Origin of the sequence: Sphingomonas sp. OK281, from assembly GCF_900115295.1 — a bacterium.
Lineage (GTDB): Bacteria > Pseudomonadota > Alphaproteobacteria > Sphingomonadales > Sphingomonadaceae > Sphingomonas.
Window position 1 is genome coordinate 1 of sequence record NZ_FOVZ01000008.1, and the last position, 57,671, is coordinate 57,671.

The window sequence follows — 57,671 nt, forward strand, 5'->3', positions numbered from 1 at the left end:
GAGCATGCGGTCGGCTCGACCATGTAGTGGTTCGCCATGACCAGAAAACGCCGGTTGAAAACCCGTTCCTTGCCTGTGAACACGCTCGTCACGGCAGTCTTCATGTTGTCGTAGATGCCCCGCGTCGGCACGCCACCGAAGAAGGCGAATGCTCGCGCATGGACGTCGAACAGCATCTCCTGCGTCTCGCGCGGATAGGCTCGCACGTACATCACCCGCGATGCGCACAGCCGCACATGCGCAACCTTCACCCGCATCGGCTTGCCCGCGATCTCGACGTCGACGCAGCGGCCCTGGCAGCTGATGAGGCGAGGCTGGAGCATGGCGTCGACGCTGACGAAGAGGCTGACGTCGATGAGGGCAATCTTGCCGCAGAGTAGATCAGGCGGGTGCGTTTAGAACGCGTAGCGCACCTCGCAATATGGCATAGTCTCGCCAAGCCAGGCAAGGAAGCGGTCAAGCCACTGGCGCTTCCAGCGGCTCTTGTAGCGAAGGTTGACCATGCCGGACTCGCTCAGCTTGCGCTCCTGGAGGTCTGGCCGCCAAAGCCACTCTTCCGCGCGAGGGTGCCACTGAAGATTAAGGTCGTGCAGCCCCTCGTTATGGGTAAGAAAGATCACCTCACATTTGAGCTGCGCACGGGCGGCAGGTGACAGTGCCTGATCGAGTTCCGAAAAAAGCGCTTTCCACTCTACCTCCCAGCCCTCGTGGACGATCACGGGCGAGAAGTTGACGTGCACCTCGTAGCCTGCGGCGACGAAGTCGTTGATGGCGGATATTCGCTCCGTCATTGGCGAGGTCCGGACGTCGACGATCTTGGCGATCGTTTCAGGCATGAGACTGAAGCGGATCCGGGTGCGGCCTTGCGGGTCGTACTTGAGCAGATCACGATTAACGTACTTCGTCGCGAACGATCCCTTGGCGCCCGGAATAGCTCTGAAGGCGGCGATGAGGTCGCGGACGTTGTTCGACAGCGCGGCATCTACCGACAGGTCGCCGTTCTCGCCCAGGTCGTAGACCCAGTCGACCGGATCGATGGTATTGGGTTCCGGCTTGGGGCCCAGCTTGGCTGCGTGCCGGGTCAGCGCGCGAGTGACGTCATCGATGTTGACGAAAATGCTGATCGGGTTGGCGTAGCCTTTCCGCCGACCGACATAACAGTATGCGCAGGCCATAGCGCAGCCGTTCGACGATGACGGCGCGATGAAGTCGGCGGAGCGACCGTTTGGCCGCATCTGCATACCCTTCTTGACCCCGAGCACGAGCGTGTCCCGTTTTACACGAAGCCAATCTTCCGCCAGCGCCGGGTCGGCCAGCTCCGGTATCTTCCAATGGCTCGCTACTTCGACAAGTTCGGCGTTCGGAAAGCGGGTCAATACATCGCGTCCGCAGGCGTAATCTCGCACGGCCGGTTCCAGGTAGATGAGCTTCGGATCGATGAGCGTGCGCGGCAAGGCCATAGAGCAAATATGGGCAGTCGCGCCTGCCGTACCAATGGTTCGCTCAACGCCGCCCGGATAACAATCTTGATCGGTCGCAATGTCTCGGTCTGCTACCGAACGTTTGATGAGCGTCACAGTCTACGCTTCGTGCTTTTGGCGACATCTGCTTCAAACGCTTATGCTCCATCGCTCGCTCCGGCTGCGTCTCGAGACTCATACCTACGCGAGTTACAAGACGCGCTGGCTGCCCGCGGATGTGAACGCGACGTACGCGAGTGCGTTACTACGCCTTGAGAAGGGGCGCCTCCCCTTGAAACGCTAGGACACGAGATGGCAAAGCCCTTTACGATTGCAGTACCCGACGAGCGGCTCGCCCTCATCAACGCCAAAGTCGCATCATTCGACTGGGGCGCTCTGCCGGACGCCGGAGGCTGGCAATCAGGTGTCGGCCTCGCAGACCTCAAGCGGCTCGTAGGCTATTGGCGCACGCGGTTTGATTGGCGTGCGCAAGAACGTCGGCTGAATGCTTTGCCTCACTTCACGACGGAGGTGCTGGGCCAAAACCTTCACTTCATTCATGCGCGTGGCGATGGTTCGCGCCCACCGCTGCTCCTGCTGCACGGCTGGCCGGGGTCGTTCATCGAATTTGAAGCGCTGATCGCTCCGCTGGTCACCGACGGCCATGACGTCGTCGTGCCCTCGCTTCCGGGCTACGCCTTCTCCGGGCGTCCTGCCGCGCCGATCGGGCCGCGCCGAACTGGCGAGATCATGCATGGCCTGATGACCGAACTGTTCGGTGATGCTCGCTATCTGGTGCAAGGCGGCGACTGGGGCGCAGCAATCGGAAGCTGGATGGCGCACGATCATCCTGAAGCCATCGGCGCGCTGCACCTCAACATGGTCCTCATCCAGGCGGCAGACGTATCGCCGAAAACGCCCGACGAACTCGCCTGGGCAGCTCGACGTGCAACGCTAGCCAAGGAGGAGACTGGTTACTCGCAAGAGCAGGGCACACGTCCGCAGACGCTCGGCGTCGCCATGGCGGATAGCCCCGTCGGTGTTGCCGCCTGGATCCTGGAAAAGTTCGGCGCATGGGCGGACGTGCCGCGCGACGAACAGGGCCGGCCCGATCTTTGGCAGGCCTTCGACGAGGATACGCTCCTCACCAACATCATGCTCTACCTTGTCGAGGGGTCATTCATCACATCGACCTGGATGTATCGAGGTCGCGTATTGGAGGGGTCGGGCCAATTTCCCGCCGGCAGCCGTATCAAGGTACCGACCGGCGTCGCAGCCTTCCCTGATCCGGTCTTCCCACCACCCCCGCGTTCGCATGCTCGCAAGACCTACAACATCGTTCACTGGAGCGAAATGGCGGCAGGCGGCCATTTCGCGGCGCTGGAACAACCAGAGCTCCTGCTCGCCGATATGCGACGCTTCTTTGCCGCCCAAGCTTCTTCAAAAGCCCGCAGACGGCGTCGGTTGGCCGGCGCGGCTGGCTTCGTTGGCGTCGCTGCCATAGGTTTCTGCGCGTTGGCAGGCGCTAATCGACGTCCAAAGAATAAAGACGCCCGGCACCGCGCGACCTATCCACCATTGGATGTCCCGAAAGCTTTTGCCGAGGGTGTTTGGATCGTCGACAGCGGGCCAATAAACGCGATGGGCCTGACTTTACCTGTGCGCATGACGATCCTCCGGCTCGTAAACGACGATCTATTGCTGCACTCGCCAACGCCCTTTTCGGCCGAGGTGGCCAAGGCCGTCGAGGCACTTGGGCGGGTGCGGCATCTCGTCGCACCCAACATCGCGCACTGGACTTTCCTTGCCGACTGGCAACGCGCCTACCCTGATGCAACAACTTGGGCAGCGCCTGGGCTACAAGACCGGGCGCAGGTCCACGCATCATCGGTGCGGTTCGATGCTGAACTCGGTGAGACGGCTCCAGTCGAATGGGCAGACACACTTGATCAGGGCGTTGTGCCAGGGGGTGCTGGCTTCAACGAAGTCTGGTTCTTCCACCGGCAGACCAAGACTCTCGTGCTCGTCGACCTCATCGAGAACCTCGATCCTGACAAGCTGCCACCTGTCGCGCGGCTATTGATGAAGGCTTCCGCTGCCACCGAGGGCACTACCGCACGTTACCTGCGGCTACCTGTACGGCTAGGTGGCGCGGACGCTAAAAAGGCGGTGCAAGCGATTGTGGCGCTCGAGCCTGACCGGGTGATCTTCGCTCACGGTCGACCGTTCGAGAGCAATGGTTCGGCGCAACTGAAGCGGGCTTTCGACTGGCTGACTTAGCATTGGAGGCGGGTTGTCGGTGGTCGATAAGAACGGTAGCGTCTATTCGTGATGCGCTTATTTCTTGTCCGGGCCGTGGCTTACTTCCTGATCGGTATCTCGACCGTAGCGTACGCCGTCATGTTGTTCAGCGCTACTTGGTTGTACTGCTACGGAACGCATCTTCTGCGCGCGGCTGGCTGGATGCCGCGCACCGAGATTACCGCTGTCTACCTAGCCTTCATCACCGTACTCTTGTATCTCACCCGCTTGGTCATCCGGTCGTTACAGGAAGAGTCAGCACGACCACGCGACAGCGAGTTGTGACGTACAATGCCTCTTTGCCTACAATCCCCAACCGACAATGTTCTCCACCGCGTCGTGTAGCGAACTTACGTACCGGTCCGCACCCAAGGCCTGTTGGATTGCCGCATCGCTGAGGGAAGCTTCCCCCTGCGGCCATAGGCCGACGACGATGCGAGCGTTCGGCGCTCGGGCACGCAAGCGCCGGACAAGGTAACGCAACTGCGCTGGCGAACCGGTCACCTCCAGGTAAGAGATGGCGATCACATCAATCCCGGTCAGATCCAACGTCTGCACCGCATCTCGGGACACTGCGGTATTGGGGATACGCTTCGCGTGCACCCCTTGCTGCCCCAGCAACTGCGTAAGCATAGCAGTTACCGCGTCATCGAACGGACCGTGCCCCGCAACGCAGGCGACCGTTTCGGCGTTTGCTGTGGTGTCAGACGGCGCTGCCCCGGACGTTGGCTGTAGGTCCTCGATCACGGACATCATCGATTTGGTCATCTGCGCCGCACCGGCGCGATCGATTGTCCCGCGCGCTTCGTCTTCGACTGCCAGCTTCAACCCTTCAAGCACGACCCCGTCATAGTATTCGGTGAGGGATCTGTCAGCGAGAAGCATCTCCGCCTGTGCCAAAGCCTCGTCCGGGTTCCGAGCTAGAATGCGCTGGTAAAAGCTTTCGATAGGCGTCAGCGCCGGTCTGTCACCCAACAGGACATCGAAGAATTCCAGGCTCTTAACGTGACGCCCCATGACGACCAGACATAGGGTAAGTGGTGTGGACATGATCAGCCCGATCGGACCCCAAAGCCACGTCCAGAAGATCGCTGATACAATCACCGATACAGGCGAAAGACCCGTCGAGTGGCCATAGAGCAGTGGTTCGATCACATAACCGGTAAGCGGCTCGATGATCACGAAGAGAGCGACGACTTCCAGCGCCATGCCCCAGCCTGGATCCACGGCCGCACCAAGAGCCGCAGGAGCCACTGCTGCCAGGAACGGCCCGATATAGGGCACGAAGCGCAACAGCCCCGCCATCACCCCCCACATGGCCGGCGATGGTATGCCGATCAGCCACAGACCAAGAGCGATAACGACACCGAAGCACGTGTTCACAGCTAGCTGCGAGAGGAAATACTTGCTGAGGCGCTGACCGGCATCATCGATGGCGCGCGTCGTACGGTGCAGGTCGCTTGATCCGAACAGGCGGATAAACCGATCGCGCAGATCCTCCTTCTGCATCAAGACGAATATCGCCACGATGAGGACAATGACCGTTGTTTCCAGCGGGCCCAGGATGGGTTCGAGAACCGTTCGTGCTATCGCGAACGGCGACGTGCTGCCTTGGACGACCTCCACCGGGATAGGGCGGCGTTGATCAGCCGTCGTCGGAGCCGACGGTGTTGCCAGCGTCGGCGTGGCCGCACGAGGTGTGGTAGTTGGTCGCTTGCCCCCCAGTTCCTTTGTGATTGAGGCAAGGCGTGCGACCGCAAAGCCCTGAACCCCTTGGACCTTGGCTTCGATGGTGCGGGCATATTGCGGCGCGTTCACCGTCAGCGACGCGGCCTGACTGCCGATAAGTGCGCCGAACAGGCCCAAGAGGCCCAGGGCCGCTATGACGGTCAGGATCACGGCGGGCGCACGCCAGAGACGCAGACGCTGCAGCAGGTTGACAACCGGGGAGAGAACGAAGGAGAGCATCACCGCCAGGGTGATCGGAATGAGCACTTCCTGACCGAAATACAGGGCGGCGATGACGAGCGTGCCAACCGCCACGCCGGCCAGCGTCTTGAGTTCAGGCGCCGAGGCCGAGCGGATTTGAGCCGCACCTGGATTGTCCGCGGGCGCTTCACGGCTACCGGTCACGACATCCTTGTAGCCGGCGATGTTGTCGGGGCTGCTCATGCGGAAACCTTCCTACCGGCGCTCGCGTATCGGTCACATCGAGACCCGGCACGAAGCATTTTTCGTTGTATCCGTCCTGACGTCGGGACGGGCAAAGCCGAGAGGTACACTTGGCGTCCCTCTCGGCTTCATACTTCATCGTCTGGGACGCTACCTCAGGACTTGAGCGCTTTCGCCATGTTGAGATGCGCCGCAACCGTCGGTGCCAATCCCGACGCAAACGTCTTCAACTGCGGCACGTCGCCGGTTGCAGCATAACCCTTGAGCGTATCGAGCGTCTGCTGATGCCCGGCGACCTGGGCAGCCGCGTAAGCGGTGTCGAAATCAGCGCCCTGCTTGGTCTTCAGATCAGCAAGCTTCTGCTGCTGCTCGGCACTCAGCGCTGGGTTGGGCGCCAAAGCTGGCGACAGCGTCGCGGTCAGGGCCTTCAGCTTCGCAGTCGAACCCTCATGTGCGGTGATCATCTGGCCAGCGAACTTCTTTACCGCAGCAGATGCGCCGTTGGTCACGGCAAGCTTCGAGGTCTCGATCTCGAACGCATCGCTCGCAGCCGCCATGTTGACGAAAGCCTGTCCACCTGAGGCGGGTGCTGCCATCGCATCATTGGAACCAGCTGCGTTCACGTCCATGGCGGTCGTATTGGCATAGGTGCTGTTATCGACGGCGATTGTATCGTCGGCCTTCTTGCCGCATGCGGCCAATGACAGGGCCGCTACCGACACCAGTGCCAGGGTCTTGATGTTCATTATGCTCTCCATCTGCTCGCATATTACCGCTGCCTGCTCAACGCGTGCTTCCTGAGGACCGTTCCGCACGAGCAACGAACGCCGGACCGATCGTTGGCCGAGTTCGTTCTAGCCGTCTGCCGGCACAGCTGCCGGCCTTATCGGGACACGGCTATGAGCATCTTCAGCACGATCATGAACAAGGTTTTCCATCACAAAGCCGCGCCAGCGGCTGCGCCGGCTCAGGCTCCTGCCGCTGCGCCCCAAGCTGCGCCACAGGCCGCGCCGACCGCTACCGCCCAGCCCGCCCCCGCAGCGGCTCAGCAGTCCGTCGATGTCGGTGCGGTCCTCAGCGAGATGGCATCGATGAAAGATGGCGGGGGAAACTACCAGAGCTCGATCGTCGATCTTCTGAAGCTGCTGGACCTGGATTCCAGTCTGACCGCTCGCAAGGAACTTGCTAGCGAACTGAACGTCCATGCAGCAGCCGACGGCTCGGCCGAGCAGAACATCGCCCTTCATAAGGCTGTGATGCAGAAGCTTGCCGATAACGGCGGTATCGTTCCCGACAGCCTGCGCAACTAACACGCTCGATCCGGAGGGGACCGCACCCTATGCGGTCCCCTCCGGCCTTAGACTGCTGGCTTAACCGTCCCCAATTTAGCGAGCTGGACTAGGGTTCGGAGGCGTTGCAGTTACGGTCCGCTGCGCTGCCTGAGCTGGCAGTGTCTGACTACCACGCGGTGGTCCATTCGGCTCTTTCTGAAAGCCACGCGCGGCGAGCCAGCAGATAGTGACGACGAGTGCCAGGATCATCACGAAGATGACAATTGCCACAGGACCGGCTCGCTTGTTTCCTCGTCTCCGCATCACATGCGCTCCCCAGTCATGCCATCGCTGTTATCGCCGTGCCGTAGCCCTGTAGCGACGGGATGTTCCTTGATCTCGAGTCCACCGGTTTGATCGAGTAGAACAGTCTTATGTCCGGACGGCTCTATCGCCGTTCGCCGAAGACCGAACCAAGAATGCCCCCCAGTCCGCCGCAAAGACCGCCCCCGGGCGCTGCGCCTGCGACTCCAGCGCCACCCAGGCTGCCAAGTACAGATCCAAGGATCCCGCCAAGGCCACCTTGCTGCCCGGCCGAGCGCCCTGTCAGATGGCCCGCTACCAGCATGACCAGGATCGGCAGCATCTGCTTGAGAAGCTCAGGCGCCAGGCCGCTGCTCTGCGCCGCGTTGTCAGCGACCTCACGACTGCCGTCCTTCGACCCGAAGATACCGCCGAGGATCTGATTACCGCGGTCGATCTGCGTCGGCTCGTTGCCCAACACGTTCGAAGCAAGGTCTGCGCCGCCAAGCGTGTTCACATGGGCGTCTAACTGCGTCGTGTTATTTCCCATGCCGCCCAGAACCGACGGCAGCAGGGCTTCTGCACCGCGCTGGGCCTGCTCACGCGGTACGCCTAATTGCGCGGCGAGTGCATCGATGCCGCCATCTGGGAGGAGGTCATTGAGGTTCATGTCAGCTTCCTTGTTGTCATGGGTACCAACAGACGCTGGGACCTATAGGTCCGGCCCCCTTCGATCGAGCTAGGACCCTGGATCGGTAGGCATGCGCAATCTGCGCAATGTTAGTCAGGGAGTTCGGGCTTACGAGAGCCAACGGGTCGGCCGGATAGCCAACTAAGCCCTCCCCCGATAACAAGCAGCCCTGCCCCCATAAGCGCCTTGTCACGGCGTCGGAGAAGAACAAGCCCGCCAGTAACGATGACGGAAGGTACCATGCCGACTTTACCCAGGCCGGTTACGCGTGCTGCACGCACGACCATGCGGCCGGCAGCGTACTCACGCAAAGGTGACGGCGTAGATGGTGCGGTTCGGGATACAGCCTGGTCACCATTTGAGGGCTGCGGTCCTGGTCCTGGCTGCGGCGCTATCTCCGGTCCGGAAGCTACCGTGTCGGCTGCGTACGCTCCGCGATCGCCGAGCGATTTAGTAGGCCCCCTGGTCGTGTCTTGCGTGGTCTGTCTCTCCAGCTCACAATTGAACTCGGCGCCGAGCAGTAGAATGTAGGCGGACAAGTAGAGCCAGGTCAGCAATACGATCGCGGCTCCCAAAGAGCCGTAGGTCGCGTCGTAGCTGCCGAAGTTTGCGACGTAGAACCCGAAGCCAAGGGTAACGACCAGCCACAACACGGTTGTCAGCACCGAGCCAGGCGTCAACCACGTCCACTTCGCCTCATCGCGATTGGGCGCGTAGCGGTAGAGCGTTGCCGCTGCTGCGGCTCCCATACCGGCCATGACCATGTAGGAAACGATCTTCCCCGCTATGAGAACGATGGCAGGGGCGGAAGGGAACAGTGCGTCCAGACTGCCCATTGCGGCGATCGCGATGATAGCGACGATCGCGATAAGCACCGCCCCGGCGGTGATGGCTAGTGCTATGAGGTTCAGCCGAACAAAATTACGCGTTTCCTCTTCGTCATAGGCGATGTTCAGCGAGGTGATGAGCGCGGTTGCACCTTTCATCGCGCCGTACAACGCGATGCCGAGCGCAAGAAGCAGCCCGAACCCCTTCTTGCCGTCCGATGTCGTGACAACGTTGGCCAACTGCTCGCCGATCAGCTTGGCAGCATCGGTCGGCATGACTGACGTCAGTGACTGGACGTTCTTCATCACCGTAGCGGGCGTGGCGACCAGACCATAGCTCAGCACCACGGCGCCCAGCATAGGCACCATGGCGAGCACGCCACAGAACGCCACGCCGGAGGCGACCAAGCTGATGTTATCCTGGCCTGCTTCCTTCCATGCTCGCAGGGCGATGTCCTTCCAGCCTTTTGCAGGGATAGCCCAGGGACTGCCAGCGTCGTGCCCGCTCGCGTCCCCCTTGTTCGTCTCGGTCATGCCTCGTCCCTTTACGCGTTTAATGGACCTGGCATGCGATCGCCGTTCTCACGCTACAGGCCAGTTTTGATATGATCTTCGATACAGAGTTGCCTCAAACTCCCACGGCGGGCGGCGCATCCTTGTCTGGATCTCGCCCGTGTTGCTTATCGAGCAAACGCATGATTGGCGTCACGGTCAGACCGTGCAGGACGATCGAAAACAGCACGACCAGTCCGAGGAGGCCCCACAGACGTTCGGCCGCATCGACGTGGATGTGGTTCAGACCATAGGCCAGGTAATAGATCGATCCGACGCCGCGGATTCCGAAGAAGGCCAGCGTTAGCTTTTCCGAGCGGTCAGCCCGGTGGCCGGCCAGGCCGATGAGCCCCGTGATCGGGCGGATGACCAGCAGGATCACGAGCGCGATCAGCGCATCCGTCAACGATACCGAATTCAGGAGCCCGCTGACCAGCGCACCCCCAAACAGCAACAGCAAGACCATCATTGCAAGCCGTTCGATCTGCTCGGTAACGTCGTGCATGTCGTGATGAAAGTCGTGCGTTCGGTGCGTCCCTCGAAACGTCAAAGCAGTCACGAACACGGCGAGGAAGCCGTAGCAGTGGATGATCTCAGTAAAGCCGTAAGAGATGCAGGTCGCAGCCAGCGCGATCAGGCCGTCACCGGTCTGCACAAGCTTGGTTTGCGCTGGAACGTGGAAGGTCAGCCAGCCAAAGGCGCGACCAATTAGCCAGCCAGCGCCGACGCCGGCACCGATTTCCCATAAGACGCGGTACGTCAGCCACTCACCCAGCCACGGCTTGCTGTTCCCGGCTGCGGTTGCGGCTGCCAGCATGATAGCAAGATGGACGAACGGAAACGCGAAGCCATCATTGAGGCCGGCTTCGGACGTCAGCCCAAACCGTACCTCGTCTTCGTCCTCGCTCTTGGGCGGCCCGACCTGAATGTCGGCTGCCAGGACAGGATCCGTGGGGGCCAGGCTCGCGGCAAGCAGCAGAGCGATCGCCCATGGAAGTCCCATTCCCCATGCCGTCACCGCCGTGATGGCCAGAATGCTCAGCGGCATCGTGATCGCCAACAGCCGCCAGGTAACCGCCCAGTCCCGCCACCTGAACACCCGGTCGATCTTCAGGCCGGCCCCCATTAGCGCGATGATCACGACGAACTCGGTGAAGCGTTCGGTGATCTCGGGGTAAAGAAGCGGAAGCGGCTTGAGCGTGACCTGCGGCAACGAGAACAGCGCACCGCCAAGCGCGATACATACGATCGGCAACGATAGCGGTAGCTTACGAAGCGCCAGCGGTAACCAGACAACCAGCGCGGTAAGCAGGCCGAAGCCGGTGAGAATGAGGATATAGGGGTCGGGGAACCCGGAAGCGGCGATCATGACGGGTCTTTCCGATAGGGAATGAGACTGTGCCGCAGGAAGGCGCGCATTCTTAATCACTAAAAAACTAGGAGATGATGAGCGATGGCGCTGCCATCGCTCATCGTTACTTTAATCTAAGAGCGGTCTGGGCCTTTGCCCTGCTCACTCTCACCACGACGTTCCTGCTCGATACCGTCGTGTTTCAGGCTTTCGTTTCCAAACATGCTGCCGGCTGCCTGCTTGACGTTACCAAGCGCCTCGTCAGCCATGCCCTTCGCCTTGCTACCACTGCTATGGTCGTTGCCGTACGAGCGCACCCGCGACGAACCACGGTCTAGATCTCGACGTCCGTAGATCGATGACGTGTTAGCCGGTGGTACATCGTCGCCAGACGTTGCAAATGGCCGATCCGGCGAAGCATCGAGACCATAGCTGGCTGCGGTCGCCGCTGCCTCGGCCGGCTCGTAGTCCCAACCCGACGAACGCCAAGATTCGGCACGTTCATCGATATCGACCGTGTTTGCTTCTTCCAAGACGCTGACGGCCTCACCGACGGCATCGTCATCGACGTCTGCGGTCAGAAGAAAGCCGCCACGACGCACGCCCTCTTCGTATGTGTGGCGGTCATGGTCAGGCAGAAACGCATTCTTGATCGACGCCCAAATGCCGCGATCCTCGTGCGTCGAGCGCGTGGTTTCATTGTAGCCGTCGCTGGTCTTGTCATGGATGCGAATGTGATCGGCATCCACGCGTGACTGCTTGAGGCGTTCCTGAGCCGCTTCGGCGTCGTTACGGTCATCGAATAAGGCGGTGATGGTACGGGTCATGATTGATCTCCAGGTATAATAATGAATTAGCGCGACGTTACGACCAACTCGGTGCGGCGATTCTCAGCCTGACCGGCGGTCGTAGCGTTGGTGTCGACCGGATCGGTTTCACCGCCAGACACGGTTTTGATGCGAGCGGCATCGATACCCTGCGCAACCAAGCCCGCCTTGACCGCGTCAGCGCGCGCTTTGCCAAGAGCAACGTTAGCCGCTGCCGGCCCCCGAGCGTCGGCATAGCCTGCGATGCGGACGCGCGTGTTTGCATACTGCTTGAGGACAGTAGCGATGGTCGCCACTTCCTGTGCGTCGCCGGCACGCAACGTGCTCTTAGCCGTATCGAAAGTCAGTTGTTCGAACTGGAATGTCCGCGGCGCAGCTTCGGTACCACTGAGGTAACCACCGAGGCCTGAGGTACCCGCAAGCGCTGTAGCCGACGCCGCGCCTGGGGTCGTTGCAACGACTTCGGTCGGCGACGAACTGGGGGTCGGTGCAACTGCGACTGTCTCTTCGTGCCCGCAACGGCTTAGTGCAAACAGCAGCGCCAAGATACCTGCGGCAAGCGCAATCCAGGCAAGCCAGTTAACTTTTTTCTTCTCGATATGGATCGCGCGCGGGGGAGCCCCGTCCTTATTGTGTGGATCGGCCATTATGTTCCCCTATCATCGCGCCACCGTAGCGCGACCTTTGATACTGGAGCGTAACGACTGGTGCAGAGCTTTAGGTTCCTGATCCATCCAGACCATTGCTCCAGATCTATACGATTATTGGAAGGTCGATCGTGGTCTCGATGACTATCGTTTCTCGGAAATGGGGTCGGTCTCAGAGCGACACGATGCAAGCGCGCCGGTGTCGCAAAAGTCGAGACATACGAGACGTCCGAAACTTAGGATATTAGCGACGAAGGCACGGTTAACTTGGATTTGTGCTAGAGATGGCGAACAGTCCACCCACACCCAAGGCGTACAGGACGAGAACGGCGAGGGAGTCGACGCCCATCCGGAATATCTGGCGTTTAGGCCGGAAAATTAACCCTGCAGCATAGACGCACTCAGTAACACGCCCAACCCAGCGATCCAGATGACGCTGCCGCATGCGGCAAAGATCGTTAGCAAGATGGGTAAGCTAAGTCCGTTGAACATGTACGTCCTTTATGCTGCGCGAGCGGCGGGTGCCTTTACCTGACAGGTGGATGTGTAGGCGTAACGTTCATGCAGCGATCGCGTCACGTTTCAACAGCCGACGCCAACGGGCCCGTTTCGGCTCCGTTACCGGTGCGAGGGAAGCTTTATAGAGCCGCAAGATCAGGTCGCCCTTTGCCGGCACAGCCGTATGCTCTGCGCCAAGAAACGCCAGCTCGCCACTGTGCCGTACAACTGCGACAGGCCATCCGTCGTCAGTGGCCGGAAGAGGCGGTTTGTCGCCATCCATGTAGGGCTCGACCACTAACGATGCACCAGCCTGCATAAGGTCCGCCAGGTGCTCGAAGGTCATTTTCTCTCCAATTACGATCTTGCCGCGCCATTCCCGCGACGCTTCGTACCGCGTAGCGACCTCGTTTGTCGCAAGCTGGTGGACACGCTCGCGGCCAAGCTCGGGGGCGAAACGCGTGCAGACCAGGGCGTTGTAGGCGTCGTCCGGCGTCGCTGCGAGTACCTGCTCGACATCGCGCAGGTCGATCACCTCCTCACCGATTACCGAGAGCACCTCAACCCGTAGCGTCTTCAATCCAGCGAGCCGGGCAGCCTTGAGCGCCAATGCCGATCGATCGACCACGACTACCGGAATGCCGGCACCGTGAAGCGCTTCGCCAAGCCTCACCGTCCAGCGCGAGGCACCGACGATTAGCAGGCCGCCCCGCCCACCCGACGCGAGCTTCAAGCGACGTGCGAGGGGTGCCAGCGACAGGCCGTGCAGCAGCACCGTGGACGCGATGACGGCGAACACGAGGGGTAGGACGAGACGTGCATCGGGATAGCCGGCGTGGGCGAGACGCTCGCCGGCAACTCCTGCGATTGCTGCAGCCACCACGCCGCGCGGGCCGATCCATCCAACCAGTAGCCGTTCCCGCCAGCTCGCCTTCGCGCCGATCGTCGCGAGCCAAATCGCCAGCGGCCGAACGACGAACAGGATCATCAGCGTCGTCATCGCGATCGGCCAGCTCAGCATCTCGACCGTGCCGCGGTCGATGTTGGCTGTGAGGAGGATAAATAGCCCTGACACCAGGAAGACCGTCAGCGACTCCTTAAAACGGCGGAGTTCCTGAAGGCCGGTGACATCGATATTGGCAAGCACGACGCCGAACAGAGTCGCTCCCACTAGTCCGGTCTCGGGCTGGATCGCCTCCCCTGCCGCATAGATGCCGAGCGCGCTCGCTAGCAGGATCGGCGTCTTGAGGTACTCGGGCGCGAGATCGCGCGCGAACAACGTCCGGATGCCGAACGGCACCGCCAGACCCAAAGCGGCCGCAAGGCCAGCGCCCAGCAGCGTATGCCAGGCGAGATGAATGATCGCCGCGCTCCCGCTCATCGTGGTCGACAACGTCAGATAGCTCAGGACGAGCAGCGTCAGTGTGGCACCAATCGGATCGTTGACGATGGCTTCCCAGCGCAGGAACGCCGCGGCGCGCGGCTCGAGCTTTGCCTGCCGCAGCAGCGGCATGATGACGGTTGGCCCTGTCACGACGAGGATTGCGCCGACGAGGATCGCCACCGGCCAAGACAGCCCGGCTACCCAATGTCCCGCCAGCGTACCCAGGAGCCAATTGAGCGGCAGCGCGACTGCAACCAGTCGCATAATGCCCGATCCAGCCGAACGAAGCTCCCGCAAATTGAGGTTCAGGCCGCCTTCGAAAACGATGATCGCCACCGCCATGCCGATCGCCGGCCGCATGACATCGCCGAGTGCTGCCGATGGCCGTACGATGCCGCCAATTGGCCCCAACAGCGCGCCGATCACCAGCAGCGGGATGATTGACGGGAGTTGGAGCTTCCATCCGAGCCATTGACCAAACACGCCGGCGACGGCGACACCCACGACAAGCAATAGGATGGTATCTTCCAACGTCGCGTCCCCCTTGAAAATCGACGCTCTCCGCCGACTGACATGCAGAAGCAATGGCGGCCCGAAATGTTGCTAGAGCGGCTCATTTGGGTGCCCGCAGTTCGGCGTACTTCTGCGCAGGAAGGCTTGACCAGCACGTGGTCTGACTGAGGTGAGCGGCCGCTCCTGTTGTAGGTGCGGTGCTCGAGTACATCCCTGTCGCAGAAGAGGGGAAATGTGCGACGTCAACAAGTCAGGAGATGTGCGACACCTTTCCTAACTCATCTGGCGTGGGTGAGGCAATTTTTAGACTGCGAACGGGAGTCTTGAGGTGGCTGACGCCTAAGGCAGCCGCTTTCCCCTTGCCCGCTAGCTATCCCCCGTTTGTGAGGCACGTGAATCGCTGTTTTTCCGCCACGTGTTAATGGACGTGGAATGCTAGTTACGTCGGCTGCATCAAGCAGAAAGGGCTTGGGCTTTAACGTCTTGTTCGCTTGTAGCCGGTACTGCCGCGGGCAGTTCCCGGAGCATTTCGATCCATGTTTCAAAACCTAATGCAGAACTCCGAGATTGCATCGGCCTCCTCCGCGCGGATACTGGAATCGCTTCAGCATCCTGTCCTAGTCGTCGACGCCAACAGTGAAATAACCTATGCCAACGCGACCGCCGCAGCCAGCTTTGGTGGCTGGATCGTCGGACTGACGTTACCCGACATTTTCGCCGATTATCTGCGGCCGGTGTCGATCGGCGATGGCCCGTCGAGCATGAGGCTCATGACGCGGCAATCCGAAGCATATGAAGCGCTGTTAAATCCAATTGGCGGCGGTAACATTTGCATCAGCCTCTGGCCGGTCGCCATTGCCATTGAGAAGACGCAGGCTCAGGCAGATGATCTGACGGGGCTTGCTTTGCGCAACACCTTCATGGCCACACTTGAACGCGCACTGCCCGGCACCATCGAGGGTGGCGAGCCAGTCGCGTTGCTCTGCCTCGATCTCGATCGCTTCAAGATGATCAACGACACGCTCGGGCACGGCATCGGCGATCAGCTGCTTAAGAAGGTGGCGGACAGGCTGCGTAAGGCTTCACGCAAAGATGATCTCGTTGCCAGGCTTGGGGGCGACGAATTTGTTATTCTCCAGCGCGGCATTCGTTCGCCTCGCGATGCGGAGCTTCTAGCCGAACGCCTGGTCGACCTGATCGGGCGGACCTATGTGCTAGGCGGGCACACGGTGAACATTGGCATCAGCGTTGGCGTGGCGCTGGGGTCAGGCTCGATGCAGCCTCGCGATGTTCTCCGCAATGCAGATCTGGCGCTTTACGAAGCAAAGCGTGCGGGCCGCGGACGCTATCGCTTTTTCGAGCACGGTATGGACACGCTGCTGCACGAGCGCCGCGAGCTGGAGATCGACCTGCGCCGAGCACTGGCGCTCAAACAGTTCGAACTTCACTACCAGCCCTTTTTCGATCTCTCGACTGATACGGTAATGGGCTTTGAGGCCCTGTTGCGTTGGCAGCATCCTGTCCGCGGCAATGTGCCTCCGCTCGACTTCATTGCCGTCGCCGAGGAAAATGGACTGATCGTCAAGATAGGCGAGTGGGTACTGCTGACCGCATGTATGGAGGCGGCGGCGTGGCCAGGAGACCTCGTTGTGGCGGTGAATGTCTCGCCGCTACAGTTCAAGGCGGACACGCTGCTCGCGTCTGTGTCGTTGGCGCTTGCGCGATCGGGGCTCAATCCGGAACGCCTCGAGGTCGAAATCACCGAAGGCGCTCTTCTCGCTGATACGGACAACGTGCTGGCGACGCTACACGCCCTGCGCGCCTTGGGCGTCAAAATATCAATGGATGATTTCGGCACTGGGTACTCGTCGCTGAGCTACTTGCAGAAATTTCCGTTTAATAAGATCAAGATTGATCGCTCGTTCGTTGCGCGCGACGATCCGGATAGTGAAGCGATACTGAAAGCCGTATCGAGCCTCGGCACCAGCCTCGGTATGGCGATTACCGCCGAGGGCGTTGAGACCGCTGATCAGCTCAAGCGCATACGCGATCAAAATTGTACCCACGTTCAAGGGTACCTCACTGGACGGCCGATGGCGCAGGCGAGCGTGCAGTCCTTCCTTGGCAGGAAATTCGAAGGAGATGGTGATGTCCACTGAGACCTATCGTTTGGTGTATTACAGCCGTAATTTGACGACCTGCGACGCTGACACGTTCGCGGCAGAAGTGAACGATATTCTCGCGACGAGCCGCGCCAACAATGAACGGGATGGCATCACTGGCGCTCTGATGTTTAATGCGGGTTGTTTCGCTCAGGTGCTCGAAGGCCCTCTTGACGTGGTGGAACTCGCTTTCGAGCGCATCCAACAGGACGACCGCCATAGCGAAGTCTCTCTCCTCGCAATGGAGCCGATCAAAGCACGAAGTTTCCCGAACTGGGCAATGGGGTTTGTCGGTATGTCAGACGACAATGCGGCGCGTTTTGCCGATGTGGCAAAGGCGAGCAGCTTTGATCCGTCTCGCTTCAGCGGCGATAAGTTGCATTCGATCCTGCGGGATCTGGCGGTAGAGGAGGAGCGCACGGCCGCCTGATCCGTCATGTACGTACGATCGCAAGCATGGCGAGATCCGCGGCTTATCCAGCGGCAACGATCTACTATTTAGCTTACGGTCTCAACCACATCGATGTCGCCGACGCCGACCGCCTATGGGGACTGGTCGTGCTCTTCTCTGTGGTCCTGCATGGCCTACCGGTGACGCCTATCATGCGGCTGCTGGATCGCCAGCATGGGCGCGATCTCCACAAGGATTAACCAGCCGCTGTTGGAGCCTGGCCTCACAATAAAACAAGGGCGGACGAACGTCCGCCCCTGCATCAATCAGCTCTTCTTGCGCGCGCGCTTTGGTGCGGCAGCGGCCTCAGTATCCTCTTCCTCGTCGGGCTGATCCTCGCCCGCTTCGGTCAAGGCCTCGCCCAATGCCTTTAGCTTGTCCTGCGACTTGTCCGCCTTGTCAGCGATCTTAGTCGTCGCAGCACCAAGCCGGTGAAGCAGAGCATGTACACGGTCGGCGTCGGGCTCATCCTTTTCGAGCTGCTTCCGCAGTGATCCGAGATCGCGAAGGATGCCCTTGGCGCCCACTACATCAAGGTCGGCCAGCGCTGCTTCCCAATCTTCCACCATATCGGCGCCCTTGGCTGGCTTGGTCGCGTCCAGCCCGCGATTGATCGCGTTCATCGTTCCGGCAAATTTGACGGCCATTAGATATCCTCTCTTGGGGTGCCGGATAATGCCGACGCTCCTTAACGATGCATGATCCCGGATGGTCCGTAACAATCCACAATTATGCTGTCCGCTGGTCTAAAATAACCAGCGGGTGATGCCGTTGCCCTGCACCGTTCTTGCTCTCCCGCGAAATTTACCGGACCGATTAAGCGTAGCCGATCGTTCAGCCGTCGTTACATATCCGCAGGAGACGAACATGGCTGAGATTGAAACGCTTCAAGAGCTTTACGTTGACGAGTTGAAGGATCTTTGGTCGGCAAACGATCAGATGGCCAAGGCGTTAACGAAGATCGTCGGTCAGGCGACGAACAAGAAGCTCAAGGACATGCTGCAATCGTCGCAGGACGGCATCGCCAAGCACACCGACATTCTGAAGGCGCTGATCGAGAGCCAGGACGAAAAGCTCAAGAAGGAGCATTGCAAGGGTATGGAGGGCTTGGTCGCCGAGGCGCTCAAGCATACCGTTGAGGAAGCGCCAAAGACCGGTCCCGTACTCGACGCAGCGATCATCGCTCAGTATCAGCGTATGACCCACTACGGCATTACTGGCTTTGGCACGGTCGCCGCATTTGCGAAGGCGTTGAAGCTGGATGACGATGTCGCCAAGCTCGATGCTGCGGTCAAGGACATGTACAGCGGCGATGAGATGATGACGGAACTGGCCGAGTCCGCCGTGAACGTGGACGCAGTGGAAGGCTGATTGCCAAACGTTGTCTTGGAATCAAGCCTTTTCAGTGCCCGCTTAGAAATCTAGGTGGAAGCGGGGCAGGTGATGCCGAATCAACGGCATCACCTGCGCCAACTTTCAATAGACCGTACGAACGCTCGCTTCACGATCCCAATTTCCGGGTTCACGATCCCAATCGGGACGCTCGGCGAGCTTAGCGTACGATTCCAAAGATCCTCTAGCCGGTCCTCTTCCTGCTCAGAGCCGACATTCCAGTGTCGCGAAAATGACGACATTCGAAGCGTCCGAAATCTAAGAATTTTGCTACGCGACCGTTCATTGAACGGTCATCACCAGGGCAAGGCGCCCCCTTTCGGGACGGTGCCTCTCGCAGAGGCAGTAACGGCGATGAGCAACACACCCTATGCTTCGAATAAGTCCTTGATTAACAATCTGTAAACCATTCCAGCGCATACGCGGCGAGTCCGCTTTTACGTGTCGGATACGAAAAAAAGCCGTACGTAAATGTCAGGACTAAAGAGCATGACGATGGCAGATCGCCTTGAAGCCGCGTCGACGACAACGGTCACAGCCTCCGCCCTACTGATAGCTCTCATTCTGCAAATCATTGACATCATCTATCCCGCGATCGGCATGGGGCCGGTCTATGTTTTATTGCTGGGCCTGGTCTCGTGGCGGTTAAGTCGTCGTGCAGCGGTCTTTTCAGCGGTAATCGCTATCGTGTTGAATACGCGCGCTACCATTCAAACGGGTATCCCAACTACGACCACGATAACGTTGCTTCGGGTAGGTCTTCGCTGCGCAGTGCTGGCGTTCGTTGTGGCAACGATGTGGGCTTTACGACGCGCTTACGAGCGTGAACGTGCGTCTGCACGGCTCGATGGCATGACAGGCTTGCTGAACAGATCAAGTTTCGAAGCCGCGATGGTCACGATGCTGTCGTCTACGACGATGCCGGTAGTGGTCGGTGTTATGGATCTCGACAATTTCAAGTCCATCAATGACCATCATGGCCATGCCGTGGGCGACGATACGATACGAACAGCTTCGCGCGCTGCCGTACGCGGGCTCGAGAGCTATGGGTTCGTCGGTCGTATGGGGGGCGATGAGTTCGCGTTTATCGCAGCACTCCCGGATGCAGGTAGCGGTGAGCAGTTCGCGATCGACTTCCATCGCACCATCAGTGAGGCACTGATCAGTCTGCCTGCGCTGTCAACGATCAGCATGGGCGCTGTTATAGCCCCGCCAGGTCACCGCCTCGATTACGATGCACTGCTGCTACGCGCCGACGGACTGCTTTATACCGCAAAGCGTAACGCGAAGGCCTCTGTCATTGTGGCCGATGTAGGAGCGCCCACGGTGTTGCCGAGTGCGATCCAGCTCGTCAGACGAGGTGATCCAGCGCCTTTGCGCGATCCGCAAACCCGCTTGGTACCTGTTCATTCATAGCCGAAACTAAGCCGATGTTGCCCGCCTCGGCTGCCAGCATCGTTGCAAGGGCAGTCGGTTCGAGCGGACGGCTGATGTGATACCCTTGAATTGTGGCACATCCTTCCGCGACCGAGAAATCGAATTGCTCCAACGTTTCGACGCCCTCTACGGTGGTGGACATACCCAGGCATGTCCCCATCGTAATGATGGCACGCACAATGGCGGCACTTTCGGGATCCTGGGGTATCTGACGAACAAATGACTGATCGATCTTGATCTTGTCGAACGGAAACTTTCGCAGGTAACTCAACGACGAATATCCAGTCCCGAAATCATCCATCGATATACGCACGCCCGATGCCTTGAGCTCGTTCAATGTTGCAAGCGTCCGGTCCTCGTCGGTGAGGAGAACACCTTCGGTAATCTCAAGCTCGAGTCTCTGGGGAGACAGGCCGGCAGCCGCCAGTGCAGCAGACACATTGGCCACAAGCGAGCGTTCGCGGAACTGAACCGGTGAGAGATTGACGGCAACGCTGATGCCATTCGGCCAAGTTGCCGCTTCGAGGCAGGCTGTGCGCAATACCCAATCGCCAAGCGGTAAGATCAGGCCCGTTTCCTCCGCCAGCCCGATAAACTCGACCGGTGGAATCATGCCGCGTTCGGGATGGTTCCAGCGAACCAAAGCCTCCGCTGACGTGATCTGGCCCGTCCGTGCGTCCATCAGGGGCTGGTAGTGGAGCTCAAGCTGCCCCTCGATTAACGCGCATCGCAGGCCAGCTTCAAGCGTCCGCCGCTCTTGAACCTTGTCGTCAAGCGACACGTCATACCGGCGCCACACCCCCTTGCCGTCCGCTTTGGCGGCATACAATGCGAGATCCGCATTGCGCATGAGTTCCGCTGGATCGTCACCGTCACTTGGCGCGATGGCGATGCCGACGCTGGCCCCGAGATAAAGGAACTGACCATCGAGCATGAACGGAGACGCTTCAATCGCCCTGATGATGCGGGTCGCGAGCGTCGCTGCTGCCTCGAGGTCACCAGCGCCGAGTTGCAGGATAGCGAATTCGTCGCCACCAAGACGTGCAACCACGTCGCCCTCGCGCAGTGTCGTACTTAGTCGGTCAGCCACCATCGCCAATATCAGATCGCCAGCGCCATGACCCAGGGTATCATTGATCGATTTGAACCGGTCGAGATCGAGCATGAGCACGGCAAATACCTGATCGCGTTCGCGCCGTGATGCTGCGTGGACTGCAAGGAGATCGAAAAAGCGTGTTCGGTTGGGAAGCCCTGTCAAGGCATCGCTAAACGCCAGGGTTCGGATCTGCGCCTCGGTTCTGAGGCGCTCGCGTTGATCGCGAACGGCGATGACTGTTTGAATCTCATGTCCCAGCGCAACCTCTTGACGCAATACCCGGACCGGCACCGCATGCCCGGTGGCGTCGATGAGTTGGACTTCGCGTTCCTCACGTTCGGGCAGGCTCGCTATATCCAGTCCGGGTAGAAGCGAGCTGACGAAGCTGCCCGACAACAGTCCTGGCTCATACCCGGAAAGACGCTCGACACTGGTATTGGCGGTCACGATCCTATCGCCCTGGCAGATCAGCAGCCCTTCCAAGGCAACGTCGGCGAGTTCGCGCAGTCGGCGACGATCGCGGCGAAGACGCACTTTGGCCGCGATATCGAAGCGCCATCCGAGAACGGCCAGCAGTATGAGCGCAAACGATACGCCGGCCACCACCGGCGTGATCGCCTGGGGTGACACCGCATCGGCAGGGAAGCGTACAGCAGGATCGAAATGCAGCGTCATGGCTGCCATGCCGCAGAAGTGGAGGAGCGCGATCGAAAAGATCAGCAGCGGCGCGGCGCAAGCGCGGATACGGCGGTTGCGACTGGCAGCTGCCACCATAGCCAACCCCGAGATCGGCAAGCTGGCAACGATGGAGGGTAGCACCAGGCCGAGGTCCCAGGAGACGCCACCTTGGACGAGATAGGCGGCTTGCCCGACATAGTGGAGCGTTGCGACGCCGATACCGACGACCAAGCCGGCAATGAACTGTCTAACAGTTCCGGGCGCGCGTATCGCAATAGATACGCCCGTTCCGATGCCGATGATCGCACACGACAGCGATATGAATGTCAATACCGGGTCGAATGCCGCTGGCATGCCGGGCTTGAAGGCCAGTAGTACGATAAAATGCGTAGCCCATGCGGTACAGCCGCTGGCGGTGACGCTGACCAGGCCCCAATAGGTCCGCACCCGCCCCTCGTGCCGCGCCGCATGATAGGCGAGCGCGAACGACGCATAGATACCGATAGCGCACACAATGCCGGCTACAACCATAAGGCGGGCGTCGTGCGCGTGACGAATGCACGCAAACACAGATGACAAGGAACCGATCATCCAGCCATAATGCATTGGCTAGATTAACAAATTTCCCGGCCTTGCAGTACGCATGACTACCGATGGTAACGTTAGTTACTATCCATTCGCTAGACAAGCGACGCACGCATTTCGACTAAGCTGGTATCTATGCGGCGCTCAGCGAACTTTCCCGTGAATTACGATTAAGATCACTGGGAGAGGCGGCGCGGTGGCTACGCCCCGAGGTGGTTCGAGGAATCTGAACATCGGGGATACCCGCTCGACGCAAACCACGGTAGCAAGGGAAGACACTCTCCCCTGCCCCTCTTCGAATGACGCCCGTCTGCCCCTCCGACTGTCCTGCCAGGGTATGCAAATGACACCTGTTCAGTCGCGAAATCGACCCTGATTGTACAGCCCAATTTGAAAGCGTCATTCCGGGTATACCCGCTTTGACAGCGTCGGCCGGTAAACCTTGGAACGGAAGTAAGGCTTTCAATCGATTGGGGAGCTGTTCCATGAAAGAGGTCGCCGCTATGGTCGCCGGAAATCGCCCCGTTCGGGTTGCACCTCTCGTGAGAAGACCAGATGATCTTGCACAGCGACGAGACACAAGACGTCGACGTAGTTGATAGTGGGTGGATGCGGATGCATCTATTCCGCCCTGCCAGACAGGGACGTTTTCCCGGAGTGCTCCTGTTCTCCGAGATATATCAGGTCACGGCGCCCATTCGCCGCTTGGCGGCCATGATCGCTGGGCACGGCTATGTGGTAACCGTGCCGGAGGTTTATCACGAATACGAGCCGGCCGGCACGGTCCTAAACTACGATGCCGCGGGCACTGACCGCGGCAACACGCTGAAGTTTACTAAGCCGGTCGCCGCCTACGACGCTGACGCGCAGGCGGGTCTGACCGCACTTCAGGAGCATCCGGCTTGCGACGGAAGGCTCGGTACGTTTGGCGTATGCCTAGGCGGTCACCTCGCCTATCGGGCGGTGCTCGATCCGCGCGTCTCTGCCGCCGCCTGCTTCTACCCAACCGATATTCATTCCGCAACGCTTGGAGAAGGTCGGTCTGATGACAGTTTGACACAGATGGCAGATTCGTCTGGGGGCGGCAGGATCCGCACGTTCCCTATGCCGGACGACAGGCGATCCGCGCACGGCTGGAAGAGGTCGCCGCACGCTACGAGTGGCACAAGGTGAACGCCCAGCACGCGTTCCTCCGGGACGAGGGGCCGCGCTATGACCTTGCACTTTTCTTGCAGTCCGTAATGCTTACGTTGGATTTCTACCGCCGCGCCATGCGTGGACGCAGCGATCCGGAGCGTGGCGTTAGCTAAGGTTCTTCATGAGCGCAGCGTGAGACGGAAGCGTATGGGCAATGAACGGCAGGATAGCCGCACCGATTGCGACGGCGTCCTCGTCATGACTCGCTCGTTGGATCAAAGCCATGTTCGGGACCGCGCTTCCGAGCGCGGCGATGTTACGATTCAGTTCGAGTATGAGGCTGTCCAGCAGACACGACGGCAGTCGCGCGCCGATGAAGATCGCGGTCGGGTTGAGGAGGGCGTTCACTGTCATGATGGGGAGCGTGAGGGTCTTTGCCGCCTCCAGGGACCAAGCGCGGACGACCGGGTTGTGGCGTTCGACATCTGCGCGAAGTTCCGCCACGCTACCCGCATATCCTGCTTTCTCCAGCCTGAGCCTGAGTTCAGATAGGGACACGCAGTCCTGGACGGTCGGCCCTGCGGGATGATTGAAGTCCGCGGGAAGCAGTCCGAGCTCACCCGCCCGTCCGTTTCCGCCGCGCACATACTCGTTGTCCACGACAACGGCACCGCCCAGTCCGGCGCTGATCAACACGTAGAAGAAGTCGGTGAACTGTCGCCCGTTGCCGAACTGGGCTTCTCCGATCGCTGCCGCTGCGGCGTCGTTGTCACGAAGGACGGGCAGGCCTAGTCCGTCTTGAAGCAGGAGTGAGACGTTCGTCGTTGCCCAGACGCCGTATGCCTCCGGCATCTTCGGCAGCGCGATAGTTCCGATATCGTCAGGTATCGCAAGACCGATGCCGATGAAGCGTTCTCGGTTCAGCTTCAATGCGTCGGTCGTCTCCGCGTACCACTCCTGCACGAAGTCGATGACCATTTCGGGTCTAGGGAAATCGAGCTCCATGACGGATCGCGCGCGAACGCCCCCCGCGAGGTCGAGGATTACTACGGCAACATGATCCCGATCGATGTTGACCCCTAGGGAGAAGCAGCCGTCGGGATCGATCGCGAGCCGCGACGCGGGGCTGCCTCTGGGCCCCTTGATGCGGGCAGTCTCGTGAATGAGACCCTCGTCGATCAGTCGGCGCGTGATATTGGCTATGGTGGGAAACGTCAGGCCGGTCGCCGCGGCGAGTTCCGACCTGGAAACCTCGCCCCCTGCGACACGGATGGCTTGCAGGACCACCCGCTGGTTAAAGTCGCTGACGCGTACCAAATTGCTGCCAGATAGTCCGACCGTCAGCCGGGGCTGCCGATCGTTGCCACGCATACCTTCATCCCTAGATGCCGTCGCCACCGTCTCGCCGTTACCGCTATCATTCATCCCACCATATTGCATTAAATACGGTCGGCGACGCGAACAAAAATATGGCCGCAGCGAAATATCGCCGCGGCCTTAGTGAACCCCGTAAGTGACTGGTTCGGGGAAGGAGGACCAGCCGAGGGTATTCCATGAAGCTTAGTTTCGGATGCGGACACCGAAGGTCAGTCGACGTTCGAAGATGCTCGATCCATACCAGAAGTTCTTGAACTGAGCGTACTGCTCCTCGTTCTCCTTCGTCAGGTTCGATCCCTGAACGAAAAGCGTAAACTTCGGTGTAACGTCATAGCTCGCCGATGCATCGAGGTATCCGGTGGCACGGTTCCATACCGCCAGATTGTCGTCGGCTGCTGCTACGAAGCCAGCAAACCGCTTGCTGCGATAGTTGTACGCGACGCGACCCTGCAGTGGCCCCTTCTGATAGAAGAGTACGGCGTTAGCCTGATGCTTCGAGTTGTCGGGTACCGGGAGCGTCTTACCAAACAGGTCAACGTTCGAGCTTCCGCTATCAGAGTACGTGTAGTTAAGCTGGCCACCAAAGCCGCTGAGAGCACCGGGAAGCCAATCGAAGATCGTCTGGAAACCTACTTCCAGCCCCTTGAGCGATCCGCCTTCGCCGTTGACCGGCCGTGTCACAGGACCGCCCTCGCGGACGACGCCATCGGCATCCGGCTGCAGTTCAATCAACGTATTGGTCTGAAGGAAGCTTTTCACGTCGAAGTAGAAAGCGGCAACGGAGAACAGGCTACTACGGTTGAAATACCATTCGTACGAGACGTTGTAGTTTGCGGTACGAGGAAGTTCGAGGTTGGGATTGCCAGCTGATCCTGCCGAATACCGCTGAAGGTTCCGGTCGAGCGGCTGCCCTTGGTACGTGCGGGTGCCGTTAACGGCATACGACGACGCAAGCCCGCGGCCGAACAGACCAAGGTCCAACTGTCCGAGGGTTTTGGCGTACGCGAAACGCAGGTACATGTCGTCCCGAAGATGGAGGCTCAGGTTAGCGTCGGGAAGAAAGTCGTTGCTGTCGTTTTTGGCCTTGTTAATGCCCTCAGCGATAGCAACGCCATTCCAGGCGTAGTCCCCGATGAAACCGGTGCCCGTTGGAAACGAGAAAATGTTCAGACTTGTCTTCACGTAGCGGACGCCGGCATTGCCGGTGAATTCCAACGAGCCTACCGACCCGTCGAAGTTCGCTTCGGCATAAGCGCTAATTTGGCGCTGGCGTACGCGATAGCTGTTCTGGGGATCCTGATACGCCTTGGTTCCCGGGAATAAGAGCTGATTGTACGCGTTTACGTCATCAAGTGCGCCTGGCGAGATAGCGGGAATGTTCGGGATTCCCTGGATGGGGCCGAAATTACCCGCATAGGCAACGAGGTTCGGCACGTCGGCAAACTTGCGAATAGGAATGACGCTGTAGCCGACGGTGTCGACGATGCCCGGGTCCTTATAGTAGTACAGGTGGCCTGCCGCACCAGCCGGCGACAGGTAGCGGTAGGCATCGTTCGACACGTCCCGGGTACCGTATCGACCGCCGATCCGGATGTTCTTTAAGGGGCCCCAGTCGGTATCAAGCTGAGCGTCCCCGCGGTAGGCATCAAGCATCGCCTTTTGCGTCTGGCCATACGACCAGGTCGATGTCAGCGAATAGTTCGCGGGGTTCGTGACGTCCGTTAGGAACGTGACTGCGGGACTGTCGCCGCGCCAATCAACGTTGGCTCGAACGTTCGAAATGCTGCCTGGATTGAAGTAGACGCAGTTGACCGGGGCCGTGGCCGCACAATTGTTGGGTGCGCCTGTTGGCGTTAGAACGCCGCGAGTGCCCCAAGCATCGACATCGGATTCGTCGTAGTTCGAGCGTGAGTCTCCGTGCACATACCGCAGGGTCGCGCTGAACGGACCGTCGTTCTTGAACCGGGCCTCCAGGTTTGTGTTGATCGAGCGCGAACGGTCATACTGATTGAGCGTGTGCATCTGGAACCGGGTGAGGTTCATGTCTGCGACCTCGACAACACCGTTGGAGTCGATCTGCGAGGTGGGCAGGTAGCTGTCGTTCGAGAAGTTGCCATGAAGCACGGCACTGTTGCCCGAGTTGCGGTTCCGCAGTCGGGTGTAGGCCACATCACCGACAAGCTGGAGGGAGTCAGTAACGTCGTACTGTACCGAGGCGTTTCCACCGATGCGCTCACGCTGCGTAACGCTGTTGTCGAATTCAAGCGCGACCGGATTGTAGAAATAGTCTCCATCACCGAGCTTGGTGCTGTTCGTGACGTCACCATCGCCGCGTACGTCGAAACCGGCTTGGGCATCAGTAGTCTTGAGAATGCCGTTGGTGACTCGTGGATTCTTGTTCGACAGGATTTCGTGATCATACGAGCCGGCGACGAGAATGCCGAAGCGATCACCGTGATAGGCGACCAGCGCCGAGCCGTTCTGGCTCCAGTCCTTGGTCATGCTGCCGTATGTATCCTGCACCGACGCGGTCGCGGTGACACCCTTGGGCAGATCGAACGGGCGTCGCGTCTTCAACGCGACGATGCCGGAGTTACCACCGGTAAGGTCAGCAGCAGTCGGAGACTTCACCACATCCACGCCAGCGAAGAGGGTCGACGGGATGTCGGTCAAGTTCGGCTGGGCGCCCGTGATGTTCGAGGCGCCAAGAAACTGCTCGCCATTCAGAGTGGTCAGAACGTTGGCGAGGCCACGGATATTTACCGAAGCGCCCTGCCCTGCCGACCGGGTGATCTGCACGCCTGTTACGCGCTGTAGGGAGTCTGCGATCGTGACGTCGGGAAGCTTGCCGATGTCCTCTGCAGCGATCGAATCGACAATCTGCGCGGACTGGCGCTTGACGTTGATGGCTTTCTGCTGAGCGCCGCGGACACCGGTTACGACGATGTCTTCGCCGGTGGATGCGCCGTCCTGAACCGGAGGCGTTCCAGCATCGGGGGCCGCCGCGGCTGGGCCGTCAGAAGTCGTCTGCTGTGCGGTGGCGGATTGTGAACCCAGTAGCGCGAGGACCGAACTCGCGGTGAACAGAACCGATCGGAGCGTTGTGAGTTTACGCATTGCCTTCATCCCTCATCCTGACCGGGAGGGAACTCGGACGTGCACGGCGCATCGGCGCAGTGTCATGTTCCCTCCCCCACTCGGCTTTTTCCAAGCCCTCTTGGTTTCGCCTGAAAAGCAGCTTTATTGAGCGTTTGCAATACTTATTCAATTTGATTGAATAAAATACGCGCTTACTTTCCGACGGGGAGACTGGCATCGACAAACGGATCATTTACCCGACGCTTGTGGGTGGACAAGAAGCGCCACAACAGCTGCATGTCGGCGACGCCCCATTCGTGAGACCCACCTTTCAGGACGTAGGAGACAACGTCTGTCCTTGGCCGACAGCCGAGATAGCGACGCTTCAGTCTGCCGCTCCTGACTGGCTCCGACTCGATGAAGCCATAGCACCCATTGATGTCCGCCCACCGACGTTCTGCTGCCAGCAGTCCATACTGCCAATACTTCGCCCCACCGCCATCAATGGGATTCGTGGTGTCGGCGCTGCCTGAGAAGGCGACGACCGGCATCGGCCTTGTTGGCCGGCAGCTCGTCACATCAGGTTTCGCAGGTGTAGAGTGATCCGGCGCCCCCGCTCTGAGTCCTACCACCGGCGCGATCGCCGCCAGACGATCGGACAGAACGCAGCCAAGCAACGAGACCATCCGGCCGCCTCCGGAAAGACCGGTCGCGTAAACCCGTCCGGGGTCGGTGCAGCCCTTGGCGATCAACGTGTCGATCAACGCCAGGATGTGCGCGACGTCATCGAGCGCATCGGCGGGCGGCAAGGTCCCGGCCGTGGTCGGCACACCCGGGATGTTCCAAGCCAAGCCACCGGACGGAAGCGCGAGCCCCCCGTCCGGTGAAGCTAGGATCACGTGATGACGATCTGCGATCTCCATCAGTCCCGAGCGGTCCAATTGCTGCGCGCCATTCGAGCCGCTGCCGTGCAGGTTGAGAATGAGCGGCAGGGCCTTCCAGGGCCGGGTTGCGTGCGGCACGTAGAGCAGTACCGGACGCGCCATGCCCGTCACCCCTATCTTGATGATCTGTCGCCCGGATGGCCTCAGTTCGCAGCGAGGAGGTGCCGCAAATGCTGCGGCGCCGCCTGCTAGCGCGATGATCGCGACTGCGATGCGACCGATCCAGCCAGTGAACTGAGCGTATGCCGTTCTGCCTCTCATAGACGTATCCGAACCCCGCCCAGGACGCGGCGTTCGAAGATGGCCTGATCGAGATAGAAGTTTTTGAACTGGGCGTAGCGCTCCTCATTCTCTTGGGTGAGGTTGGTGCCCTGCACGTATACAGTAAAGCGCGGCGTGACATCGTAGCTGAGCGATGCGTCCAGATAGTTCGTCGGCTTGGTGAAAACGGCCAGATTGTCGCTTCCGGCCGGGGTCAGACCATTGAAGCGTTTGCTGCGGTAGTTCATTGCAATCCGCCCCTGGAATGGCCCCTTCTGATAGAAGACAACCGCGTTGACCTGGTGTCGGGAGTTGTCCGGCACTGGCAGCGTCCTTCCGAAGAGATCGACGTTCGAGCTGCTGCTGTCGGACAGCGTGTAGTTTAGCTGCGTGCCGAAGCCGCTGAGCAGACCGGGCAGATAGTCGAAGGTCGTCTGGAGCCCGATCTCGACGCCCTTGATGACTCCGCCCTTTCCATTGGCCGGGCGCGTCACCGGTCCCCCCTCGCGAACGACGTCGTCTTCGTCCGGCTGCGCTTCTATCGCTGTGTTCGTCTGGAGGAACGATTTGACGTCGAACAGGAAGGCGGCCACCGACAGGATGCTGTTGCGCGAGAAATACCACTCGTAGGAAACGTTGTAGTTCGTCGACTGAGGAAGCTTCAGAGATGGGTTTCCGGCGGATCCCGAGTTGAAGCGCTTCAGATCCGACGGGAGGGGCTGCCCGTTGAACGTCCGCGAACCGTTGATGACGTAGCTGAACGCGAAGCCCTGCCCGAGCGTGGCCAGGTCGTAGGTCCCGACGACCTTGGCGAACGCGAACCGCAGTCGCATGTCGCTTGCCAGCTCGAAGTTCAGGTTGGCGTTCGGTAGCCAGAAGTCACTGTCGTTCTTGTATTTCACGGTGGGCAGCGCGAGCTGGACGCCGTTGTTGGCGTTCAGCCCGACGAAGGCGATCCCGTCCGCTGGGTTGGTGAAGATGTCGAGCGAGTTGCGCGCGTAGCGCAGTCCGACGTTTCCGGTGAACGGAACGATCAGCCGCCCACCGACGTCCGCCTGGAGGTAGGCGGCAACGTCACGACTGTCGACGCGATACGACTGCGTCGGGTTTGCGAATTCCCGCGTGCCGGGAAACAGTGCCTCATTGAACTGCCGGACATCGTTGAGCGCGGTCGGATTTATGGCCGGTAGAGCTGGAATGCCCGTGATGGGACCGAAGCCGGTGGCCATCGTGGTCAGGCCGGGAATGTCGGCGAACTTGCGCACGGGCACGAGGGAACGGTTGAGCCCGTTGACCCGGTTGATGCCGGTCGCGTCCTTGAAGTAGTAGAGATAGGGCGTCCCGCCGAACGAGATCGGAGACAAAAGCCGGAAGGCGTCGTTGCTGACGTCACGCGTCCCGTATCGGCCGCCGAACTGTAGCTTTCGCAGAAGGCCGTCGTCGCTTACGCGGTAAGCCCCATCGAGCCGATACGCGTCGAGCTGAGCTTCGGAGCGGTTTCCAAAGGCCCATGTGGACGTTAGCGAGTAGAGCGCAGGATTCGTTACGTCGCTCGCGAACGACACCGCAGGGTAGTGGTTGCGGAAGTCGATACTGGCGAGGACGCTGGGAAGACCGCCCGGGTTGCCGTAGACGCACGACGCCGGCGTCGCCGTGCAGTCGGCGACGCTCGAGCTCCTCGGAACGAGAATGCTTCTGGTGGCCCACGCATCGACGTTTCCGGAGATGTAGCTCGATTTCGAATCCGCCTGCACCCAGCGCGCCGATGCGGTGAACGGGCCTCCATCGTCGAAGCGCAGTTCGACGTTCGTGTTGAGCGAACGAGCCTTCGTGTAGTTGTTAATGGTCGAGGTGTGGAAGCGGAACAGGTTCGCGTCGCCGACTTCCAGCACGCCGTTTCCGTCGATGATCGAACTGGACTGGTAGGCGTTGTCGGAGAAGTTGTTGTGCAGCACGGCCGAAACGCCGGTGTCTCGGTTTCGCAGGCGCGTGTAGGCCAGATCTCCAATGAGCTGGAGCGAGTCCGTGATCTGATACTGCGCCGACGCGTTCGCGCCCAGCCTCTGTCGATCAGTGATCGAGTTGCTCATTTCGAAGGCGACGGGATTGTAGAAGTAGTCGCCATCGGCGCGCAGGGTGCTGTTCGTGATGTCGCCATCGCCTCTCGTGTCGAAGCCCGCCGCCCTGTCCGTCGTCTTGCGGATGCCGTTGGTGATCGATGGGCGCTGATTTGACAGCGTCAGGTCGTCGTATGCTACCGCAAGCAGTCCGCCGAACCGCCCATTGTTCCATCCGACGAGCGCCGAATACTGCTGGCTCCAGTCCTTGGTGCGGTTTCCGTAGACGTGCTGACCAGACACCGATGCGGTCAACCCCTTGGGGAGGTCGAAGGGACGGCGCGTCTTAAGATCGACGATTCCTGAGACGCCGCCGGACAGGTTGCGCGCCGTAGGCGACTTTATCACGTCGACGCCGGCGAAGAGCTCAGATGGGACGTCGGTGAGGTTTGGCTGCGCGCCAGTTATGTTCGACGCACCAAGGAACTGCTCGCCGTTCAGCGTCGTGAGGACCTGACCCAGGCCACGGATGTTCAGGGACGCCCCCTCCCCTGCGGATCGCGTGATCTGGACGCCGGGCACCCGCTGCAGGGAATCCGCGATGGTCGCATCCGGCAGCTTGCCGATGTCCTCCGCCGCGATCGAGTCCACGATTTGCGTTGCATCGCGCTTGACGTTGATCGCCTTCTGCTGCGCGCCGCGGACACCAGTGACGACGATATCCTGCGACACGTCCTCCTGTGCGGCAGGCGATACCTCCTGCTGCGCCAATGCAGCGTCAGGATGCATCAGAATGGCTGCTGAGCCTGCAAGCAGGCGCATTGCAATGAGTTGTCTGCCCGTGCGCATGGTGTCGTCCCCTGTGTTGATCGCGCAAGCGGGGACGAGCGCCGCGGTTGCCGCAGCGTCGAGTCCTCTCCTGTAACGACCGGTGTCTAAGCCCTGTCTTAGGGTTGCAGAGGAACACACGGCTGAGCCGGAATCAAGACTTATTCAATTTGATTGAATAAATTTATTGCGATGCTATCCCGGTCATGGACGATCGATCATGGCTGCCCCGGACTGGTAGGCAGCAAATGGTTTTGACGCCTGAGGGAGGAAGCATGAAGTATTTGGCGGTAGCGCTCGCGGCAACGGCGCTTAGCGGGTGGCAGGCATCGGCTAGCGAGCCATCAGCTGTCCCGGGTGGTCCCATCAACGTGGACATCGCGCGCGGCGGCGATAGCGTTAAGTTCCCGATCGCGGCGCAGTCACTGAACGCTACGGCTCGACCCGATGACTTTACGCTGAGTGGGTGGGTATGGCCTAAGGACGCTTCAGCAGCAGACGCGCCGCTGATGGCTGTAGCTGATCAGGGCAAGGTCGCGTTCGCGCTGAACCTGGTCAAGGGGCGTCCGACCTTCATCGCGGGCTCGACCAGAATTGCCGCCAATGCGACGATGCCGGTCGGGCGTTGGACCCATCTCGCAGTGATCAACGATGCCGACGGCCTCGTCCTGTACGTCAACGGCAGGAGCGCAGGTCGAGTTCGCCACTTAGAGGGCTTCGCTTCCCAGGGGTTGATGACCGTCGCTCCACGTCAGTCCGGCTACCAGACGTTTGCTGGCCGCTTTGCGGATTTCCGACTGGATCGGTCCGCATCCCCTTCAGCTGCAATCCAGTCCGAGGCAGGTCGGCTTCCGAATGCGGATCTCATCGGCTTTACGCCGAACAGCCCGACGTGGCCGGTGCAGAAAAAGCAGCAGATCGGTATGGAGGTACCTCAGTCCGCCGATACGCTCCCGAAGTCCGGCGCGCCCTTTTCGGCTCCGATCGCCAAGCCGATTCCAAATCTGCCGGTTCTGGCGAGCGGCGCGGACGGGCGCTGGACGCTGAACGGCTGGCGCCTCGTTGCCGCACCGGACATCCACGACGCAGGAGCGGTGGTGTCCAGGGCTGGATACGACGTCAGCCGCTGGCACGTTGCCACGGTGCCGGGAACCGTCCTGACGACTCTGGTGGATCGCGGCGTCTATCCGGATCCCGGTTACGGCCTAAACAACATGGCTATTCCGGAGAAGCTCAGCCGGCAGGCCTACTGGTATCGCACACAGTTCCGTGTGCCAGCGGGAGAAGCCGCGACGAACACGTTCCTAACGTTCAAGGGGATCAACTATGCCGCAGAGATCTGGGTAAACGGACAGCTCGTCGGTGACGTGAAGGGCGCATTCGTTCGCGGCCAATTCGATATATCGAAGGTGGCCGCGCCTGGCACCATCGCCGCGGTCGCCGTGAAGATCCTTCCCCCGCCCCATCCCGGCATCGCCCAGGAGGAGTCCTTGACGGCCGGTGCCGGCGAGAACGGCGGCATGCTCGTCCTTGACGGCCCCACCTTTGTCGCAGCCGAAGGCTGGGACTGGATCCCGTCCATCCGCGATAGGAACATGGGAATCTGGCAGCCGGTGCTGATCGAACAGGTCAGCGCTGCGCGGATAGGCGACCCGCAGATCATCACGACGCTTCCGAAGCCTGACAACAGCCTCGCCAACGTCGAGGTCCGTGTCCCAGTCGAGAACCTTACGGATCAGCCTGTCGAAACCGTCGTGCGCGCGAGCTTTGGCGATGTCGCCGTCAGCCGTTCCATTCGACTGGCCCCGCGGCAGAAGACGGTCGTTGCGTTCATGCCCGGCGAGTTCCCGCAACTCGCCGTCCGGAACCCGCTGCTTTGGTGGCCTAATGGCTACGGCAAGCCGAACCTCCACAATCTACGCATCGAGACGTCGATCGCAGGGAGGAAGTCCGACGAGCGCACAACGCGTTTCGGGATCCGGCAGGTGACCTACGACATGTCGTTGATGGACGATGCGGGAGAGCTGCGTCGGGTCGGCATCGATCTTTCTCGCGCCAGATCGCTGGGACAGCATATCGTCGATGGCACCCACGAGGGAATCCGCAAGGTCAAGGGCGGCTGGGCCGCATCCCTGGCGCCAGGTGCGCTCAAGTCGGCCGCTGTAACGCGGATCGATGGCGAGGAGGAGCTCGCGCCGCACCTAGTCATCCGCGTGAACGGTGTCCGCATCGCCGCTCGGGGCGGGAACATCGGTATGGACGATTTCATGAAGCGCATCGAGCGCGACCGACTGGAGCCTTTCTTCCGCCTGCACCGTGACGGTAACATGAACATCATCCGCAACTGGGTCGGCCAGAACACCGAGGACGTGTTCTTCGATCTGGCGGACGAATATGGCCTTATGGTTCTCAACGATTTCTGGGAATCGACACAGGATTACAACCAGCAGGTCGACGATGTGCCCCTGTTCATGAACAATGCGCAGGACGTCGTGGCCCGGTATCGGAATCATCCATCGATCGTGGCATGGATCGGCCGGAACGAAGGTGTTCCGCAGCCGTCGCTGAACGTTGCTTTGCAGTCGCTGATCGAGATGGAGGACGGAACCCGGCTTTACATGGGCTCCTCCAACAACGTGAATCTCGCCGGAAGCGGGCCCTATGACTGGCGAGAACCCGAAACCTATTTCACCGAGCATGCCAAGGGCTTCGCGGTGGAACTCGGCACGCCGTCATTCCCCACTCTGGAAAGCTGGAAGCGCGCGATCCCGAAAGAGGATCTCTGGCCGATCAGCGACGCATGGGCCTACCACGACTGGCATCAGGATCGGGGCGGATCGGTCAAGACTTACATGGACGCCATGCGCGTTCGTTTCGGTGAACCGACCAGCCTTGAGGACTTCAGCGGCAAGGCGCAGCTTCTGCAGTATGACTCGCATCGGGCCATCTTCGAGGGGTTCAACGCCGGCATCTGGAAGACGAACAGCGCTCGGATGCTGTGGATGACCCAACCTGCCTGGCCGTCCAGCGCCTGGAACATCTTCAGCTCGGACTACGATACGCAGGCATCCTACTACGCGGTCCAGAAGTCGTCGGAACCAGTCCACGTGCAGATGAACCTGCCGGATCATAAGATCGTGGTGGTCAACAACACGCGCGAACCGCTGCGTGGGCTAAAGGTTCGAGTGAAGATGACAGACCTGCAGGGCAAGGTCATCGCGGATCGCTCCGTGCAGCTGGATGCGGCCGGCGAAGGCGTTTCAGACGCCATGACGATTGCTCCTGAAACGCTGAGTGCGAATCCGGTGACGCTGGTCAGTCTCGAAGCCATGGATGCAAAGGGCACGAGCCTCTCGCGCAACTTCTATTGGGAGGGCCGCCAGCCATCAGACCTGAAGGGTATGACGGCGATGCCAAAGGTCGGACTAACAGCGTCCACAACGGTACGGATCGACGGAACGGAGACAGCCGCTACCATCACGCTTCGCAATGCCACTCAGACGCCGATCATCGAGGCGAAGGCTACGCTTTTCGACGCAGCCGGAAATCAGGTTCTGCCAGCCTACTTCACCGACAACTACGTCTCTCTTCTGCCAGGAGAAGAACGGGTGATCGCCGTGCGATACCCAACGAGCCGCGCTACCGGAACGGTGAACGTTCGCTTGAGCGGATGGAATGTGACGCCTTCGACCGTGGCGGTGCGATGATGGAGATGTACACCCAAGACATCCATGCCGGGGCGGAGCCGACGGCTGAGGCGGTCCGTGGGGACTGCATCGTCGGGATAGAGCTCGGCGGCACCAAGATCATCTGCACGCTGGCCCGCAGCCATGACGACATCGTTGAGACCAGACGACTTGCGACGCGCGACCCGGTTTCGACGCTCGCCGACATCGAGCAAATCCTCGATGGTTGGACGCGGACGCACGATGTTCGGGCGCTTGGCATAGGCAGTTTCGGGCCGATCGAACTGAACCGGACGTCCAACGACTACGGCCACATTGGGAAGACGACCAAACCCGGATGGCATGGAGCGGACGTGGTCCAGCGGCTGATGCGACGCTACGACGTCCCGACCGGGGCCGACACGGACGTGAACGCAGCAGCGCTGGCCGAAGGTCGATGGGGTGCAGCTCGAGGACTTTCGAGCTGGACCTACATCACCGTTGGGACGGGGGTCGGTGCCGGCATCGTGGTCGGTGGGCAGACCGTTCATGGGCTCGGCCATCCCGAGGCGGGACACATGCTCGTGAGGCGCGAGCCTGGTGATAGCTGGGAGGGCGCATGCCCATTCCACGGGGACTGCGTCGAAGGTCTGGTTTCCGGTCCGGCGATAGAAAAGCGTACCGGCATGTCAGGTGACGCCATCGCGGACGATCACCCGGTATGGGAACACGTCGCGGATGCGTTGGCGACCATGATGCACAACATGCTCTTCACTGTCGTGCCGGAGCGCATCCTGCTGGGAGGTGGCGTCCCATCTCGGCGCCCGTTCCTAATCCCCATGATCCGCAGTCGGCTGGAACCGCGGCTGGGCGGGTATGCCGGTTCGGATGTCATTACCGCGCAGCTTGAGACGCTGCTGGTAGCGCCGGGTCTTGGTGACGAGGCCGGTCCGCTGGGCTCGCTCGCTCTAGCCTTGGACGCCTTGAACGCAACGGTCGAACCGAACGCTGCCACCTACGTCTGATCCTCGAAGGTCGGCTGCGACCACGCGGACCGCCGTAAGATTTGAGAGAAAATCGATGAGCTATTATCTGAAACGCCTTCGCCTCGCTTCCATGTGTGGGATTGCCTTTCTAGCGCTTAACGCGAGGCCCGGCATCGCCCAGGATCCGTCCGAGATCGTAAATCATGGACAGTCTGCTGCGACGGGTCCGCACAGTGCCACCATCCTTGCAGACGGTATCGGGCTCGAACGCGAGCTACCTGCGAATGCGCTTGGATTCGAGTCCGGCGCGCCATGGACTATGTCGGCCTGGATCAGGCCCAGCGTCGAACGCGCTGGACGGAGCGTCGTTGCGCAGGTGGGACGCGGCGACGCGGTCCGGGCCATCGTGATCGACGGCGGCCATTTCGCCTTCTGGAACGGGCAAGGCACGCCGACGCGGACAAGGGCGTCGGTGCCGGTCGGACGCTGGACGTTCGTGACGGCGTCGAGCGACGGTCAATCCGTTCGACTGTTTGCTGACGGCGTCATGGTCGGAACGTCTGCGCCGAATTCGTCGCCATTGACGCCGGTGCTGGCTCTGGCGCCGGCGTCTGGCACCGGCGCGCTTGCCGACGTTCAGCATTTCGGCGGGGACATCTTCGAACTCCGCCTGCTGGCGAGGGCTGCGTCTCCGTCGGAGCTGAAGACGCTGGCCAAGACGAGGCCAGAGGTCATGCCCGCGCAACTTGCCACGCCCGGCGTTGGCTGGGAGTGGCAGGAGAAGCAGTGGCGGGGCTATTTCCAGCCACAGGACTACTGGACCCTTCCGAAAAGCGCGACGCCTCCCGCCAAGCCCGTTGCCAAACCACTCGGCGCGAGGCCGTCCATGACGCGTCTCGCGGAGAACCGCTGGCAGATCGGCAACTGGGACCTCGCGTTTGCCGAAAAGACTTTGGCGACCGGTGCGCAGTTGTCAGCCACCGGCTTCGAACAGGGCCAATGGTACAAGGCCACCGTGCCCGGCACCGTTCTGACCACGCTGGTTGATCGCGGCGTGTATCCCGATCCCGCATACGGCCTGAACAACATGGCCATTCCGGAAAGTCTTGCTCGACAGGACTATTGGTATCGAACGGAATTCGACATGCCGTCGGAGGCCGGCGGAAAGCGGTTCCTCGTCTTCAAGGGCATCAACTACGCAGCGGAGATCTGGGTCAACGGCACCCGCGTCGGCGATGTGCGCGGCGCCTTCATCCGGGGGCAGTTCGATGTCTCGGGGTTGTTGCGGGCAGGTCGCAATGCGATCGCCGTCAAGATCATCCGACCGCCGCATCCGGGCATCCCACACGAAGAATCCGTAGCGGCCGGGCCGGGCATGAACGGGGGAAACCTGACCATTGACGGACCGACGTTCGTCGCGGCCGAAGGCTGGGACTGGATTCCCGGCGTTCGCGATCGCAACATGGGCATCTGGCAGCCCGTGGAACTGCAGACGAGCGGAGAGCTCCGCATCGGGGACGCGCAGGTGATCACCGACCTCCCATTGCCACGCACGGATAGCGCCGCGGTCACTGTGCGCGTCCCCGTCACGAACCTTGATGCCAGAACTGTCACGTCGCGGATCACCGCGAGTTTCGACGGCGTTGACGTCTCGAAGGACGTGGTTCTGGCTCCTGGAAGCACGACCGTCGAGTTTACGCCGGCGGAATTCTCGGCGCTGAACGTGCGCAACCCCCGCCTGTGGTGGCCGAACGGATATGGGCCGCAGAACCTGTACACGTTGAAGGTCTCGGCGTCGCAAGGTGGCCACTCCTCCGATAGCAGGACTCTGCGGTTCGGCATGCGCGAGCTGAGCTACGGGTTGTCCCTTTTCGATCGAACGGGATCTCTACGCCGGGTGGCGGTCTCTCCGACGGACTCGAAGGAAAGGCTCGTCGATTCGCGGCATGAGGCCATCAAGGAGACGCCGGAAGGATGGGTTGAATCGCTGACCCTCGCGGGAGAGACGTCGCCAGCGGTACGGCCGATCGAGAAGACGATGGCGCTGCCGCACCTCACCGTGTTCGTGAACGGAGTGAAGATCGCTGCGCGCGGCGGGAACTGGGGCATGGACGACTTCATGAAGCGCGTGCCGCGCGAACGCATGGAGCCGTTCTTCAAGCTGCACAAGAATGCCAACGTGAACATTATCCGGAACTGGGTCGGTCAGAACACTGAAGACGTGTTCTATGACCTCGCCGACGAATATGGCATGCTGATCACGAACGATTTCTTCATGTCGACCCAGAATTTTCAGGTTGAGCCCGAGGATCCGCAACTCTTTCTGGCAAATGCTCGCGATGTTATCAGCCGCTATCGCAACCACCCGTCAGTGCTTTTGTGGTTCGGACGCAATGAGGGCGTCCCGCCGCCCCTGATGAACGAGGGGATGGACTCTCTCGTCCACGAACTGGATGGCACCCGGCTCTACATGCCGAGTTCGAACGTCGTGGGCGTGCAGGGTTCCGGTCCGTACAACTATCGGCCTCCCGTCGGCTACTTCACGAACCTGGCGTCGGGCTTCTCGGTCGAGACCGGCACTCCGTCGCTCAACACCCTGGAAGCGTTGAAGGCGATGATGCCGAAGTCGGAACTCTGGCCGATCAGCGATACCCTTGCGTATCACGACTGGCACTTCGGCGGAAACGGAGACGTAAAGTCGTTCATGGATACGATGGACGCGCAACTGGGCAAGTCTACCAGTCTCGAGGATTTCGAACGCAAGGCCCAGCTCATGAACGTCGCTGACTACAAGGCGATCTTCGAAGGCATGTCGGCCCATCTCTGGACCAAAAACAGCGGGCGTATGCTGTGGATGACCCATCCAGCATGGCCGTCTAACCATTGGCAGATCTACAGCTACGACTACGACACTCCAGGCGCCTATTTTGGAACAAAGTCGGCGCTGGAATCCGTGCACGCGCAGATGAATCTGCCGGACTATTCGCTGGCGGTGGTCAACACGACTTTGGAGCCTCGGGCCGGTCTGAAACTTGTTACGAAGGTAGTCACGACGGATAACAAGGTACTGCTCGAGGACGAACGGGCCGTTGATGCTCCGGCCAACGCGACCACCACGCTCCCCGCTCTCCGTCTTCAGCCCGTTCTGGATCAGGAGAAGCTCGTCTTCGTATCCCTGACCCTGACCGACGGAAGCGGGAGGGAGCTGAGCAGGAACTTCTACTGGCAGGGCGCCGATGACGCCGCCTATCGCAAGCTGAACGCCTTGGTTCCCCAGAAGATGGACGTACAGGCGACGGTCGGTGCGAAGTCCTCGATCGGCGTGACAGTGACCAACCGTGGCGCCCAGCCCGTTCTCGGCATCAAGATGACCGTCTTGGACAAACGTGGCGAGCGCGTGCTGCCGGCGTATTACGGCGACAACTATCTCAACCTTCTTCCCGGCGAGACGCGTACCGTCGAGATCCAGTGCGACGACGCCCCAAACAAGGCTTCCGCCGTGTCGATCCGGGGATGGAACGTGGTCAACGCCGTCATCAAGCTTCGTTGATTAGGGCCGCCGGATGCGGTGGCTGATCTAGCTCGCGGGTCCACGATGGAAGTCGGAGCCCGCGACATTCTTTCAGCAGTGGAGACGGTGCGTCATGCTGCACGGGATTAATCTGGAAGTCGCTGCCGAGTGGAACCGGCGGATGTTACTACAGATCCTTCGAACGTCTGGTCAGAAGACCCGGCGCGAGCTTGCAGCGGTCACCGGCCTTTCCATGCCGGCGATCGCGAACATCGCGGGTCTTTTGATCAAGGACGGCTTCGTCCGGGAATCCGGTCGGACGAGTGGTAACAGGGGCCAGCCGGCGATCCGACTGCAGATGGTGAAGGATCGAGCGATCTGCATCGGCGTCGATGTCAGTTCCTCCAGGATGCGCCTCGTTGCCGTGAATCTGGCCGGACAGGTCGTTCACCGACGGACACAGGCGCTAGATGTCGCCGACGAGGCGGTGGTTTGCGCTACGATCGTCGACGCCGTCGCTGAACTCACTGCCAGCGGGATCGTCGACGCGCGCAAGGTCATCGGCGTCGCCGTGGCGCGGTGTGGTTCTTGGATCGACCATGCAGATCGGGGTGAAGCCGCCACCAACGCGATCGTTAGGCTCGGTGGGCGCGCGGATCAGCCTGCCTCGGAAAACGAGCTGACTTTCGTCTCAAGCTACGATGCATTGGCGGCGATGGAGCCATTTCAAAGGACCGATCATGAGGCAGAGCGCTTCGGGTACGTTCATCTCAGTGACACACCCTCGCTCGTGACGGTCACTGGACGGTCCACGGGCCATCTTCATGTAGAGGCCAAGCGCATTCCGCAGGGTGCGAAAATCGCTGCAAGGTTGCACGCGGCAAGTGAAGCAAAGCCAACCGCCCCGACGACGAACGATGGCACTGGCACGGTGGCCGATTGCGCAGGGGATCTTCATCTCGCTCTGCACGAGGCATATGGCAGGTCGGTACCCACGACGTTGTACGTGGGAGGTTACGTCACGGATCTGGTTGCTGTCGATCTAGCCACGGCGCTTGGCAAACTCCGCGGAAGCGGATCGGTGGTATGTCCGGCAACCACCGCCGATTACGCCATCGCCATCGGGGCTGCCGCAATGCTGATCGAAGATCGCCTCATGCCTCAGGGCGTGCTTTGCCCGAAGATCAACGACGACATCGGGGGAGAGCTCGAGAGGCTGGGTCGATTCGGTTCCCAATCCAACAACTGTGAACCAGCTGACGGAGGGGTAGCGAATTGATCGCGTCTATCACGCTGTCGCCGATGAGTAGCGGTTCGGAAGGATGCGTGGATCGGCATGTTTCCGAACCAGGTTCTCAGTGCAACGTGATCCGCCGGGGTTCAATATGACCCTGCTTGCCGTGCTGGTCGCGGTGGGGACGCTCGTGCTTCTGATCTCCGTCGTCAAGCTGCATCCCTTCGTGGCGTTCCTTATCGCCGCAATCGTCGCGGCCCTGCTGCTCGGGCGTCCGATGACCAGCATCACCACCAGCTTGAACCACGGTATCGGTGACATGCTCGGCTCCTTGACCGCGATCCTGTGTCTTGGAGCCATGTTCGGAAGGATCGTCGCTGACAGCGGTGCTGCACGCAGGATCGCGGACACGCTGATACGCATTGCGGGGATAAAGCGGATAACGCTTGCCCTGGCGGCCTCCGGGTTCCTTGTCGGGATTCCGCTGTTTTACAACGTCGGCTTCGTTCTGATGGTGCCGCTCATCCTGTCGGTCCAGCAGCGCTCGAGCCTGCCTGCGGTATATCTCGGAATACCGATGCTGGCCGGTCTGTCGATCGCCCATGGGTTTCTGCCGCCCCATCCCTCCCCGACCGCCCTCGTCGGGCTCTTTGGCGCGAACATGGGTAGGACCCTCGTCTATGGGCTGATCGTTGGGATTCCTACGCTGCTGATTGCCGGGCCGTTGTTCGCCCATACGCTGAAGGGCATAGTGGCGAAGCCGCATATGTCCCGGCCGGACAGTAGCTCGCAAAGTCTTCGTGTTCCCGGCGTCGCCGCCAGTTTCGGGGTCGCGCTCCTGCCGGTCGCGCTGCTAGCCGGTGCAACCCTCCTCACGTCCTTTGACGGCATGCGGCCGGAGGTGCTGATGGCGGCTGCCGTCGCAGGCGATGCGAACGTGGTGATGCTCAGTTCGCTACTCATCGCGACCATCGTGCTCGGCGTTGCGCAAGGCAGGCGCGCTTCCGACATGTCCGCAGGCTCGGTCGACGCCATCAAGGACATCGCCGGCATTCTTCTCGTCATTGCAGGCGCTGGCGCGCTCAAGCAGGTGTTCATTGACGGCGGGGCGGATGTTGCGCTGGCCGGCTGGCTTTCAGGACTTCACGTTCCGCCTCTCGTTCTCGGCTGGACCATCGCCCTCGCAATCCGGCTGGCTCTGGGATCGGCCACGGTAGCAGGCCTGACCGCGGCCGGCATGGTGCAGCCGTTGGTGGCCTCGCAGCATGTCGATTCCAGTCTGATGGTTCTCGCCATAGGTGCCGGCAGCTTGATGTGCAGCCACGTCAACGACTCTGGCTTCTGGATGTTCAAGGAATACTTCGGACTGAGCCTGGCGGATACCTTCCGGTCCTGGTCGGTCATGGAGACCCTGGTCGGCGTGTTCGGCCTGATTTTCACTCTCATGCTGAGCCTAATCGTATGAACGATCGGTCCCTTTCGTTTCCATACCCCATGGAACAGACAATGCGGTGGTTCGGCCCGCCTGATCCTGTCTCATTGTCCGACATTCGACAGGCCGGGTGCACGGGCGTCGTCACGGCGCTGCACGAGATACCCAATGGTGCGGTGTGGCCTGTCGAGGCGATCGCGCATCGCAAGGCGCTCATCGAGCAGGCCGGTCTCAGGTGGTCGGTGGTCGAAAGCCTGCCGGTTCACGAGGCGATCAAGCTTGGCGGCCCGGGCCGGGATGACGCGTTGGCTAACTACAAAAAGAGCTTGGTCAACCTCCATGCATGTGGCGTCACGACAGTGACCTACAACTTCATGCCGCTTCTCGACTGGACGCGGACCGATCTTGCCTACGAGCTTCCCGATGGCGCGTTGGCCTTGAGGTTCGAACCAGAAGCGCTGGCGGCCTACGACATTCATATCCTGCGACGCTCTTCGGCCGAACGGAGCTATTCCGATCACGTCAGGGCTCGCGCCGCAGTCTATTTCGCTTCGATGGACAGCGCAGCGCGCCACTGCCTGGAGCGCACGATCATCGCCGGACTGCCCGGTAGCGAGGAGAGCTTCGGTTCCGCGGAATTCCTTGCGGCGATAGAAGGCTACGCACAGATCGACGCGCAGACGCTGCGCGAGAACCTTTTCGGCTTCCTGCGCGCGGTATGCCCGCTCGCGGACGACCTCGGCATGCGACTGGTGATCCACCCCGACGATCCACCTTTCGAGCTTTTCGGCCTGCCGCGAGTGGTCGGATCGGCGGACGACCTGGGCAAGCTGTTCGACGCCGTGCCCAACGTCTCCAACGGTCTCTGCTTCTGCGTCGGCTCTTTCGGCGTCGCCGCGCAGAACGATCTGCCCGCGATGATGCGCCGCTTCGGCGACCGTGTTCACTTTCTCCATCTCAGAAACGTGCGGCGCGAAACAGGTGGCGGATTCCACGAGGCCACACACCTGGGTGGGTCCAGTGACATGGTCGCGATCATGAAGGCTATCCGTTCGATATCAATGTCGGGACGGCGTTCGATCCCGATGCGTCCGGATCACGGTCACCGGATGCTCGACGACCTGAAAAAGTCGGGAAGCAACCCCGGCTATTCCGCGATTGGGCGGCTCAGGGGGCTCGCCGAACTGCGCGGGCTGGAAATCGGCATTGCCGCCCATGAAGGAGAATCGCAGTGAAGCGCATCGTCTTGAAGAGCGTCCTTCTGGCGGTAGTGGCGGGCGGAACGGTCCCCGGGACCGCACAGCAGGTTGACTGGGCTTCCCCGCGACTCCAGCAGCCGAAGTTGGATGCGTTTGGCCCCTACGACGCCGAGTTCATCGCTGGTGGGGACACCATATCGAAGCGCGCTCAGGGCTATGCCGAAGGCGAGCACATTCCCGCAGGCTCGGCATGGACGATGTCTGCCTGGATCAAACCGGCAAGGCTCGTACCTGGCCGGGTCGAGGTCGCCGGCGTCGGCAGGCCCGGGGACGATGCTTCGCGCTCGTTGGATCTGGTCGATGGACAATTGAGCTTATCAATGGGTGGACGATCCCTCCGAGGCGGTGGGCCGCTCAAGATCGGCAGATGGCACCGCGTGGTCGCAGTCAGCGACGGCGGAACAGCCCATCTCTACGTTAATGGACGCGAAGTCGGTAAAGCGCCCACGTCGGCGTCCTCGCCCGAAGCGCTGATAGTGCTCGGCTCCCGCACGCTCGGCAAGCCAGGCTATGTTGGCCGCCTCGCGGCTTTCGTTGCCGCTCCGCAGGCCTACTCCGCCGAACGGATACGTGGTGAGGCTGCAGTCGTGCCGGACGAGAATCTTGTCCGTTTCGAGACAAACAGCCCCAGTTGGCCTCTTCAGGTGCGAACGCAGTACGGTGAGGCCGTGCCGCAGCGTGCCTGGACCCTTCCGAAGGGCATCGCGCCGTTCTCGCACCCTCAGCCCTCGCCCGCGGTGGAAGGCAGCCCGCTGATTCCGGTTCGAGATGGCCTGTTCGCGGTCAACGGCTGGAGAATGGTCGAAGCTCCGAACGTCTCGAGCACGCCGAAGCTGCTATCGAGCCCTGGCTACGATGCGAGCACATGGTTTCACGCGACGGTCCCCGGAACCGCGCTGACGACCCTGGTCGATCGTGGGGTCTATCCGGACCCGCGCGTGGGACTGAACAACATGGCCATCCCCGAACGGCTAGCGCGGCAGGACTACTGGTATCGGACCGAATTCACCCTTCCTCGAACGGAAGAGGGCAAGAGGCAGCATCTTGTTCTGAACGGCGTCAACTATCATGCCGATGTCTGGGTCAATGGTCGACGGGTGGGGGACGTCAAAGGCGCTTTCGTGCGAGGTCGGTTCGACGTTACGAGCCTGCTGATGCCCGGTAGGTCGAACGCGATAGCGATCCGCGTATCCCCGCCGCCCCATCCCGGCATCCCCCATGAGCAGTCGATGACGGGCGGGCGGGGCGAGAATGGCGGCGCCATGATGATCGATGGCCCGACCTTCACCGCCAGTGAGGGGTGGGATTGGATACCCGGCATCCGCGACCGCAACACCGGGTTGTGGCAAGGCGTCGAACTGCAATCTACAGGTGCCTTGGCTATCGGTGATCCCGAAGTGTCCACGGATCTGCCCAAGGACGATAACTCGCTTGCGGATGTCTTCATCGACGTGCCTGTGACGAACATTAGTGATACCGCGCTGGATACGACCGTGAGCGCCGCCTTCGACGATGTCTCCGTCGCTCGCCGGATCAGCGTACCGCCTAGGTCGACCGTGACGGCGCGGTTCAACCCATCGGAACACGCCGCCCTGCACGTTCGGAACCCGAAGCTCTGGTGGCCAAACGGATATGGCGCCCCGGCGCTGCACCAGCTCAGGCTTGCCGTGAATGCTGGGGGCACGGTGTCCGATCGACGGCAGCTGTCCTTCGGAATGCGGAAGGTGACCTACGAACTGTCCTCGCTTGATCAGCACGGTGACCTGGAGCGCGTCGAGGTCGATCTCGCGGAGGCGAAGCGACTTGGGACCCCAATCATCGACGAGCGGAACGCGGCTCTTCGAAAGGTCCCCAACGGGTGGGCGAACTCGCTGCGGCCCGGTTCCGAGCTGTCACCGGCGGTCCGCAAGGTCATCAGCGACCCGCGCCTTTCTCCGAACCTCGTCCTGAGAGTCAACGGAGTCCGGATCGCGGCGCGTGGCGGCAACTGGGGCATGGACGAGATGATGAAGCGGGTGGAGCGAGAGCGGCTCGAACCGTATTTTCGCCTTCACCGCGACGCCGGTCTGAACATCATCCGAAACTGGATGGGCCAGAGCACCGAGGAGAACTTTTTCCAGCTCGCCGACGAATACGGCATGATGGTCCTCAACGATTTCTGGGAGTCCACGCAGGACAACAACGCGGAAGCCGAGGACGTCCCTCTGTTCTTGGAGAACGCGCGCGACGTCGTCCGACGTTTCAGGACCCATCCGTCTATCGTAATGTGGATCGGTCGTAACGAGGGCGTACCCCAGCCGATCCTGCAGACGGCGTTGCAGGACATGATCTGGGAGGAGGATGGAGGCCGACTTTACAAGGGTTCGTCACGGATCATAAACCTCGGCGGATCCGGGCCATACAACTGGCGTTCCCCGGAAGGCTACTTCACCGATTTCGCGAAGGGCTTCGCGGTCGAAGTAGGCACGCCGAGCTTTCCCACGCTCGAAGCGTGGCAGAGGGCGGTCCCCGGGGCCGATCAATGGCCTATAAACGACACTTGGGCCTACCATGACTGGCATCAGGAACGAGCGGTCTCGGTGGCCAGCTTCATGGATGCGATGAAGCTGCGCCTGGGGGAGGCGACGAGCCTGCCCGACTTCGAGCGCAAGGCTCAGCTGCTGAACTACGAGTCGCATCGTGCGATCTTCGAGGGCATGAATGCCGGGCTGTGGAAAACGAACAGCGCCCGCATGCTCTGGATGTCGCATCCCGCATGGCCATCGGCGAATTTTCAGATCTATTCGTCCGACTACGACACGCACGCTTCTTTCTATGGAACGCGTAAGGGGACGGAGCCCATCCATATACAGATGAACTTGCCGGATCGCAGCCTAATGCTCGTGAACACTACCAATGCCCCGTTGCAGGACGTCACAGTCACCGCTCGCATCGTATCGCCCAGCGGGCAGGAACTAGCCACGAAGTCGGCCGTGGTTAGCGCCGCAGCCGATGACATAGCCGACATACGTGATCTCGACATCGGTAGGGATGGTGGATTGAGGTTCGTCAAGCTTACGGCGACGAGCGCCAAAGGCGTTCTGTTGTCGGAGAACCTCTACTGGGATGCGAGCGATCCGGCAGCGTTTAAGGCGCTCGACGACCTGCCCAGGATCCGATTGGAGATCGCGTTTGGTGGCACGTCACCAAATTCCGATGCTGGGATCGACGTCATCATACGCAACACCTCCACCTCACCCGTGCTCCAAGCAAAGCTGACGCCGTTCGATGCGGCGGGAGTGCAGATACTACCTGCCTACTTCACGGACAACTACGTCTCCCTTCTCCCCGGCGAAACGAGACGACTGCGTCTGCAGATACCGGCTGACCGAAAGCTCTGTGAGCTTCGGGTCCGGGGCTGGAACGTCGAACCCGCGTCGCTTCCCTTTTTCTCCCGAAAGGGCGGCTGAAAACCGGGAGAGAGCGTCGGTTCGACCAGAGATCCGAATCCACCTCCACCTGCCCACCTTCGGCGAATGGCCGGCCAAGAGGGCCTGCCACCCACCCTTCTCGATCAGGAACACACACGACATGCCTGCTGAGCTGCTCACGACGAAACGAGTGGAGAAACCCTGGGGTCGCCACAGCCTCTACGGGGGCTTCACGGACCCGGCGGAGAACGATGGACCAATCGGGGAGATCTGGTTTCAATCCTCCGAACTGTCCGACCCGGAGCTTCTGATCAAGTATCTGTTCACGAGCGAAAAGCTATCCGTGCAGAATCATCCCTCCGACATGGAAGCCGCAAAACGTGGCCTTCCGCGTGGCAAGGACGAGTGTTGGATCATACTCGACGCGGAGCCAGACTCGACGATCGCTTTAGGTCCTTTGGAGCCGATGACCCGAGAGGTTCTGCGTACAAGCGCGGAAGACGGAACCTTGGAAGGCAGACTGAACTGGAAGCCGGCCCAGCCAGGCGACTTCTTCTATTCGAAATCCGGGGTCGTACACGCAATTGGGGCGGGTCTCACGCTGATCGAGGTTCAGCAGAACTCCGATACAACCTATCGCCTGTTCGACTACGGCCGACCGAGAGAGCTCCATCTGGACGACGGCGTCGCTGTAGCGGATCTCGATCCTTGGACGGCGGAGCCCCAAGGCGGGGTCGTCGAACCCGGCCGTGAGATACTGGTCGAAGGCCCGACGTTCGTTCTCGAACGCTGGACCGGCAGTGATCGGAGGATCGATATGCCTGGGAATGCCCGAGGCTGGCTCGTTCCGGTACGCGGCACGGGAAGCGTAGGCGGGATCGCCTGGAAGGCAGGGGAATGTCTTATCGTGACGGGAAACGAGGATCTGGTCGCATCGGACGATGCGGATCTCCTGTTCGCCTACCCTGGCGCGGCCCGGATTTGACCGGGCTAGAGGCGAGCGGACGCGACATGTCTCACGTCACTTGGGGTAGACGTGTTGCGTCGCGCAGCGACGATAGTGACGCCACGCTGTTCGCGGGTCGCCTGATGAGTGCGGCTCAGTGTTGAGTGGGCTTAGGGACAGCATGGTGTTCAGGATCCAGCATCAGCGGCTCCCGGCCGAGTTGATCGCCGGATGACCAGAAGATGCACTTCGTTCGACGTCGCCGAGGGGGCCGGGGTATCCCAATCGACCGTCTCGAAGGCCCTGCGCGGCAGCGAAGGCGTCAGTATCGAAAGCCGCCGACGCGTCCTGGAGGTGGCGGCAGTGCTAAACTATCGACCGGATCAGCGAGCGGTCAGCCTGCGAAGCAGCGCAACGGGACGTATTGCGGTCGTCATCCTAGGCGATCCCGGTGTTCGTGGCGCTCCGATCAACTCGTTCTACATGGACATTCTCGCCCACGTCGCGGCCGCAGCGGCTGACCACGACCAGGAGATTCTGGTTTCCTTTCAACATGATCCTGCCAATTTCTTCGCCAGCTACTGCCAAGACCGAATTGCGGACGGGATCATCGTTATCGGGACCGCAAGAAACTCAGCGGGCTGGAGGTTCTTTTCAAAGGCGCGATCCCAGGGCGAAAACGTCATCTGTTGGGGAAGTCCGGACAACGTCCTTCCAACGCTGAGATGTGACAATCATACAGGTGCGGCGACTGCTGTTCACCACTTGGTTGCGACGGGTCGCAGGCGCATCATCTTCTTGGGCCCAGGTTGGCGTCGCCAGCACGCGTATCGAGATCGCCGTTCCGGCTACATTAGCGTCATGACTGAGCAGCGTCTTCCAGTCTTCGAAGCACAGGCAAGATTGACGGGTACCCGTGAGCTTCAAGGATATGCTGCAACACTGGATCTGATGAACAACGATGTCTCGTTCGACGCCATCTTCGCGGCATCGGATGGACTTGCTGTGGGAGCGATGCAGGCGCTTAACAAATGCGGTCGCGTCATCCCTGAAGATGTTGCCGTTATCGGCTTCGACGGCATTGGTTCCGCACCATACACGGTTCCCCCGCTGAGCACGGTCGAGCAGAACGGCGCCGTTGCGGGCAGTTCCCTCGTTGAAGCACTTCTTCGAATGATAGCTGGTGAAGAATATAAGCTGCCAGCCGTTCCTGTAAAACTGATCTGGCGAGCGAGCAGTTGGGCATCCGCCACCAAGAAATCTTCTCTAAGTCAATACTAGACACAAGTAAAACTAGAATTCTGTTCGTTACCCACAATGTGCCACGAGGATTTGAAACGATGCACGTCAATACAGAGTCTGCTTTAGCGGCGGACGGCGATGCCAGCCACGGCTATGACGCACCCGACCTGCGCGTGTTTGTGTTCGCGCTGTTCTTCATCTTCGGCGGCATCACCTCGCTGAACGACATCATCATCCCCAAGATGAAGGAGCTGTTCACGCTCGACCACGCGACCGCGATGCTGGTCCAGTCGGCGTTCTTCCTCGCCTATGCGCTGTTCTCGATCCCCGCCGCCGCGATCGTCCGCAAGGCCGGTTACATGCGGACCGCGTCGATCGGCCTCGTGACGATGACCGCGGGCTGCCTGTTGTTCATCCCGGCCGCAGGGCAGGCGAGCTTCGGCATGTTCCTGTTCGCGCTGTTCGTGCTCGGTGCCGGCATCACCGTGGTGCAGGTCGTTGCCAACCCGCTGATCTCGGCGCTCGGCCATCCCAAGTCGGCGTCGAGCCGGCTGACCTTCGCGCAGGCATTCAACTCGCTCGGCACCACCATCTTCCCGTATGTCGGCTCCGCGCTGATCCTCGGCGGGCTGGCGACGGTCGATTCCTCGACGCTCACCGGCGCCGCGCTCGACACGTACCGCACGGAGTCGTCGCGGACTGTCGTCCACACCTATATCGGCCTCGCGATCGCGCTGCTGATCGTCGCTGCGGTCGTGTGGACCCGTCGCAACCGGCTCAACGAGGAGCAGGACCAGACCGGCAGCATCTTCCACGCGTTCACGTTGTTGAAGCGCCCGCGCTTCGCGATGGGGACGGCGTGCATCTTCCTGTACGTCGGCGCCGAAGTCGCGGTCGGCTCGCTGATTGTGAACTATCTGATGCAGCCGAGAGTGATGGGCCTGAGCGACGTCGGGGCGGGCAAGCACGTGCCGTTCTACTGGGGCGGCGCGTTGCTCGGCCGGTTCATCGGCGCGTACGTGCTGAACAAAGTGTCGCCGGGCAAGGTCCTCGCCGGCGTCGCGACGGGCACGCTGGCGCTGATCCTGATCTCGGCGAACACCGAGGGCGCTTTGTCGGGTTGGGCGCTGCTGGCGATCGGCCTGATGAACGCGGTGATGTTCCCGACGATCTTCTCGCTGGCCTCGGAAGGGCTCGGCAAGCGTGCCGCGGAAGGCTCTGGCGTGATCGCCACGGCGATCGTCGGTGGCGCGATCATCCCGTATCTGACGGGAATGCTGGCGGACAAGTCGGGCAGCTTACACTTCGCGCTGCTGCTCCCGGCGATCTGCTACGCGCTGATCCTGGCTTATGGGCTTTATGCTCGAGCCCCGGCCACCAAAGTTACGATTTAACTGGACGTTCGTTTACGAGACAGCGCTTGGCGCTTGATAGTGTACAAACAAGATCTGTTTTCCTGCCTAAAGTACTGCCTCGGGACCCTGACGGGACAGTCGAAAATTCAAATGCCAGTTAGGGTATACCCTTTTTTTACAGCCACAGCCTTCCCATAAATCTGTGCCGACCGTGATTTTGATATAATGATTTTGAGAACGGTTTTTGGGAAAATGGAGATCTCAGCCGCTCGGTAAGGCCGGTAGGATGATCCAGGCGGCGCAGCCCTAATCCGGCTCGCCACGTCTGCTGTCATGACGCCGGATATCGCCTTGTGACAGCCTATTCCGGCCTCATCAGAGCATAAAAACCCGAAAAGGCTGGTCCCTACCCATTTCTCAGCGGCGGATCGTACGGACCTTGATCACGGGCGAGTTTTCGGACGGCCTGGATCCTTTTGAGAAAGGCCGCAGCATCAGGCGACGTCCGCTAACGCCATGTGCCTTCCCAATAGCGGTCGGGCAGCTTCTCCTCCACTGTTGCCATTCAACGGCCCAATGTGTGGAAAACCCGGTCGTAATCACCATTGTGCGACAAACAGGTGATTTCGGACGGTATCATCTCGATCGTCGTAAAACGCCGTCGCCAACCCCGATTGGCGACTATCGTGTGTTTTACGACATGGGGGTGCGGCAGCTGCCGACCAACATACGCCGTTCGTCGGTAGTGACGTCCCCCCTGTTTTTGGTCCATTTTAAGCGAGAGTTTTCCGGCCTTGAGAAGCCTTCGGGCAAGGAGCTGGACATGAAGAAATCTTGGTACACAGACGAGCAGATTGCCTTCGCGTTGAAACAGGCGGAAACTGGTACACCGGTGGCCGAAGTCATCCGGCGGATGGGCATCTCGGAGCAGACATTCTACCGCTGGAAGAAGGTGTACGACGGTCTCGGTGTCGGCGAGCTGAGGCGCCTGAAGCAGCTCGAGGATGAGAACCGACAGCTGAAACAACTGGTTGCGGACCTCAGTCTGGACAAGCACATCCTGCAGGACGTCTTGTCAAAAAAGCTCTGACGCCTGGACGACGGCGCGAGCTCGTCGCGCACGTCCAGGCGTCCCACGCGGTAAGCGAGCGGCGCAGTTGCTCGGCGCTGGGCGTCGAGCGGTCGTCGGTGCGCTACATCTCGCACAAGCCGTATCAGACGCCGCTGGTGATGCGCATCCGTGATCTGGCGGCGACGCGAACGCGCTATGGCTATTTCCGGATCTACATCCTGCTGGACAGGGAAGGATGGATCGTGAACCACAAGCGCGTCTACCGGCTCTACCGTGATGATGGACTGAGCCTTCGGCTCAAGAGGCCCCGGCGCAACGTCAGCGCTGCCAACCGCGAGCGGCAACCTGCGGCGCTGGCGGCGAACGAGATGTGGTCGATGGATTTCGTCTCGGACGCCCTGTTCGACGGTCGGCGGTTACGAGCGCTGACCGTGGTCGACGCCTTCACGCGCGAAGCTCTGGCAATTGACGTCGACCAAGGCATTAAGGGCGAACAGGTGGTCGAGGCGATGGCACGGATCTAGTCGAACCGCGGCGCTCCCAAGACCATTCGCGTGGACAATGGTCCGAATTTATCTCGAAGGCACTCGACCGCTAGGCGTACGAGAATAGCGTGACGTTGGACTTCAGCCGACCGGGCAAGCCGACGGACAATGCCTTCGTAGAGTCGTTCAACAATCGCCTTCGCGACGAATGCCTGAACGCGCATTGGTTCCTCTCCATCGCCGACGCTCGAGCCAAGATCGAGGCTTGGCGACGGGACTATAACGAGAGGCGTCCTTACACATCTCTTGGCTGGATGACGCCGGTCGAATATGCTGCTGCCGCGGCCATCAAAGCGGCCGAATGAACGCCGGAAACTCACCTTCAGGTTGGATGAGAAACCGGGGGACCCTCAGGCGGAACACCACGCATCTTATTGAATTTAGATGGCAAATCGCCACCCAAGTTTCAGGCAAGCTAATTCCTTTACCTTCTGCTTTAATGACTTCCGAAGGACAAACCGATGTCATCCAGCGCCTTCCTCATCACATCTCTCCTGGCGATCGGTCAGGTCGCGCCCGCCCAGGTAAGGGAGGTCAGCCCGATTCAGCTTGAAAGCGACATTCCAAAGGATTGGCAAGAAACATTGCCGGTTCAGGACTTTGCCCTTCGCGACGTCATGATTCCCATGCGCGATGGCTTGAAGCTGCACACGCTCATTATCGTGCCCAAGGGAGCCGCAGATGCGCCGATGATCTTGCAGCGGACACCTTATGATGCGACGTCGATCATGGCCGGGAACAGTCCAAACCTACGCGACCGGCTATTTCCGGGCGATCGGATCTGGGCCGATGCCAAATACATCATGGTCATGCAGGACATACGCGGAAAGCACGGATCGGAGGGCACTTTCGTGATGACACGGCCGCCGATCGGCCCGCTCAACCCCACTCGCACCGACGATACGACCGACGCATACGACACGACCGACTGGCTCATTAAGAATGTCCCGGAGTCGAACGGCCGCGTCGGGATGATCGGATCATCCTATGGTGGCTGGACGGTAGTGATGGCCCTGCTCGGCCCGCACCCCGCGTTGAAGGTCGCGGCTCCCGAAAGCCCGATGATAGATGGCTGGATGGGCGATGACTGGTTCCACTATGGGGCATTCCGCCAGAACAATCTTGACTGGTTCACCACCTGGAACGGACGAAAAGGCAAGGGCGCATCGGTTTCCCGTGAACAGTCGGACGACTACCAGGAACTGCTCGATGCGGGCTCGACCGGCGATTATGCGGTAAAACACGGAATCGACCGACTACCTTGGTTCCAGCGTCTCTCGGCACACCCGGCGTACGATGCTCTCTGGCAGGGCCAGGCGCTGGACAAAATCGTGGCTGCGCACCCGTCGACGGTACCGACGATGTGGCTGCAGGGCCTGTGGGACCAGGAAGATATCTATGGCACGGTCCATAGCTGGGAGGCGCTCAAGGCCAAGGGCCTCGGGAGCACGAACCATCTCGCGATGGGTCCGTGGTGGCACAGCCAGATCAACAGCGCCGGCGATCATATCGGACCGTTCAAATGGGGCACAGACACGACCGCCTGGTTCCGCCAGGAGGTGCTGCTACCGTTCTTCGATACCTATCTGCGGGATCGAAAGCCTGCCCGGCCGACGCCTAACGTCATCATCTACGATCCCGGCGAAGACCGCTGGGACACGTTTGCGGACTGGCCCGGCGCTGGGTCCAACGCACTCACTCCCCTGTACCTTCAGGACGCAGGCGCCCTGTCGTTCGCAAAGGCGGCAGGTGGGGAAAACGGCTACGTCTCCGACCCATCCAAGCCGGTTCCATTCGAGCCGTTGCCTATCAAAATGGACGATCATGCCACGTGGGCTACTTGGCTTGTCCACGATCAGCGCTTCGTGTCCACCCGTCCGGACGTGTTGAGCTACCAGACGCCGATCCTCGACCATCCGGTTCGCCTCGAAGGCGCACCGATCGCCGACCTGTTCATGAAGACGACCGGCACGGACATGGATGTCGTCGTGAAAGTCATCGACGTCTACCCGCCGACCGATGCCGAGCATCCCGAATTGGCGGGCTACCAGCTGCCGTTCAGCCTGGACATCTTCCGCGGTCGCTATCGACGGAGTTTCGAGCACCCAAGTCCGATCCCGGTAGGTAAGGTGCAGGAATATCGGTTCCGGCTGCCGACCGTGAACTACACCGTGAAGCCCGGCCATCGAATCATGGTTCAGGTCCAGTCGTCGCTTTTTCCGCTCTACGATCGCAACCCGCAGACTTTCGTTCCCAACATCTTTTTTGCCCGTCCCAGCGATTATAGGAAGACGACGATGACGGTGGTCTTCGGGGGCGAACAGGCCAGTGCGGTCTTGCTGCCAGTTGTCGGAAGGTCGACCTCTAAACCGTGAATCGTCCTATAATTGCGGTGCTTCTCCCATGAATCGAAGTCTCTGCCTACCGCCGACACGCCTGCCCACCGAGATCTACTATTAAACGCGGGGAGCGCGCACTGAGAGCGCCGTTGCTGACGGCGCCCTCGCGTTGGCGACGCCGTTATCGCCGTCCGGCGGATTGCCGTGACGCCGCCAGCATCTGGGCTGCGATGGTGTCGAATAGACCAAGCTCATTGGTGCCTACGGTATATAGGTCGGCGTGCGAACGACCGGGGATGATCGTAACGGTGGCATCGATCCCTGCGGACTTTGCGGCCCCGTCAAATCGCCGCCCCGCGCTGTCGAGATAGAAGGTGTCGCTGCCGCCAACCCAAAGATGGATCCTGCCGACAAGCGCCTGTCGGTCCGCAGGGGTGAGACGGTCCAGGCTCGCGGCAAGATCGTAATGTGCCCGCCAGTACGCCGCGACGGTGCGGTCGACCGCCCCCGTTGAACGATCGAACATCGGTTGCGGGCGCCCATCCTCTCCGCGCGGCGAAAAGGTCCAGTCGAACGAGGCGAACTGGCCGCCATAGGAACCGAGCACGTCTTCGATCCGCGCCGCAGTCTCGAAGGCCGACGCTCTGCCCCTCCCGAACAAGCGGCAGTGGCTGCCCGTCGCTTCCGCGAAAGACGTTGGCCGCCGGCGAGTAGATGTCCGCCTGAATGAACGCGTGAAAGTCGACCGGGTCGGGCGAGGTCGACCATGTCTCTCCAAAGAGCCGCGGATGGGCCAGTTGGAGATGCAGGCTGGCCCATCCGCCTGACGAATGACCGGTCAGAAAGCGGGCTCCCGGGCGGGCATCGGTCCGATAGGTACGATCGATATATGGGAGAAGCTCGCGCGTGAACGCCGCGTCCCAGGGACCGTTGTTGACGCTATCGACGAACTCCGAGGTTCCGTTCGGCGTCGTCATGTCGGGGATCACCCATATCATCGGCGGCATCTCGCCACGCGCCATGAGGCGCTGGAAACGGACCGCGAACTGCGTCAGATTCCATGGTGGCCCGCCGAAACCGTGAAACCAATAGGCTACGGGATAACGCCGCCCGCCCGGCGTATAGCCGGGCGGCAGAACGACATAGCCCTTCATCGCGATCGGCCGGCCCCAGAACTCGGAGAGCGCCTCGCTCCGCACGGCGAAGTTTCGTATCGAAGGACGTGCCGCCGCGGTATTGGCGACGGCTTTCGCCGAGGCACCGATACGGAGCGTCCAGGGGTCCACGACCGGCAGTTCCTTGTCCAGCGACAAGGTTCCACCCGCTGGCAGATCGAGGATGGCGACAGTGCTCACGAGATCACCGCCTCCGCGACCGTCGCGTGCGTAGCTATGGTCTCGGTCGAGCACGACCTGGACGGCATAGCGGCCGGCCGGCGCGCGCTCGAACGGTTGCGGGAACGCCCGGACATCCGCGTCGAGATCGATCGTCTGGTCGGGTTTCAGAGCCCGACCGAAAATTGAGTTGAGCGATTTCAGTGGCTTGTGATTCACCGAGGGTTACGAAGACCACGAGGATCACATGGGCTGGACCAAAACCGCTCGGCGCGAACATGACAGAAGCGGGCTGCGCTATGCAAGCGACTGCACCGATGAAGAATGGGCTGTCGTCCGCCCGTTGTTGAGGCGGACCTCCAGGGTGGGACGGCCGCGCAAGCACAAGGCGCGGACCTTGTGGGATGCGATCCAGTATATCGCGGCGACCGGGTGCCAATGGGCGCAGCTACCCAAGGATTTCCCGCCCTTCACGACGGTGCAGTATCATTTCTACCGAATGCGCGACAACGGCCTGCTCGATGCCGTCAACGCGGTGCTGGTGGCATGGGTGCGGGTATCGGAAGGCCGCAGGTCTGAACCGAGCGCAGGCATCATCGACAGTCAGTCGATGAAGACCACCGAGGCGGGTGGACCGCGCGGCTACGACGCGGGCAAGAGGATCAAAGGTCGTAAACGCCATATCGTAACCGACACACTGGGCAACGTGCTGGAGGGCGTGGTCCACGGTGCCGATGTGCAGGACCGCGACGGGGCTCCGGGCCTGATCGAGCGGGCCTGCGACGCGTATCCCACCCTTGCCAGGGTGTTCGCCGATGGCGGCTATGCCGGACAGAAGCTCGAAGCGGCAGTCGCGCACATCGATCGGCTGACGTTCGAAATCATCAGACGGTCCGATCTGGCGGGCTTTGTCATTCTGCCCCGGCGCTGGGTTATCGAACGCACCTTGGCTTGGCTCAACCGGTGTCGGCGCCTTGCCAAGGACTGGGAGGCATCCATCGCATCGTCCGAAGCGTGGATGGTCGTCTCATCCATTAGGCGGATGACGCGCCGTATAGCCA

The 57,671-nt window shown here is 60.8% G+C and carries 36 protein-coding genes and 4 pseudogenes (1 of these 40 running past the window's edge); 22 read left to right on the plus strand and 18 right to left on the minus strand.

Annotation, left to right across the window (positions count from 1 at the left end; genetic code table 11):
* Both BM244_RS20180 and BM244_RS20185 read right to left on the minus strand, forming a co-directional pair.
* A pseudogene (locus tag BM244_RS20180) lies at positions 1-254 on the minus strand (IS21 family transposase); the annotation flags it as partial.
* Positions 255-395: 141 nt separating this feature from the next.
* Positions 396-1,460: a spore photoproduct lyase family protein gene (locus tag BM244_RS20185; RefSeq protein WP_093400725.1), complete on the minus strand. Its 1,065-nt coding sequence runs from the start codon at positions 1,458-1,460 to the stop codon at positions 396-398.
* A gap of 312 nt (positions 1,461-1,772) precedes the next feature.
* Here BM244_RS20185 and BM244_RS23420 point away from each other — a divergent pair, with 312 nt between their 5' ends.
* Positions 1,773-3,740 carry an alpha/beta fold hydrolase gene (locus tag BM244_RS23420; protein ID WP_217649176.1) on the plus strand — a complete coding sequence of 656 codons (1,968 nt, stop codon included), beginning with the start codon at positions 1,773-1,775 and terminating at the stop codon, positions 3,738-3,740.
* A 324-nt stretch (positions 3,741-4,064) separates the two neighbouring features.
* On the opposite strand, the gene BM244_RS20200 is transcribed toward BM244_RS23420, so the two are convergent.
* The gene (locus BM244_RS20200) at positions 4,065-5,933 is read right to left on the minus strand and encodes an AI-2E family transporter (RefSeq protein WP_093400727.1); all 1,869 of its coding nucleotides are present in this window, start codon (positions 5,931-5,933) and stop codon (positions 4,065-4,067) included.
* Between the two features lie 155 nt (positions 5,934-6,088).
* Positions 6,089-6,679 carry a DUF4142 domain-containing protein gene (locus tag BM244_RS20205; protein ID WP_175518330.1) on the minus strand — a complete coding sequence of 197 codons (591 nt, stop codon included), beginning with the start codon at positions 6,677-6,679 and terminating at the stop codon, positions 6,089-6,091.
* Positions 6,680-6,832: 153 nt separating this feature from the next.
* Between BM244_RS20205 and BM244_RS20210 the strand changes: the two genes are divergently transcribed.
* Positions 6,833-7,243, plus strand: a complete 411-nt coding sequence (locus BM244_RS20210; RefSeq protein WP_093400728.1) for a DUF3597 family protein — start codon at positions 6,833-6,835, stop codon at positions 7,241-7,243.
* A gap of 409 nt (positions 7,244-7,652) precedes the next feature.
* Here the strand turns inward: BM244_RS20210 and BM244_RS20215 are convergent, their stop codons facing one another.
* The 6 genes from BM244_RS20215 to BM244_RS20240 all read right to left on the minus strand — a co-directional run bounded on the left by BM244_RS20215 (position 7,653) and on the right by BM244_RS20240 (position 14,815).
* Positions 7,653-8,177: a DUF937 domain-containing protein gene (locus tag BM244_RS20215; RefSeq protein WP_093400729.1), complete on the minus strand. Its 525-nt coding sequence runs from the start codon at positions 8,175-8,177 to the stop codon at positions 7,653-7,655.
* 110 nt (positions 8,178-8,287) lie between these two features.
* Entirely contained in the window at positions 8,288-9,559 is a 1,272-nt protein-coding gene (locus BM244_RS20220; RefSeq protein ID WP_093400730.1) for a YihY/virulence factor BrkB family protein, read from the minus strand.
* 94 nt (positions 9,560-9,653) lie between these two features.
* On the minus strand, positions 9,654-10,946 hold the full coding sequence (locus BM244_RS20225) for a cation:proton antiporter (RefSeq protein WP_093400731.1): 1,293 nt from the start codon (positions 10,944-10,946) through the stop codon (positions 9,654-9,656).
* A gap of 116 nt (positions 10,947-11,062) precedes the next feature.
* Positions 11,063-11,755 carry a CsbD family protein gene (locus tag BM244_RS20230; RefSeq protein ID WP_093400732.1) on the minus strand — a complete coding sequence of 231 codons (693 nt, stop codon included), beginning with the start codon at positions 11,753-11,755 and terminating at the stop codon, positions 11,063-11,065.
* 26 nt (positions 11,756-11,781) lie between these two features.
* Complete coding sequence (locus tag BM244_RS20235) at positions 11,782-12,402, minus strand: OmpA family protein (RefSeq protein ID WP_093400733.1); 621 nt, start codon at positions 12,400-12,402, stop codon at positions 11,782-11,784.
* 559 nt (positions 12,403-12,961) lie between these two features.
* Positions 12,962-14,815: a cation:proton antiporter gene (locus BM244_RS20240; protein ID WP_175518331.1), complete on the minus strand. Its 1,854-nt coding sequence runs from the start codon at positions 14,813-14,815 to the stop codon at positions 12,962-12,964.
* A gap of 533 nt (positions 14,816-15,348) precedes the next feature.
* Here BM244_RS20240 and BM244_RS20245 point away from each other — a divergent pair.
* From BM244_RS20245 to BM244_RS20255, 3 genes are read left to right on the plus strand one after another with little or no spacing between them, the layout of a single operon-like run.
* On the plus strand, positions 15,349-16,956 hold the full coding sequence (locus tag BM244_RS20245) for a putative bifunctional diguanylate cyclase/phosphodiesterase (RefSeq protein ID WP_217649177.1): 1,608 nt from the start codon (positions 15,349-15,351) through the stop codon (positions 16,954-16,956).
* Entirely contained in the window at positions 16,946-17,389 is a 444-nt protein-coding gene (locus tag BM244_RS20250) for a BLUF domain-containing protein (protein WP_093400736.1), read from the plus strand. Before BM244_RS20245 ends, BM244_RS20250 begins: the two co-directional genes overlap by 11 nt.
* Before the next feature lie 26 nt (positions 17,390-17,415).
* Positions 17,416-17,610 (plus strand): hypothetical protein, encoded by a 195-nt coding sequence (locus BM244_RS20255; RefSeq protein WP_093400737.1) that lies wholly within the window; start codon positions 17,416-17,418, stop codon positions 17,608-17,610.
* Between the two features lie 66 nt (positions 17,611-17,676).
* Here BM244_RS20255 and BM244_RS20260 read toward each other — a convergent pair whose 3' ends face one another.
* Entirely contained in the window at positions 17,677-18,033 is a 357-nt protein-coding gene (locus BM244_RS20260) for a hypothetical protein (RefSeq protein ID WP_093400836.1), read from the minus strand.
* 244 nt (positions 18,034-18,277) lie between these two features.
* On the opposite strand from BM244_RS20260, the gene BM244_RS20265 reads away from it, so the two are divergent.
* Positions 18,278-18,781 carry a YciE/YciF ferroxidase family protein gene (locus BM244_RS20265; protein ID WP_093400738.1) on the plus strand — a complete coding sequence of 168 codons (504 nt, stop codon included), beginning with the start codon at positions 18,278-18,280 and terminating at the stop codon, positions 18,779-18,781.
* 510 nt (positions 18,782-19,291) lie between these two features.
* Positions 19,292-20,218: a GGDEF domain-containing protein gene (locus BM244_RS20270; RefSeq protein ID WP_175518332.1), complete on the plus strand. Its 927-nt coding sequence runs from the start codon at positions 19,292-19,294 to the stop codon at positions 20,216-20,218.
* On the opposite strand, the gene BM244_RS20275 is transcribed toward BM244_RS20270, so the two are convergent.
* A complete protein-coding gene (locus BM244_RS20275) occupies positions 20,154-22,604 on the minus strand; it encodes a bifunctional diguanylate cyclase/phosphodiesterase (RefSeq protein ID WP_217649178.1) in 2,451 nt (816 codons plus the stop codon). The two genes, BM244_RS20270 and BM244_RS20275, sit on opposite strands and share 65 nt — an antisense overlap.
* A gap of 549 nt (positions 22,605-23,153) precedes the next feature.
* Here BM244_RS20275 and BM244_RS20280 point away from each other — a divergent pair.
* Entirely contained in the window at positions 23,154-23,771 is a 618-nt protein-coding gene (locus tag BM244_RS20280) for a dienelactone hydrolase family protein (RefSeq protein ID WP_254784655.1), read from the plus strand.
* 129 nt (positions 23,772-23,900) lie between these two features.
* On the opposite strand, the gene BM244_RS20285 is transcribed toward BM244_RS20280, so the two are convergent.
* From BM244_RS20285 to BM244_RS20300, 4 genes are all read right to left on the minus strand, one after another.
* Complete coding sequence (locus tag BM244_RS20285; protein WP_093400837.1) at positions 23,901-25,106, minus strand: ROK family transcriptional regulator; 1,206 nt, start codon at positions 25,104-25,106, stop codon at positions 23,901-23,903.
* Positions 25,107-25,295: 189 nt separating this feature from the next.
* A complete protein-coding gene (locus BM244_RS20290; protein ID WP_175518333.1) occupies positions 25,296-28,229 on the minus strand; it encodes a TonB-dependent receptor in 2,934 nt (977 codons plus the stop codon).
* Between the two features lie 173 nt (positions 28,230-28,402).
* Positions 28,403-29,236, minus strand: coding sequence for a CE1 family esterase (locus BM244_RS20295; RefSeq protein ID WP_254784657.1), 834 nt, complete (start codon positions 29,234-29,236; stop codon positions 28,403-28,405).
* Between the two features lie 155 nt (positions 29,237-29,391).
* On the minus strand, positions 29,392-32,421 hold the full coding sequence (locus tag BM244_RS20300; protein ID WP_139227000.1) for a TonB-dependent receptor: 3,030 nt from the start codon (positions 32,419-32,421) through the stop codon (positions 29,392-29,394).
* A gap of 134 nt (positions 32,422-32,555) precedes the next feature.
* Here BM244_RS20300 and BM244_RS20305 point away from each other — a divergent pair, with 134 nt between their 5' ends.
* From BM244_RS20305 to BM244_RS20360, 13 genes and pseudogenes are all read left to right on the plus strand, one after another.
* Positions 32,556-35,987 carry a glycosyl hydrolase 2 galactose-binding domain-containing protein gene (locus tag BM244_RS20305; RefSeq protein WP_093400744.1) on the plus strand — a complete coding sequence of 1,144 codons (3,432 nt, stop codon included), beginning with the start codon at positions 32,556-32,558 and terminating at the stop codon, positions 35,985-35,987.
* Positions 35,984-36,970 (plus strand): ROK family protein, encoded by a 987-nt coding sequence (locus BM244_RS20310; protein ID WP_254784658.1) that lies wholly within the window; start codon positions 35,984-35,986, stop codon positions 36,968-36,970. Before BM244_RS20305 ends, BM244_RS20310 begins: the two co-directional genes overlap by 4 nt.
* Positions 36,971-37,025: 55 nt before the next feature.
* Positions 37,026-40,481 (plus strand): glycosyl hydrolase 2 galactose-binding domain-containing protein, encoded by a 3,456-nt coding sequence (locus tag BM244_RS20315; RefSeq protein ID WP_093400745.1) that lies wholly within the window; start codon positions 37,026-37,028, stop codon positions 40,479-40,481.
* A 94-nt stretch (positions 40,482-40,575) separates the two neighbouring features.
* Positions 40,576-41,721 carry a hypothetical protein gene (locus BM244_RS20320; RefSeq protein ID WP_093400746.1) on the plus strand — a complete coding sequence of 382 codons (1,146 nt, stop codon included), beginning with the start codon at positions 40,576-40,578 and terminating at the stop codon, positions 41,719-41,721.
* A gap of 106 nt (positions 41,722-41,827) precedes the next feature.
* Positions 41,828-43,141: a gluconate:H+ symporter gene (locus tag BM244_RS20325; RefSeq protein ID WP_093400747.1), complete on the plus strand. Its 1,314-nt coding sequence runs from the start codon at positions 41,828-41,830 to the stop codon at positions 43,139-43,141.
* A complete protein-coding gene (uxuA, locus tag BM244_RS20330) occupies positions 43,138-44,343 on the plus strand; it encodes a mannonate dehydratase (protein ID WP_254784660.1) in 1,206 nt (401 codons plus the stop codon). The genes BM244_RS20325 and uxuA overlap by 4 nt, the downstream gene beginning before the upstream one ends.
* Positions 44,340-47,816: a glycosyl hydrolase 2 galactose-binding domain-containing protein gene (locus tag BM244_RS20335; protein WP_254784661.1), complete on the plus strand. Its 3,477-nt coding sequence runs from the start codon at positions 44,340-44,342 to the stop codon at positions 47,814-47,816. Before uxuA ends, BM244_RS20335 begins: the two co-directional genes overlap by 4 nt.
* Positions 47,817-47,937: 121 nt before the next feature.
* Positions 47,938-48,762: a class I mannose-6-phosphate isomerase gene (locus BM244_RS20340; RefSeq protein WP_093400748.1), complete on the plus strand. Its 825-nt coding sequence runs from the start codon at positions 47,938-47,940 to the stop codon at positions 48,760-48,762.
* Between the two features lie 192 nt (positions 48,763-48,954).
* Positions 48,955-49,095 (plus strand): annotated as a pseudogene (locus tag BM244_RS23905) (LacI family DNA-binding transcriptional regulator); the annotation flags it as partial.
* 111 nt (positions 49,096-49,206) lie between these two features.
* A complete protein-coding gene (locus BM244_RS20345) occupies positions 49,207-50,004 on the plus strand; it encodes a substrate-binding domain-containing protein (protein WP_254784663.1) in 798 nt (265 codons plus the stop codon).
* A gap of 59 nt (positions 50,005-50,063) precedes the next feature.
* On the plus strand, positions 50,064-51,359 hold the full coding sequence (locus tag BM244_RS20350) for a sugar MFS transporter (RefSeq protein ID WP_093400750.1): 1,296 nt from the start codon (positions 50,064-50,066) through the stop codon (positions 51,357-51,359).
* A gap of 784 nt (positions 51,360-52,143) precedes the next feature.
* Positions 52,144-53,242: pseudogene (locus tag BM244_RS20355) on the plus strand (IS3 family transposase).
* A 156-nt stretch (positions 53,243-53,398) separates the two neighbouring features.
* On the plus strand, positions 53,399-55,312 hold the full coding sequence (locus tag BM244_RS20360) for a CocE/NonD family hydrolase (RefSeq protein WP_093400751.1): 1,914 nt from the start codon (positions 53,399-53,401) through the stop codon (positions 55,310-55,312).
* A gap of 145 nt (positions 55,313-55,457) precedes the next feature.
* On the opposite strand, the gene BM244_RS23675 is transcribed toward BM244_RS20360, so the two are convergent.
* Positions 55,458-55,883, minus strand: coding sequence for a hypothetical protein (locus BM244_RS23675; RefSeq protein ID WP_254784665.1), 426 nt, complete (start codon positions 55,881-55,883; stop codon positions 55,458-55,460).
* Between the two features lie 205 nt (positions 55,884-56,088).
* A pseudogene (locus BM244_RS23910) lies at positions 56,089-56,430 on the minus strand (alpha/beta hydrolase); the annotation flags it as partial.
* Positions 56,431-56,857: 427 nt separating this feature from the next.
* On the opposite strand from BM244_RS23910, the gene BM244_RS20370 reads away from it, so the two are divergent.
* Positions 56,858-57,671, plus strand: partial view of an IS5 family transposase gene (locus BM244_RS20370; protein WP_093400753.1) — the 5' portion only. 14 nt of this gene lie beyond the right edge of the window; 814 of the gene's 828 nt are visible here — the first part of the coding sequence; its start codon is at positions 56,858-56,860; its stop codon lies off the right edge, out of view.

Excerpts from the sequence above, each read along its gene's own strand:
- BM244_RS20290 (WP_175518333.1), bottom strand. The coding sequence starts at position 28,229 with ATGCGTAAACTCACAACGCTCCGATCGGTTCTGTTCACCGCGAGTTCG.
- BM244_RS20275 (WP_217649178.1), bottom strand. The coding sequence starts at position 22,604 with ATGATCGGTTCCTTGTCATCTGTGTTTGCGTGCATTCGTCACGCGCAC.
- BM244_RS20270 (WP_175518332.1), top strand. The coding sequence starts at position 19,292 with ATGACGATGGCAGATCGCCTTGAAGCCGCGTCGACGACAACGGTCACA.
- BM244_RS20200 (WP_093400727.1), bottom strand. The coding sequence starts at position 5,933 with ATGAGCAGCCCCGACAACATCGCCGGCTACAAGGATGTCGTGACCGGT.
- BM244_RS20315 (WP_093400745.1), top strand. The coding sequence starts at position 37,026 with ATGAGCTATTATCTGAAACGCCTTCGCCTCGCTTCCATGTGTGGGATT.
- BM244_RS20285 (WP_093400837.1), bottom strand. The coding sequence starts at position 25,106 with ATGCGTGGCAACGATCGGCAGCCCCGGCTGACGGTCGGACTATCTGGC.
- BM244_RS20340 (WP_093400748.1), top strand. The coding sequence starts at position 47,938 with ATGCCTGCTGAGCTGCTCACGACGAAACGAGTGGAGAAACCCTGGGGT.
- BM244_RS20255 (WP_093400737.1), top strand. The coding sequence starts at position 17,416 with ATGGCGAGATCCGCGGCTTATCCAGCGGCAACGATCTACTATTTAGCT.
- BM244_RS20230 (WP_093400732.1), bottom strand. The coding sequence starts at position 11,755 with ATGACCCGTACCATCACCGCCTTATTCGATGACCGTAACGACGCCGAA.
- BM244_RS20250 (WP_093400736.1), top strand. The coding sequence starts at position 16,946 with ATGTCCACTGAGACCTATCGTTTGGTGTATTACAGCCGTAATTTGACG.
- BM244_RS20235 (WP_093400733.1), bottom strand. The coding sequence starts at position 12,402 with ATGGCCGATCCACACAATAAGGACGGGGCTCCCCCGCGCGCGATCCAT.
- BM244_RS20225 (WP_093400731.1), bottom strand. The coding sequence starts at position 10,946 with ATGATCGCCGCTTCCGGGTTCCCCGACCCCTATATCCTCATTCTCACC.
- BM244_RS20185 (WP_093400725.1), bottom strand. The coding sequence starts at position 1,460 with ATGGCCTTGCCGCGCACGCTCATCGATCCGAAGCTCATCTACCTGGAA.
- BM244_RS20305 (WP_093400744.1), top strand. The coding sequence starts at position 32,556 with ATGAAGTATTTGGCGGTAGCGCTCGCGGCAACGGCGCTTAGCGGGTGG.
- BM244_RS20320 (WP_093400746.1), top strand. The coding sequence starts at position 40,576 with ATGCTGCACGGGATTAATCTGGAAGTCGCTGCCGAGTGGAACCGGCGG.
- BM244_RS23420 (WP_217649176.1), top strand. The coding sequence starts at position 1,773 with ATGGCAAAGCCCTTTACGATTGCAGTACCCGACGAGCGGCTCGCCCTC.
- BM244_RS20205 (WP_175518330.1), bottom strand. The coding sequence starts at position 6,679 with ATGAACATCAAGACCCTGGCACTGGTGTCGGTAGCGGCCCTGTCATTG.
- uxuA (WP_254784660.1), top strand. The coding sequence starts at position 43,138 with ATGAACGATCGGTCCCTTTCGTTTCCATACCCCATGGAACAGACAATG.
- BM244_RS20360 (WP_093400751.1), top strand. The coding sequence starts at position 53,399 with ATGTCATCCAGCGCCTTCCTCATCACATCTCTCCTGGCGATCGGTCAG.
- BM244_RS20245 (WP_217649177.1), top strand. The coding sequence starts at position 15,349 with ATGCAGAACTCCGAGATTGCATCGGCCTCCTCCGCGCGGATACTGGAA.
- BM244_RS20260 (WP_093400836.1), bottom strand. The coding sequence starts at position 18,033 with ATGAACGCGATCAATCGCGGGCTGGACGCGACCAAGCCAGCCAAGGGC.
- BM244_RS20265 (WP_093400738.1), top strand. The coding sequence starts at position 18,278 with ATGGCTGAGATTGAAACGCTTCAAGAGCTTTACGTTGACGAGTTGAAG.
- BM244_RS20310 (WP_254784658.1), top strand. The coding sequence starts at position 35,984 with ATGATGGAGATGTACACCCAAGACATCCATGCCGGGGCGGAGCCGACG.
- BM244_RS20295 (WP_254784657.1), bottom strand. The coding sequence starts at position 29,236 with ATGGCGCGTCCGGTACTGCTCTACGTGCCGCACGCAACCCGGCCCTGG.
- BM244_RS20345 (WP_254784663.1), top strand. The coding sequence starts at position 49,207 with ATGGACATTCTCGCCCACGTCGCGGCCGCAGCGGCTGACCACGACCAG.
- BM244_RS20215 (WP_093400729.1), bottom strand. The coding sequence starts at position 8,177 with ATGAACCTCAATGACCTCCTCCCAGATGGCGGCATCGATGCACTCGCC.
- BM244_RS20350 (WP_093400750.1), top strand. The coding sequence starts at position 50,064 with ATGCACGTCAATACAGAGTCTGCTTTAGCGGCGGACGGCGATGCCAGC.
- BM244_RS20325 (WP_093400747.1), top strand. The coding sequence starts at position 41,828 with ATGACCCTGCTTGCCGTGCTGGTCGCGGTGGGGACGCTCGTGCTTCTG.
- BM244_RS20280 (WP_254784655.1), top strand. The coding sequence starts at position 23,154 with ATGATCTTGCACAGCGACGAGACACAAGACGTCGACGTAGTTGATAGT.
- BM244_RS20210 (WP_093400728.1), top strand. The coding sequence starts at position 6,833 with ATGAGCATCTTCAGCACGATCATGAACAAGGTTTTCCATCACAAAGCC.
- BM244_RS20220 (WP_093400730.1), bottom strand. The coding sequence starts at position 9,559 with ATGACCGAGACGAACAAGGGGGACGCGAGCGGGCACGACGCTGGCAGT.